This window comes from Meiothermus sp. (assembly GCF_025060375.1).
Classification (GTDB): domain Bacteria; phylum Deinococcota; class Deinococci; order Deinococcales; family Thermaceae; genus Meiothermus.
In genome coordinates this window covers 1-51,440 of record NZ_JANXCG010000001.1, presented here as the reverse complement: position 1 = coordinate 51,440, position 51,440 = coordinate 1, and the positions used below count along the sequence as shown (strand labels likewise).

At 65.8% G+C, this 51,440-nt stretch carries 46 protein-coding genes, 2 tRNA genes and 1 rRNA gene; 29 read left to right on the top strand and 20 right to left on the bottom strand.

The genetic code is table 11. The features are described from left to right. On the bottom strand, nt 1-566 hold a 566-nt coding region (gene plsY / locus NZ849_RS00245; RefSeq protein ID WP_295402862.1), incomplete at its 3' end, for a glycerol-3-phosphate 1-O-acyltransferase PlsY. 36 nt (nt 567-602) lie between these two features. Continuing rightward, entirely contained in the window at nt 603-1,223 is a 621-nt protein-coding gene (locus NZ849_RS00240) for a sulfite oxidase-like oxidoreductase (RefSeq protein ID WP_295402858.1), read from the bottom strand. A 79-nt stretch (nt 1,224-1,302) separates the two neighbouring features. Here NZ849_RS00240 and NZ849_RS00235 point away from each other — a divergent pair, with 79 nt between their 5' ends. The 5 genes from NZ849_RS00235 (at nt 1,303) to NZ849_RS00215 (ending at nt 10,402) form a co-directional block, all read left to right on the top strand. Further along, nucleotides 1,303-2,376 carry a DNA adenine methylase gene (locus NZ849_RS00235; protein ID WP_295402854.1) on the top strand — a complete coding sequence of 358 codons (1,074 nt, stop codon included), beginning with the start codon at nt 1,303-1,305 and terminating at the stop codon, nt 2,374-2,376. A gap of 52 nt (nt 2,377-2,428) precedes the next feature. After that, nucleotides 2,429-3,781, top strand: a complete 1,353-nt coding sequence (gene dnaB / locus NZ849_RS00230) for a replicative DNA helicase (RefSeq protein WP_295402851.1) — start codon at nt 2,429-2,431, stop codon at nt 3,779-3,781. A gap of 548 nt (nt 3,782-4,329) precedes the next feature. Further along, nucleotides 4,330-7,269, top strand: coding sequence for an excinuclease ABC subunit UvrA (gene uvrA / locus NZ849_RS00225; protein WP_295402847.1), 2,940 nt, complete (start codon nt 4,330-4,332; stop codon nt 7,267-7,269). Nucleotides 7,270-7,278: 9 nt separating this feature from the next. Then, nucleotides 7,279-9,456, top strand: a complete 2,178-nt coding sequence (locus NZ849_RS00220) for a primosomal protein N' (protein ID WP_295402844.1) — start codon at nt 7,279-7,281, stop codon at nt 9,454-9,456. Nucleotides 9,457-9,541: 85 nt separating this feature from the next. Continuing rightward, complete coding sequence (locus NZ849_RS00215; RefSeq protein ID WP_295402841.1) at nt 9,542-10,402, top strand: sulfurtransferase; 861 nt, start codon at nt 9,542-9,544, stop codon at nt 10,400-10,402. On the opposite strand, the gene rlmB is transcribed toward NZ849_RS00215, so the two are convergent. Further along, nucleotides 10,403-11,128: a 23S rRNA (guanosine(2251)-2'-O)-methyltransferase RlmB gene (rlmB, locus tag NZ849_RS00210; RefSeq protein ID WP_295402838.1), complete on the bottom strand. Its 726-nt coding sequence runs from the start codon at nt 11,126-11,128 to the stop codon at nt 10,403-10,405. Nucleotides 11,129-11,211: 83 nt separating this feature from the next. On the opposite strand from rlmB, the gene NZ849_RS00205 reads away from it, so the two are divergent. From NZ849_RS00205 to NZ849_RS00195, 3 genes are all read left to right on the top strand, one after another. Continuing rightward, nucleotides 11,212-11,288 (top strand) — tRNA-His (locus NZ849_RS00205). Between the two features lie 24 nt (nt 11,289-11,312). Continuing rightward, nucleotides 11,313-11,397, top strand: a tRNA-Leu gene (locus NZ849_RS00200). A 58-nt stretch (nt 11,398-11,455) separates the two neighbouring features. Beyond that, on the top strand, nt 11,456-11,785 hold the full coding sequence (locus tag NZ849_RS00195) for a hypothetical protein (protein ID WP_295402835.1): 330 nt from the start codon (nt 11,456-11,458) through the stop codon (nt 11,783-11,785). A gap of 27 nt (nt 11,786-11,812) precedes the next feature. Here NZ849_RS00195 and NZ849_RS00190 read toward each other — a convergent pair whose 3' ends face one another. Then, nucleotides 11,813-12,646: an SDR family oxidoreductase gene (locus tag NZ849_RS00190; protein WP_295402832.1), complete on the bottom strand. Its 834-nt coding sequence runs from the start codon at nt 12,644-12,646 to the stop codon at nt 11,813-11,815. A gap of 58 nt (nt 12,647-12,704) precedes the next feature. On the opposite strand from NZ849_RS00190, the gene NZ849_RS00185 reads away from it, so the two are divergent. The 8 genes from NZ849_RS00185 to galE all read left to right on the top strand — a co-directional run bounded on the left by NZ849_RS00185 (nt 12,705) and on the right by galE (nt 22,687). Further along, a complete protein-coding gene (locus tag NZ849_RS00185) occupies nt 12,705-13,481 on the top strand; it encodes a VOC family protein (RefSeq protein WP_295402829.1) in 777 nt (258 codons plus the stop codon). A 33-nt stretch (nt 13,482-13,514) separates the two neighbouring features. Further along, a complete protein-coding gene (locus NZ849_RS00180) occupies nt 13,515-14,849 on the top strand; it encodes a GH1 family beta-glucosidase (protein ID WP_295402824.1) in 1,335 nt (444 codons plus the stop codon). A 32-nt stretch (nt 14,850-14,881) separates the two neighbouring features. After that, nucleotides 14,882-16,702: an oligoendopeptidase F gene (pepF, locus tag NZ849_RS00175; RefSeq protein ID WP_295402820.1), complete on the top strand. Its 1,821-nt coding sequence runs from the start codon at nt 14,882-14,884 to the stop codon at nt 16,700-16,702. A gap of 5 nt (nt 16,703-16,707) precedes the next feature. Then, nucleotides 16,708-17,853 (top strand): glutamate 5-kinase, encoded by a 1,146-nt coding sequence (gene proB, locus NZ849_RS00170; RefSeq protein ID WP_295402817.1) that lies wholly within the window; start codon nt 16,708-16,710, stop codon nt 17,851-17,853. A 3-nt stretch (nt 17,854-17,856) separates the two neighbouring features. Beyond that, nucleotides 17,857-19,113: a glutamate-5-semialdehyde dehydrogenase gene (locus NZ849_RS00165; protein WP_295402814.1), complete on the top strand. Its 1,257-nt coding sequence runs from the start codon at nt 17,857-17,859 to the stop codon at nt 19,111-19,113. Between the two features lie 230 nt (nt 19,114-19,343). Beyond that, entirely contained in the window at nt 19,344-20,750 is a 1,407-nt protein-coding gene (locus tag NZ849_RS00160) for a UDP-glucose/GDP-mannose dehydrogenase family protein (RefSeq protein WP_295402810.1), read from the top strand. Continuing rightward, nucleotides 20,751-21,701 (top strand): UDP-glucuronic acid decarboxylase family protein, encoded by a 951-nt coding sequence (locus NZ849_RS00155; RefSeq protein ID WP_295402807.1) that lies wholly within the window; start codon nt 20,751-20,753, stop codon nt 21,699-21,701. It abuts the gene before it with no gap. After that, on the top strand, nt 21,698-22,687 hold the full coding sequence (gene galE / locus NZ849_RS00150; RefSeq protein ID WP_295402804.1) for a UDP-glucose 4-epimerase GalE: 990 nt from the start codon (nt 21,698-21,700) through the stop codon (nt 22,685-22,687). The genes NZ849_RS00155 and galE overlap by 4 nt, the downstream gene beginning before the upstream one ends. Nucleotides 22,688-22,829: 142 nt before the next feature. On the opposite strand, the gene NZ849_RS00145 is transcribed toward galE, so the two are convergent. Together NZ849_RS00145 and NZ849_RS00140 are read right to left on the bottom strand one after the other, a co-directional pair. Next, nucleotides 22,830-25,523 carry a hypothetical protein gene (locus NZ849_RS00145; protein WP_295402801.1) on the bottom strand — a complete coding sequence of 898 codons (2,694 nt, stop codon included), beginning with the start codon at nt 25,521-25,523 and terminating at the stop codon, nt 22,830-22,832. A 30-nt stretch (nt 25,524-25,553) separates the two neighbouring features. Further along, nucleotides 25,554-26,117: a cob(I)yrinic acid a,c-diamide adenosyltransferase gene (locus tag NZ849_RS00140; protein WP_295402798.1), complete on the bottom strand. Its 564-nt coding sequence runs from the start codon at nt 26,115-26,117 to the stop codon at nt 25,554-25,556. Between the two features lie 63 nt (nt 26,118-26,180). On the opposite strand from NZ849_RS00140, the gene gatB reads away from it, so the two are divergent. The 4 genes from gatB to purD are packed head-to-tail and all read left to right on the top strand — an operon-like array spanning nt 26,181 to nt 30,552. Beyond that, a complete protein-coding gene (gene gatB, locus NZ849_RS00135) occupies nt 26,181-27,605 on the top strand; it encodes an Asp-tRNA(Asn)/Glu-tRNA(Gln) amidotransferase subunit GatB (protein ID WP_295402795.1) in 1,425 nt (474 codons plus the stop codon). Then, nucleotides 27,602-28,609, top strand: a complete 1,008-nt coding sequence (gene purM / locus NZ849_RS00130) for a phosphoribosylformylglycinamidine cyclo-ligase (protein ID WP_295402792.1) — start codon at nt 27,602-27,604, stop codon at nt 28,607-28,609. Before gatB ends, purM begins: the two co-directional genes overlap by 4 nt. Before the next feature lie 19 nt (nt 28,610-28,628). Next, entirely contained in the window at nt 28,629-29,261 is a 633-nt protein-coding gene (locus tag NZ849_RS00125) for a histidine phosphatase family protein (protein ID WP_295402789.1), read from the top strand. 46 nt (nt 29,262-29,307) lie between these two features. After that, on the top strand, nt 29,308-30,552 hold the full coding sequence (gene purD, locus NZ849_RS00120; protein ID WP_295402786.1) for a phosphoribosylamine--glycine ligase: 1,245 nt from the start codon (nt 29,308-29,310) through the stop codon (nt 30,550-30,552). A gap of 11 nt (nt 30,553-30,563) precedes the next feature. Here purD and NZ849_RS00115 read toward each other — a convergent pair whose 3' ends face one another. Continuing rightward, a complete protein-coding gene (locus NZ849_RS00115; protein ID WP_295402782.1) occupies nt 30,564-31,574 on the bottom strand; it encodes a polyprenyl synthetase family protein in 1,011 nt (336 codons plus the stop codon). 73 nt (nt 31,575-31,647) lie between these two features. Here NZ849_RS00115 and NZ849_RS00110 point away from each other — a divergent pair, with 73 nt between their 5' ends. From NZ849_RS00110 to dxs, 4 genes are all read left to right on the top strand, one after another. Continuing rightward, a complete protein-coding gene (locus tag NZ849_RS00110) occupies nt 31,648-32,310 on the top strand; it encodes a PspA/IM30 family protein (RefSeq protein WP_295402779.1) in 663 nt (220 codons plus the stop codon). Between the two features lie 28 nt (nt 32,311-32,338). Next, entirely contained in the window at nt 32,339-32,809 is a 471-nt protein-coding gene (locus NZ849_RS00105; RefSeq protein WP_295402777.1) for a hypothetical protein, read from the top strand. 10 nt (nt 32,810-32,819) lie between these two features. Then, nucleotides 32,820-33,497: a hypothetical protein gene (locus NZ849_RS00100; RefSeq protein WP_295402774.1), complete on the top strand. Its 678-nt coding sequence runs from the start codon at nt 32,820-32,822 to the stop codon at nt 33,495-33,497. 151 nt (nt 33,498-33,648) lie between these two features. Beyond that, nucleotides 33,649-35,529, top strand: a complete 1,881-nt coding sequence (dxs, locus tag NZ849_RS00095) for a 1-deoxy-D-xylulose-5-phosphate synthase (protein ID WP_295402771.1) — start codon at nt 33,649-33,651, stop codon at nt 35,527-35,529. Between the two features lie 175 nt (nt 35,530-35,704). Here the strand turns inward: dxs and NZ849_RS00090 are convergent, their stop codons facing one another. Continuing rightward, nucleotides 35,705-36,166, bottom strand: a complete 462-nt coding sequence (locus NZ849_RS00090) for an HD domain-containing protein (RefSeq protein ID WP_295402769.1) — start codon at nt 36,164-36,166, stop codon at nt 35,705-35,707. A 75-nt stretch (nt 36,167-36,241) separates the two neighbouring features. On the opposite strand from NZ849_RS00090, the gene NZ849_RS00085 reads away from it, so the two are divergent. After that, entirely contained in the window at nt 36,242-36,913 is a 672-nt protein-coding gene (locus NZ849_RS00085; RefSeq protein ID WP_295402766.1) for an MIP/aquaporin family protein, read from the top strand. Nucleotides 36,914-36,916: 3 nt separating this feature from the next. Here the strand turns inward: NZ849_RS00085 and NZ849_RS00080 are convergent, their stop codons facing one another. After that, a complete protein-coding gene (locus NZ849_RS00080; RefSeq protein ID WP_295402763.1) occupies nt 36,917-37,579 on the bottom strand; it encodes a uracil-DNA glycosylase in 663 nt (220 codons plus the stop codon). Between the two features lie 105 nt (nt 37,580-37,684). On the opposite strand from NZ849_RS00080, the gene NZ849_RS00075 reads away from it, so the two are divergent. Next, entirely contained in the window at nt 37,685-38,614 is a 930-nt protein-coding gene (locus NZ849_RS00075) for a VWA domain-containing protein (RefSeq protein ID WP_295402760.1), read from the top strand. 29 nt (nt 38,615-38,643) lie between these two features. Then, complete coding sequence (locus NZ849_RS00070; protein WP_295402757.1) at nt 38,644-39,858, top strand: cyanophycin synthetase; 1,215 nt, start codon at nt 38,644-38,646, stop codon at nt 39,856-39,858. Here the strand turns inward: NZ849_RS00070 and NZ849_RS00065 are convergent. The 11 genes from NZ849_RS00065 to NZ849_RS00015 form a co-directional block, all read right to left on the bottom strand. Next, the gene (locus NZ849_RS00065) at nt 39,830-41,137 is read right to left on the bottom strand and encodes a cytochrome P450 (RefSeq protein ID WP_295402753.1); all 1,308 of its coding nucleotides are present in this window, start codon (nt 41,135-41,137) and stop codon (nt 39,830-39,832) included. The two genes, NZ849_RS00070 and NZ849_RS00065, sit on opposite strands and share 29 nt — an antisense overlap. Before the next feature lie 15 nt (nt 41,138-41,152). Further along, nucleotides 41,153-41,974, bottom strand: a complete 822-nt coding sequence (locus NZ849_RS00060; protein ID WP_295402750.1) for a prepilin-type N-terminal cleavage/methylation domain-containing protein — start codon at nt 41,972-41,974, stop codon at nt 41,153-41,155. A gap of 8 nt (nt 41,975-41,982) precedes the next feature. Next, a complete protein-coding gene (locus tag NZ849_RS00055) occupies nt 41,983-42,357 on the bottom strand; it encodes a prepilin-type N-terminal cleavage/methylation domain-containing protein (RefSeq protein WP_295402748.1) in 375 nt (124 codons plus the stop codon). Beyond that, nucleotides 42,347-42,781, bottom strand: a complete 435-nt coding sequence (locus NZ849_RS00050; protein WP_295402746.1) for a prepilin-type N-terminal cleavage/methylation domain-containing protein — start codon at nt 42,779-42,781, stop codon at nt 42,347-42,349. Before NZ849_RS00050 ends, NZ849_RS00055 begins: the two co-directional genes overlap by 11 nt. Then, the gene (locus tag NZ849_RS00045) at nt 42,778-44,838 is read right to left on the bottom strand and encodes a hypothetical protein (protein ID WP_295402743.1); all 2,061 of its coding nucleotides are present in this window, start codon (nt 44,836-44,838) and stop codon (nt 42,778-42,780) included. The genes NZ849_RS00050 and NZ849_RS00045 overlap by 4 nt, the downstream gene beginning before the upstream one ends. A gap of 62 nt (nt 44,839-44,900) precedes the next feature. Then, nucleotides 44,901-45,479, bottom strand: coding sequence for a response regulator transcription factor (locus NZ849_RS00040; RefSeq protein ID WP_295402740.1), 579 nt, complete (start codon nt 45,477-45,479; stop codon nt 44,901-44,903). A 53-nt stretch (nt 45,480-45,532) separates the two neighbouring features. Beyond that, complete coding sequence (locus tag NZ849_RS00035) at nt 45,533-47,434, bottom strand: DUF4900 domain-containing protein (protein ID WP_295402737.1); 1,902 nt, start codon at nt 47,432-47,434, stop codon at nt 45,533-45,535. Beyond that, entirely contained in the window at nt 47,431-48,297 is an 867-nt protein-coding gene (locus tag NZ849_RS00030) for a hypothetical protein (protein WP_295402733.1), read from the bottom strand. The genes NZ849_RS00035 and NZ849_RS00030 overlap by 4 nt, the downstream gene beginning before the upstream one ends. Nucleotides 48,298-48,308: 11 nt before the next feature. After that, nucleotides 48,309-48,785 (bottom strand): type II secretion system protein, encoded by a 477-nt coding sequence (locus NZ849_RS00025; protein ID WP_295402730.1) that lies wholly within the window; start codon nt 48,783-48,785, stop codon nt 48,309-48,311. Then, nucleotides 48,782-49,246 (bottom strand): prepilin-type N-terminal cleavage/methylation domain-containing protein, encoded by a 465-nt coding sequence (locus NZ849_RS00020; protein WP_295402728.1) that lies wholly within the window; start codon nt 49,244-49,246, stop codon nt 48,782-48,784. Before NZ849_RS00020 ends, NZ849_RS00025 begins: the two co-directional genes overlap by 4 nt. 117 nt (nt 49,247-49,363) lie before the next feature. Then, nucleotides 49,364-50,374, bottom strand: a complete 1,011-nt coding sequence (locus NZ849_RS00015) for an ATP-binding protein (RefSeq protein WP_295402725.1) — start codon at nt 50,372-50,374, stop codon at nt 49,364-49,366. A gap of 26 nt (nt 50,375-50,400) precedes the next feature. Here NZ849_RS00015 and NZ849_RS00010 point away from each other — a divergent pair, with 26 nt between their 5' ends. Then, nucleotides 50,401-51,186 carry a tRNA (adenine-N1)-methyltransferase gene (locus tag NZ849_RS00010; RefSeq protein ID WP_295402722.1) on the top strand — a complete coding sequence of 262 codons (786 nt, stop codon included), beginning with the start codon at nt 50,401-50,403 and terminating at the stop codon, nt 51,184-51,186. Nucleotides 51,187-51,296: 110 nt separating this feature from the next. Beyond that, nucleotides 51,297-51,440 (top strand): 16S ribosomal RNA (locus tag NZ849_RS00005); the annotation flags it as partial.

Sequence of the window (51,440 nt, the reverse complement as noted above, 5' to 3'; positions counted from 1 at the left end):
CGGCGCTCGCTGCCCTGCTGAAGGCGGCGAATATTTTCCCGGTGGGTCCAGAAGATGAGCCCCACCAATAGGATCAAGGTTCCCACAAACCAAAGCGGACGCCCCATGGCGAAGGCCAGGACCACCGCGGTCACCCCCCCTACCATGCTGCCCGCCGAGACAAAGCGGGTCAGGAGCATGGTCAGCACCCCCACCGGAAAGGTCAGCAGGGCCACCCCTGGGTCCAGGAAGAGGAGCGTACCGAAGCTGGTGGCCACCCCCTTACCCCCTGTAAAGCGCAGGAAGACCGAGTAGTTGTGCCCGAGCACCGCGGCCACCGCCACCCCCCCCAGAAGGGGCCCCTCGAGGCCTGCCCACCGGGCCACCAGCACCGCAATACCCCCTTTGAGCACATCAAAGGCCGCCACCAGCAGGGCTGGCCCCACCCCCAGGGTGCGCAGCACATTGGTTGCCCCTATGTTGCCTGAGCCCACCTTCTGGATGTCCACCCCATAGCCCCGGGCCAGCCAGGCCCCCGCGGGGATAGCCCCGAACAGGTAGGCTAAGAGCAAGGCCGCCAGTTCCACGCAGGCATAGTATAGCAGCCCACGAGCACGGACCAGCTACGGCGTCCCCCCTAGAGGGCTTTGGTCAGGGCCGCCGAAGCGCTCCTCCCTCCAGGGGTCGCCCCTTCGGTGGTACCCGTTGAGTTCCCAAAAACCCAGCTCCTCCCGCTCCAACAGACGAAAACCCCGCACCCATTTGGCGCTCTTCCAGGCGTAGAGGTGGGGCACCACCAGGCGCAGCGGCCCTCCGTGCTCGCGGGGCAGGGGCTGGCCGAAGAGGGTATGGGCCAGGAGGTTTTCCTCGCGGGCAAAGTCCTCCAGGGGCAGGCTGGTGGTGTAACCGCCGTAGCAGTAGACCAGCACATACCGGGCCTCCGGCCTGGGGCGGGCCCGGCTCAGCAGCTCGAGCACCCGCACCCCCCGCCACTCCACATCCAGCCGGCTCCAGCGGGTCACGCAGTGGAAGTCGGCCTTCAGCGCGGTCTGGGGCAGGGCCATGAACTCCTCCCAGCCCAGGCTCAAGGGGTTCTCAACCAGCCCGCCGACCTCGAGCCGCACCTCCTCGGGGCGCAGGCTGGGGGTGGGGCCGTAGGTGAGCACGGGGAACTTCTCGGTGAGCACCTGCCCCGGTGGAACCCGATGGTTCGGGCCCTCGGGCCTGTAAAAACGACCAAACATACCCTCAACCTAACCCCTAGAGCGCCCGGTTCAAGTGAGCAGGGGTACAAATAATATAGCCTGAGCCTTTTGGAGCGCCATGATCAAATACATCGGTTCCAAACGGGCCCTCATCCCCTGGATCGTGAAGACGGTGAGCAGGATAGACCAAGTCACCCCCCTGCGCAGGGTGGTGGACCTGTTCTCGGGCAGCGCCCGGGTAGGCCACGCGCTGAAGGCCCAAGGGTTCTACGTGATCGCCAACGACCACAACGCCTACGCCCATGTCCTGGCCCAGGCCCTGATAGGGGCTGATGCGCGGGCGTACCCGCGAAGCAAAATCCAGCCCGTGCTGGAGAGGCTGGCTGCCCTCAAGCCCAAAGCCGGCTGGTTCACCCAAACCTACTGCGTGAAGGCCCGCTACTTCCAGCCCAGAAACGGCGCCCGCATAGAGGCCATACGGGAAGCCATAGAGGAATACCGGGCTGACCCCACCCTAAGGGCCATCCTCCTCACCAGCCTGCTCCTGGCTGCCGACAAGGTGGACTCCACCACCGGGGTCCAGATGGCCTACCTCAAGCGTTGGGCGCCCAGGGCCTGGAACGAACTCCAGTTGGCCTACCCACCCCTCCTGCCCGGACCGGGCGAGGCCCACCTGAGCGATGCACTGGAAGCAGCAGGGGCACTGGAGGGAGACCTGTTCTACCTGGACCCTCCCTACAACAGCCACTCCTACCTGGGCAACTACCACGTCTGGGAAACCCTGGTGCGCTTTGACAGCCCCACCACCTACGGGGTGGCCCAAAAGCGGTCCGACGTGCGGGAGCGCAAAAGCCCCTTTAACTCCAAAAAGGAGGCTAGGTTCGCCCTGGAGCGGCTTCTTGCGAGGATAAAGGCTCCGCACCTGGTGCTGTCCTTCAGCGACGAGGGCTTCTTCCGGCCCGAAGAGATAGAGGCCCTGCTTGGAGGGTGGGGATTTGTGGTGCGCCTCTGCCGCACCCACCGCCGATACGTGGGAGCCCGGATCGGCATCTACAACCCCCAGGGGGTAAAGGTAGGCCGGGTCTCCCACACCCAAAACCGCGAGTTCCTGTTCGTGGCCTCGCAGAAACGGGCCGTCGCCTCGGCCCTGGCCGAGGAAGAACCCACGGCCAAGCTGGCCCCAGGCCGCTGACGCCCGTGCCGCTTTCCAAACCCACCCGCCTGGGCTAAAGTGGGTGTCTGCCATGACCTCCACCCCTACAGAGGGCCGCGTGCCCCCCCACAACCTAGATGCGGAGGCCAGCCTGCTGGGCGCGGTGCTCCTAGATAGCGAGGTGCTGGACAGGCTCGAGGGCTACATCACCGCTGAGGCCTTCTACAAAGAGGCCCACCGCAAGATCTGGGAGGCTATGGTGGGGCTCAGGGCCCGGCGTGAACCCATTGACCTGGTCACGGTCTCCGAGGCCCTGCGCCAGGCTGGGGAGCTGGAAAGCGTGGGTGGCCTCTCCTACCTGGTGGGGCTTTCCGAAAACACCCCTACTGCGGCTTACGCTGAGTTTTACGGGCGCATCGTGGCCGAGAAGTGGACATTGCGCAAGCTCATAGCCGCGGCGGGCGAGGCCCTGCGCATGGCCTACGAGGAAGAAGGGAGCCTGGAGGACATCCTTGACGCGGCAGGGCGAAAGGTGCTGGAGGTCGCCACTCAGGGCAGCCGCTCGGAGTTCCAGAGCATGCGGGAGCTGGTCCACCAAACCTTTGAACACATCCAGAGGCTCTACGAACACAAGGGCCAGATGGACGGGGTGCGAAGCGGTTTTCGTGACCTGGACGCTATAATCGGCAGCCTCACCCCTGGCTCCCTCAACATCATCGCCGCCCGCCCCAGCATGGGCAAAACCGCCTTTGCCCTCACCATCGCCCAGAACGTGGCCCTCAGGGAGGGCGTTGGGGTAGCCATCTTCTCCCTAGAGATGCCCGCCGTGCAGCTTGTCACTCGCATGCTTTGCTCAGAAGCCCGCATAGACATGAACCGCCTGCGGCAGGGCCAGCTCACCGACCGCGACTTTTCCAAGCTCGTGGACGTGGCGGGCCGTATCGCCGAGGCCCCCATTCTGATTGACGATACCTCCGACCTAACCCTGATGGAACTCCGGGCCCGGGCCCGCCGACTGCACGCTCATTATCGGCTGGGCCTGATTGTAATCGACTACCTCCAGCTCATGTCGGGCCCGGGCGGGGGCAAAAACGCCGGCGAAAACCGCCAGCAAGAGATTGCCCAGATCTCCCGCGGCCTAAAGGGGCTAGCCCGTGAGCTGGGCATCCCGGTTATCGCTCTTTCCCAGCTTTCGCGGGCAGTGGAGTCGCGCCCCAACAAGAGACCCATGCTTTCCGATCTACGGGAAAGCGGTTCCATCGAACAAGATGCGGACCTGGTGATGTTCATCTACCGCGACGACTACTACCACCCCCACTCGGAAAAAGCCGGCACCGCCGAGATTATCATCGGCAAGCAACGCAACGGCCCTACCGGAGTGGTGGAGCTGCAGTTCCACGCCCAGCACGTGCGCTTCAACGACCTAGCCAAGGATGAAATCTGAGCAGGCCCTCCCGCCCCTGCTCGCCAAACCGCGGGGATGGGGCTTCTGGCCTGGCTGCTCCTGCTTGCGGGGTCCAGCGCCGCTTTCACCCCAGCCCGCCGCCCATCCACTGGGGGTACCGGTAACCAGAGCTTTCGCAGGTCCAGCTCGGCCCCCAAGGCGTGGCGTGGTTGAAAAAGCCGGCTATTGCCTCGAGCCAGTAGCCTGCCTTCTGCTCGGGGCCTGGGCACTCTCCAGGACAGCTCTACCGCCTCAGCCCTTTCACCAGTAAACCTGGCACTGGCCTGGGGAAGGGCATCTGAAGCCCCGGCCCACCGCCCAAAGCGCCTCAAATCCGGTCAGCTGGTCCGAATCGAGGGAGTTCCCGGTGAAGGTGAGCCGCCCCGACAGCCCCCACTGGCGCACCCCCACCACCCGGTAAGCCGCTGCAGGGACCCGCCAAATCGTCTGGGCGACCGCTGATGGTGCGATAAATAAGTATCATACACCATTTCTCCCGAGCATTGTATGTTATTTACATAACCCAAGAGGGGTGTTATAGTGCTCCGATGGACAAGATCATCGTCCGGGGTGCCAAGGAGCACAACCTGAAGAACATCACCGTTGAACTGCCCCGAGGGCAGTTCATCGTCATTACCGGGGTCTCGGGCTCGGGCAAAAGCACCCTGGCCTTTGACACCATTTACGCCGAGGGGCAACGCCGGTACGTGGAGAGCCTCTCCTCGTATGCTCGGCAGTTCCTGGGGGTGATGGAAAAGCCCGATGTGGAGAGCATCGAGGGGCTTTCCCCAGCCATTTCCATTGACCAAAAGACCACCTCACACAACCCCCGCTCCACCGTGGGCACCGTTACCGAAATCCACGACTACCTGCGCCTCTTGTTCGCCCGGGTGGGCACCGCCTACTGCCCCCACTGCGGGCGGCCCATCGAGCGGCAGTCGGCCTCGGAGATTACCGACCGGCTCTTCCAGAAGCCCGAGGGCACCCGGGCTATCTTGATGGCCCCTCTGGTGCGGGGGCGCAAGGGCGAGTACCGCAAGGAATTCCAACAGCTTCAAAAGGAGGGCTACGCCCGGGTGCGGGTGGACGGGGTCATCTACACGCTGGAGGAAGCCCTAGGGCTCAAGCTGGAGAGGTACGAGAAGCACGACATCGACCTGGTGGTGGACCGGGTGGTCTTGAAGCCGGAAGAGCGCGCGCGCATCGCCGAGTCGGTGGAGCTGGCCCTCCTGCGCGGCGAGGGGTTGATGCGCGTTCTGTGGCCCGATACGGGCCACGAAGAGCTCTTCTCAGAGAAGTTCGCCTGCCCGGAGCACGGGAGCGTGCTGGAGGAGCTCGAGCCCCGCATCTTCTCCTTCAACGCCCCCTACGGGGCCTGCCCGGACTGCTCGGGTCTGGGCTACAACCAGGTCTTCGACCCCGAGCTGATCGTGAACCCCGAGCTCTCGCTGGCCGAAGGGGCCATCCTCCCCTGGAGCCGGGGGCGCGACAACGGCAAGGGCTACCTGTGGGACCGGCTTCGGGCGCTTTCGGAACACCTGGGCTTCGACATGCGAACCCCCTTCAAGCAACTCCCCAAAGAGGCCCAGTGGGCAGTGCTGTACGGCCTGCCCGAACCCTTTGAGGTGGTCTACCGTCGGGGCGGGCGCGAGACCCTGCGGGTCTCGGTGAGCTACGAGGGGGTAATTCCCTGGTTGCAACACCGCTACCGCGAGACCGAGTCCGAGGGGCTGCGTGAGGCCTACGAGGCCTACATGACCCTGAAGCCTTGTCCAAGCTGTGCGGGTACCCGCTACAAGCGGGAGGTGCTCTCCGTGCGGGTAGGGCCCTTCAACATCGCCGAAGTTTCGGCCATGCCGGTGCGGGAGGCCAAGCGGTTCTTCGAGGCCCTGGCCGAGAACCGGGTGGTGGAGGCTGAGGCCCAGCTCAGCGCCTACCGCATCCGGCTAGAGGGCCTGGCCGAGCCGCGCGAAAAGCGCAACCTGAACGAGTTCCAGATGCAGGTGGCGGCCCCCATCTGGCGGGAGATCCAAAGCCGGCTGGGTTTCCTGGAGGACGTGGGCCTGGACTACCTGACCCTAGACCGCTCCGCCAACACCCTCTCGGGCGGCGAGGCCCAGCGCATCCGGCTGGCCACCCAGGTGGGCTCGGGGCTGACCGGGGTGCTCTACGTGCTGGACGAGCCTTCCATCGGGCTGCACCCCCGCGACAACCAGCGCCTCTTGGCCACCCTCAAGAAGCTGCGCGACCTGGGCAACACCCTTTTGGTGGTGGAGCACGACGAGGAAACCATGCGCGAGGCCGACTGGATCGTGGACATGGGGCCGGGGGAGGGGGTGCACGGGGGGGAGGTGGTGGCCCAGGGGCGGCTCGAGGACATCCTGGCCCACCCCAAAAGCCTGACCGGGGCCTACCTACGGGGCAGCAAGCGCATTCCGGTACCCAAAACGCGCCGCAAGGGCAACGGCAAGTGGCTGGTGCTCAAGGGGGCCCGCGAGCACAACCTGAAGGGGGTAAACCTGCGGATTCCCCTGGGCAAGTTTGTGGCCATCACCGGCCCTTCGGGCTCAGGCAAGTCTACGCTGGTGCACGACATCCTCTACGCGGCCCTGGCCCGCGACCTGATGCGGGCCAAGACCATCCCCGGCCGTTTTGACGGCATTGAGGGGGCGGAGCACCTGGACAAGGTCATCGAAATTGACCAGTCCCCCATCGGCCGCACCCCCCGCTCGAACCCTGCGACCTACACCGGAATTTTCGATGAGATAAGGGACCTCTTTGCCAAAACCCCTGAGGCCCGCAAACGGGGTTATGAGGCCGGGCGTTTTAGCTTCAACGTCAAGGGCGGGCGCTGCGAGGCCTGCGGCGGGGATGGTACGGTGAAAATCGAGATGCTCTTCCTCCCCGACCTCTACGTGCCCTGTGAGGTCTGCAAGGGTAAGCGCTACAACAAGGAAACCCTGGAAGTGAAGCTGCGGGGCAAGAACATCGCCGATGTGCTGGACATGACCGTAGAGGAGGCCCTGGTCTTCTTCGAGAACATCCCCACCATTGCCCGCAAGCTACAGCTGATGGTGGATGTGGGGCTGGGCTACATGAAGCTGGGCCAGCCCTCGCCCACCCTCTCGGGCGGTGAGGCCCAGCGGGTTAAGCTCTCCACCGAGCTCGGGCGCCGCTCCACCGGGCGTACCCTCTACATCCTGGATGAGCCCACCACCGGTCTGCACTTCGAGGACACCGCCAAGCTCTTGGATGTCCTGCACCGGTTGGTGGACGGGGGCAACACCGTGGTGGTGATCGAGCACAACATGGACGTGGTCAAAACCGCCGACTGGGTGATTGACCTGGGCCCGGAGGGGGGGGCCCGGGGTGGGGAGATTGTGGCCGAGGGCACCCCGGAGGAAGTGGCCCGCTCCGGCAGCCCCACTGGAGCTTTCCTGGCCCGCATCCCCGAGATTGGGCAGCGGCTAGAGGTTGCCGCCGACTGACAGAGAAAGATGCGGCTATTGCGGGTAGCCCTGCCTTTGCCCCTCGAGCCCATGTCCTACCTTCCGCCCCATGGCGTGCAGGAAGGGGAGGGCCTAGGGCACCGGGTGGTGGTGCCCTGGCGCGGGGAGCTGCGGGTAGGCCTGGTGGTGGGGTACGAGGAGGGCCTCCAAAAAAGCTTTACCCTGCGCGAGGCCGTGGCCTACCTAGACGACTTCCCCTGGCTGCGCCGGGAGGAGCTGGCCTTTCTCCAGGCTGCTGCACAGGACAGCTTCTGCCCCCTGGGCACCCTTCTGGCTGACCTGCTGCCCTTCCTCGAGCCACCCCTGCAACACCGCGTGCGGCTCGTGCCGGGGGCCGACCCGGCGGTGCTGCCCAGAGGCCTGGAGGCCCTGGCTGAGGGCTGGCAAGACGCGCAGGGCCTCGACCCCAGGCTGCTGGACCACCTGCGCGAGGGGGGAGTTCTGCAGGAGGAGGTGGCCGAAAAACGCCCTCCACGGCGGGTGCTGGTGGCCCTGCAGGAGCCTCCGGAGGGGCTTAGTGAAAGGGCCAAAGCGGCCTGGTACACCCTGCGCGACCTGGGTCAGGCCGAGAGCATGGCGGCGCTGGCCCGAGCAGCAGGCGTGGGGGTAGGGGTGGTGAAGGGCCTCCTGGACAGGGGTTACATCGGCTTTTCAGAGGCAGAACCGGCCCCCGAAGCCCTGGCAGCGCAAACCCTCGAGCCCCTACAACTGCCCACCATACCGGTGCGGCTGGAGGGGGGCAGGCTCCTCGAACGCATCCGCGCCCTGACCACCTTATTGGGGCAAGGACCCGCGCTGGTGCTCTTCCCTGAAGTCTCGTTGCTCAGGAGATTCCAGCCGTTCCTCCCCGGGGCCATCGCCTTTCACGGGGAGATGAGGGCCGAGGAACGCCGCAAGGTGTGGGCAGGGGTACGCAAAGCCGGGATGAAGGGGACCTCGGTGCTCGCCACCTACCAGGGTCTGCTCCTGCCGGTGGAGGTGCGGCGCATCGTGGTGGTGGAGGAAGGTGCAGAGGCCTACAAGTTGCCGGGGGGCTCGAGGGCCTTTGTACCCCGGCTGGCCCGACTGCGCGCCCAGGGGCTGGGGGTGCCCATCCACTACCTTTCTGGCGTGAACAGCGCCGAGGTCTGGACCGAGCCTGCCCACCACCTGCCGCCCCCTGTTCCCCGGCTACACCTGCTGGACATGCGCAGGGAACGGGGCTGGCCCTTTTCGGGAGCGGCCATCGCCGTACTGCAACAGGTGCAGGAGAAAAGACGGCAGGCTATCGTGCTTTCCGCCCGGCGAGGCTACAGCGCGGTGCTCCGCTGCAAGGAGTGCGACTGGAAGGCCATGTGCCCCCACTGCGCACTGCCGCTGCGCTACCACAAGGGCGAGCGGTTGGGCTGGCTGCAGTGCCACCAGTGCGGCCACGAGGAGAAGGCCCCCCTCCTCTGCCCAAACTGCCGTTCCGACGTCTTCGACCCCCGGGGACCCGGGGTGGACTGGCTGCTGGAGGCCCTGGCCCGGTATCTACCAACCCTGCCCCGCTACCGCTACACCGCCGGGGCCAAGGACAGCCTGGACCCGCTGCTGGCAGGCGAACCCGGCGTGCTGGTAGGCACTACGGCCATCCTGCGGGCCCCGGTCCTGCCCGAGCTGGCCCTGGTGCTCCTCCCCTACGCCGACGGGTTCGTCCTCGAGTCCGACTTCCGGGCTGCCGAGCGCTACCACCGGCTCCTGTGGCAGCTTGCCGACCTGCACCCCCGCCGCCGCCCTCTGCTGGTCTTGCAGACCTTCGAGCCCACCCACCCAGCCCACAAAGCGCTCCAGACCGCTGACCCCAAGGGTTTCATGGAGAAGGAGCTGGCCCTGCGGCGCGCCTTGGGCTACCCTCCTGCCAGCCGGATGGTGAAGCTCGAGGTCGCCCACCCCAAGGAGCCCGTGGCCCGCGACGCCATCTTGCAGCTCGCCGCGGCCCTCAAACCCCAATCTGAACCTGGCGAGATGCTGGGCCCGGCCCCAGCCCCTGTGGCCCGCCTGCGGGGCCAGTACGTGTTTCACCTCCTGCTCAAAAGCAGCGAGGCCCGCGTCCGGGCCCTGATGGAAAACCTACCCCCCGTGCACGGGGCGCGGCTACGCGTAGACCCCGACCCCCAGAGCTTTGTGGGGCTCCTGGAGGACTAGAGAAATTTACATCTTTTGTAATCTATGTTAGGCTAACCGGGCGGTTTTTGCGTATGCTGTGTTTTCGTAGAGCGAGGAGGGAGACATGAGCTACGCCAACCCCGATGTGCTGGTATCCACCGACTGGGTGCTGGAAAACCTGAACAACCCCAACATCCGCATCCTGGAGGTCAACGAAGACATCCTGCTGTACGACACCGGCCACATTCCCGGCGCCCAAAAGATTGACTGGCAGGCTGACCTCTGGGACCCGGTCATCCGTGAGTTCATCCAACCTCACGAGCTGGCCGCCCTTTTTGAACGGCTGGGCATCTCCAACGACACCACCATCGTGCTCTACGGGGACAAAAACAACTGGTGGGCGGCCTATGCCTTCTGGTTCTTCAGCTACAACGGGCACAAACACCTCAAGCTCATGAACGGGGGGCGGATTAAGTGGGTGCAGGAGAACAAACCCCTCACCACCGAGGTGCCCAGCTACCCCCGGGGCACCTACACCCCCGGCCAGCGCGACCCCAACCTGCGGGCCTTCCGCGACGAGGTGCTGGCCCATCTGGAGAAGGTCAAGGCTGGAAAAGGAGCCCTGGTGGACGTGCGCAGCCCTGCTGAGTTCACCGGCGAGAAGACCCACATGCCCGAGTACCCCCAAGAGGGGGTGCTCCGTGGGGGGCATATTCCGGGGGCCAAGAGCATCCCCTGGGCCACCACGGTAAACCCCGACGGCACCTTCAAAAGCGCCGAGGAACTGCGGGCGCTCTACGAGGCTAAGGGCATCACCCCCGACAAGGAGGTCATCACCTACTGCCGCATCGCCGAGCGTTCCTCACACACCTGGTTCGTGCTCAAGCACCTGCTGGGCTTCCCCAACGTCAAGAACTACGATGGAAGCTGGACGGAGTGGGGCAACGCGGTGGGCCTGCCCATCGAGAAAGGGCCCGAGCAGTAGCTACCGCAGGTCCGGCGCTCCCCGGGCCAAGCCCACCTGGTACAGCACCACCCCCAGGGCCACCGCCGCATTCAGGCTCTCGGCCCCCTCTACCAAGGGGATGCGCAGGAGTTCGTCGCAGCGCTCCGCCACCAAGCGGCGCATCCCCTCCCCCTCGGAGCCCACCACCACCGCCAGCGGCCGGCGGTAGTCAAGCTCGCCAAGGGTCCGGGACGCCCTACCGCTGGTGCCGTAAATCCAAAGGCCCCGCCCCTTAAGCTCCTCCAGGTAGCGAGGCAGGTTTTTGACCTGCACCAGGGGTATCCGCCGCGCAGCCCCTGCAGAAGCCTTGAGTACCAGCGCCGTAAGTGGGGCGCTGCGGCGGGCTTCGGTAACCACCCCGTGGGCCCCCAGGGCAAAGGCGCTGCGGATGAGGGCCCCATAGTTGCGGGGGTCGGTAATGCCGTCGAGCAGCACCAGCAAAGGGAGCTCCCCCCGCTCCTCGGCCCGGCGGAAGGGAGCCTCCGCATCGGCGTAGGCTAGGCTTTCCAGCTCGGCCACCAGGCCCTGGTGCTGGGTAGTCCTGACCATCTGGTCCAGCTCCACGCGGGGCACCACCCTGTAGGCCGCCCCCAGCCTCTCCAGCTCCTGCAAAAGCCAGCGCTCCACACCCCTAGCCACCCAGACCTGGCCCACCTGGCCCTCGCGTATAGCCTCCAGCACCGGATTGCGGCCGTAGATAAGCATAGGCCCAGTTTAGCCGAGGCCCCGCTCTTCTTGACGCCCGGCGGGCTCGAGCCTAGAATACACTGTGCTGCTCTTGCGGCGCGGTGAGCGTAGCTCAGCCGGTTAGAGCACCGGTCTGTGGAACCGGGGGTCGTGGGTTCAAGTCCCATCGCTCACCCCAAGACGGGGCCTAAAGGCCTCACCCGCGCGGATGGTGGAACTGGTAGACACGCGAGACTTAGGATCTCGTGCCGAAAGGTGTGGGGGTTCAAGTCCCCCTCCGCGCACCAGCAACCCCAGGCCGGCCTGGGGTTTTACGCTCTACCCCCAGCAGGGTATTCTCAGCCAATGAGGACTAGCGGTGCGGCGCTCTGGCTCGAGCTCCTAGGGGGTCTTCTGGTGGTGCTGGGAGCTTTCCTGGCCGCCCTCTCCTACCTCCTGGCCACCCAAACCGTGGACCCCAGCCTGGAGAGAAACCTCCTGCGGGTTCGGATAGACCTGGCCGGGCTTTTGGATACCCTAGCCCTCCGAATGGCCACCGCGGGGGCCTGGGCAGCGGGGGTAGGCGCGGTGCTGTTTTTCGGGGCGGGCTACCTGGCAGCGCTGGCGCGCTGGGCCGTGGCCCTGGCAGCGCTCTTGGCGCTTGGGGTATGGTTGTGGCTGGCCCTGTTCAGGTAACCGGCCCCTCGCCCGCGGGGGGCCGGTTCAAACCCGCGAGGCGAGCACCTCCCTTACCCCGCGCAGCCGGGTTTTGAGCAAACCCCGGGCCCTCGAGCTGTCCAGCGCGCAGTTTTGAGGCCGGGGTTCTGGAAAATCGGCCAGCCGCAGGGCAGGCAAGCGGGCAGGGTCGCGGCCGTAAATGGGGGCGATCAGCCGGCCGAACTCAAGCCGGCTCAGCACCTCAGCCCCCCCCAGGTGCAAAATCCCCCGGTAATCCAACCGGACCAGCTCCCACAGGGCCCGGGCCAGGTCCTCCACAAAGACAAAGGAGCGGTACTCGTCCTCAAAAAGCCCCCCCTGCCGCCTCCCGTCGGCCAGCTCCAAGACCATCCAGCTGGTGGGGTCTGGAGGGTCCAGGCCCCATATCAGCGAGGAACGCACCACCACAGCCTGGGAAAGCATCCCTCCAACCACCCTCTCGGCCTCCAGCTTGGCCCGGCCGTAGGAGGTAAGGGGGTTGGGTCTGGCGGGCTCGGCGTAGGGGGCCTCCCGCCCATCAAATACCTGATCGGTGGAGAGATGGATCAACCGAGCCCCCAGGTCCGCGCAGGCCCGGGCCACGTGGGCGGTTCCCCGGACCACAACCCCCTCCAGGTCTGCCTTGCTGTAGGCGGTGTGAAGCACCACCTGAGGCCTGAAGGCCCGCAGCACCGACAGAACCGCATCCTCGTCGCGAATGTCCAACTGCACCCAGCCCACGCCGGCCATCCTCGGGGCTTGGCTAAGGTGGCTGGCCCCAAGCGCCGTAACCCACCCCGGAGCCTGCCGTAACAAGGCCTGGCCGAGGTAGCCCGTTCCTCCAGTGATGAAGACCCGCACGTCCAATAGGATAAGCCCGGCACTTTACGCCCCAAAGTAGAAGGCCTAACCTGATGGCATGCCAGACCCAAGGCCCACCCTTGTGCTAAGGGGTCTCACCCTCCGGGTGCAAAACCTGGAACGACAGCTTCGGTTCTACCAGGGCCTTCTGGGCCTGGAGGTGGTGCGGCGGGAGGGCAACCGGCTGAAGCTGGCCCCGGCAGGCGGGCAGTTCAGCCTCGAGCTGGTGCACGAGCCCAGGGCCCCCCTTCGCCCCCGCCCCACCCTGGGCCTCTACCACTTCGCCCTGCTCCTGCCCAACCGCCGGGCTTTGGGAGAGGTAGTGCAGCACTTGCTGGACGCCCGATACCCCACCTTTGAAGGCGCCTCCGACCACGGCGTATCGGAAGCGCTCTACCTATCCGACCCGGAGGGCAACGGCATCGAGCTTTACCGCGACCGGCCAAAAGCCGAGTGGCCTCAGCGGAACAATCGCCTGAGCATGGGCAACCAGCCCCTGGATTACTTCGGCCTCCTCTCTGAGGTAAAGACCCCAGGCCCCCTCGACCCCGCCACCCGGCTGGGCCATATCCACCTGCATGTCGCCGACCTGGACGAGGCAGAGGCCTTCTTCACCGGCCTGGGGATGGAGGTAACCCAGCGCGACTTCCCCGGCGCCCGCTTCTTCGCGGCCGACGGATACCACCACCACGTGGGGGTCAACCTTTGGGCCCAAAACCGCCTGGCCCCGGCCGACGCCACCGGGCTGTTGGGCTACCGCATCGCCCTCCTGGGCCGGGGGCCTGAAACCCTGCGGGACCCTAACGGCGCCTGGGTGTGGCTCGAGCCCCTTTGACAGCCCCACCCGACCCGGCTTTAGATTGGGTCTGTGGAGCTCCGAAAGGCCGATTTTGGCCCCCAGTTCCGCTGGGGGGTGGCCACCGCGGCCTACCAGATAGAGGGCGCGGTGAAGGAGGACGGGCGTGGGCCTTCCATCTGGGACACCTTCGCCCACACCCCTGGCCGGATTAAGACCGGCGAGAACGCCGATGTGGCCTGCGATTTCTACCACCGCTACCGCGAGGACACCGCCCTCATCCGGGAGATGAACTTCCAGGCTCACCGCTTCTCCCTGGCCTGGCCCCGCATCCTACCCGAGGGGCGGGGGCGACTGAACCCCAAAGGCCTGGACTTCTACCAGCGGGTGATCGACCGAACCCTCGAGCTGGGCCTGGAGCCCTGGGTCACGCTCTACCACTGGGACCTGCCCCAGGCCCTGGAGGACCAGGGGGGCTGGACCAACCGGGATGTGGTCGGTTGGTTCGCCGAGTACGCAGCGGTCTGCGCCCGGGCCTTCGGCGACCGGGTCAGACACTGGATGGTGCTCAACGAGCCCGCTGTCTTCACCGTACTGGGCTACCTCCAAGGCCGGCACGCCCCGGGGCGCAGGGGCCTATCCAGCTTCCTGCCCGCCGTGCACCACGCCGCCCTGGCCCAGGCCGAAGGAGGCCGTGCCCTGCGGGCCAGCCTGCCGAACGCCCAGATTGGCACCACCTTCTCGGCCTCCTACGTGCAGGCCGCGGGCCCCACCTGGCTCAGCCAGATGGCTGCCACCCAGTACGACGCCATCGCCAACCGGCTCTTCCTCGAGCCAGCCTTGGGGCTGGGCTATCCGTGGAAAAGAGCCCCCTTCCTCCACCTCCTGCGCCCCTACATAAGGCCTGGCGACCTGGAGCGGCTGGCCTTTGACTTTGACTTCATCGGGCTGCAAACCTACTTCCGCCAGCTCGTGCGCTTTGACCCCCTCATGCCGGCCACCTGGGCGCGTGAGGTGCCCCACGAGGAGCGGGGGGGTGAGCTGACCGCGATGGGCTGGGAGGTCTGGCCCGAGAACCTCTACCACCTGCTCAAGCAGTTCGCCGCCTACCCTGGGGTGAGGCGCATCATCATCACCGAAAACGGGGTGGCCTATCTGGACACCCCGGAGGGCGGACGGGTGCACGACCCCAAGCGCATCGCCTTCATCCAGGCCCACCTGCTCCAGGTGAGGCGGGCCCAACAGGAGGGGGTTCCGGTAGAGGGCTACTTTTACTGGAGCCTGATGGACAACTTTGAGTGGGCCGAGGGGTACCGGCCCCGCTTCGGTCTGGTCTATGTGGACTACGCCACCCAAAAGCGCATCCTGAAGGATTCAGCCCTGTGGTTCCGGGAGTTTCTCGGCTGACCCAAAGGTCAGTCTGGCGGTAGAATGGGCGGGTGAAGCCTTTACCCAAGCGCTCAGAACTGCCTAAAGAGCAGACCTGGAACCTCGAGGCCCTCTTCCCCTCAGAAGTCGAGTGGCAAAAAGCCTTGGAAGAGGCCATGGGCTACCCGGAGGAAGTAGGCCGCTTCGCCGGGCGGCTGGGGGAATCGGCCAAGACCCTGCTGGAGGCGCTGGAAACCTACCACGAACGGATGCTCCTATCCATGAAGGTATTCCAGTACGCCTCGCTGCAGCGGGCCACCGACGGCACCAACCCCGCCTTCAGCCGGATGGTAGGCGAAGCCCAGAGCATGCTGGCCCGGCTGGCTACAGCGGGGGCCTACCTCGAGCCCGAGCTGCTTGCCTTGGGCCCGGAGAGGCTGGAGGCGTTCATCCGCGAGGAGCCAGCCCTGGAGGTTTACCGCCACTACTTTGAGGCTCTGGAGCGGCGCAGACCCCACGTGCTGAACCGCGAGGTGGAGGCGGTGCTTGCTGCAGCCTCCGACCCCCTCAGGGGCCACAGCGCCACCGCCTACGCCGCCACCAACGCCGATATGCGGTTCAGGCCGGTGGAGTACCGGGGCCAAAGCCTTCCGGTCTCCCACAGCACCATCGGCGAGCTCCTGGTCCACGAGGACCCCGAGGTGCGCAAGGCTGCCTGGGCCTCGTATGCCGACGGGCACCTGGCCTTCAAAAACACCCTGGCCCAGACCCTGCAGGGCAGCATCAAAAGCTACGCCTTCCTGGCCCGCACCCGAGGCTACGGGAGCAGCCTCGAGATGGCCCTGGCGGAAGGGCGCACCTCTGGGGAGCACATCCCAAAGGTGGTCTACGACAACCTGCTGGCCATCTTTCAGGAAAACCTGCCCACCTGGCACCGCTTCTGGCGCATCCGCAGGAGGGCCCTGGGGGGCCGGCTCTACAGCCACGATGTGCCCATCTACGACGCACCCGCCCCCCTGGTACCGAGCCCGAGAATCACTTTCTGGGAGGCCGCTGAGGCCATCTGCCGGGGTATGGCCCCGCTGGGCCCGGAGTACGTGGAGCCCATGCGCCGGGGGCTGTTTGAGGAGCGCTGGGTGGACTGGGGCCAGAACCAGGGCAAGCGGCCGGGGGCTTTCTCCTCGGGACTCAAGGGCACCTACCCCTACATCCTGATGAGCTGGTCGGACGACCTCTTCTCCCTGAGCACCCTGGCCCATGAGCTGGGCCACTCCATGCACAGCTACTTCGCTCGCCAAAGCCAGCCCATTGTCTACGCCAACTACAGCCTCTTCATCGCCGAGGTGGCCTCCAACTTCAACCAAGCCCTGGTGCGGGCCAAGCTGCTGGAGGAGGCCAAAACCCGGGAGGAAAGGCTGGCCGTGCTGGAGGAAGCCTTCGCCAACTTTCACCGCTACCTCTTCGTGATGCCCACCCTGGCCCGCTTTGAACTCCAACTCTACGAGCGCATCGAGCAGGGCGGTGCCCTCACCGCGCCTTTCCTGAGCGAGCGCCTGACCGAACTCTTCGCCGAGGGCTACGGCGGAGAGGTAGAGCTGGACAAGGAGCGGTTCGGCGCTGGCTGGATGCACTTCGCCCACCTGTACACCCCCTTCTACGTCTACCAGTACGCTACCGGCATTGCCGCGGCCAACGCCCTGGCCCGCAAAGTGCTGCGGGAGGGCGAGCCGGCGGCGAGGCGCTACCTCCAATTCCTCAAGGTCGGCGACTCGGTCTACCCCCTCGAGGCGCTGCAGATTGCCGGTATAGACATGACCCGCCCCGAGCCCATAGAGGAGGGCTTTGCAGCTCTAAAGGCCATGGTGGACGAGCTGGAGGGCCTAGTAGGATAGCCTTGATGGGCTGCCGTATCCCCCTACCCTCCTCCCAGTACCGCCGGCTGGTGGTCAAGGTGGGCAGCGCGGTGCTGAGCGGGCCAGAAGGCCGGAAGCACCAGCTTGAAATCGCCGCCCAGGTCTCCTCCCTAAGGGCCGAGGGCCGGGAGGTGGTGCTGGTCTCCTCTGGGGCCCAGGCCCTTGGGATGGAGAGGCTGGGGCTACAGGAAAAACCCAGGACCATGCCTGGGAAGCAGGCCCTGGCCGCGGTGGGCCAGCCCATCCTGATGCAGCTTTGGGAACAGGCCTTTAGCTGGTACGGCCTTAGGGTAGCCCAGGTGCTCCTGACCGCGGAAGACCTGGGCCACCGCCACCGCTACCTGAACGCCCGGCAAACCTTGGAAACCCTGCTTTCCTGGGGCATCGTGCCCATCATCAACGAGAACGACACGGTGATGGTGGAGGAGATCAAGTTTGGCGACAACGACCAGCTCTCCGCCCTCATCGCTACCCTGGTAGGCGCCGACCTCCTCGTTCTGCTCTCGGATATCGAGGCCCTCTACGAGGCCGACCCTCGCCAGCACCCGGAGGCCCGCCCCATCCCCTACGTGGAGCGGGTGGACCCGGCAGTGCTGCGGATGGCGGGGGAAAGCCCCAACCAGATGGGCACCGGGGGTATGAGGAGCAAGCTCCTGGCCGCGCAAAAAGCCCAGGCCGCAGGGATTCCCACCCTGCTCCTGCCGGGCACACGTCCAGAGAGCATTCCCCAGGCTCTTAGGGGCGAGGTGGTGGGTACTTTCTTCGCCGGGGGGCAGCGGCGCTACAGCGGGCGCAAACTCTGGCTCTACCAGCTCCCCAAGCCGCAGGGTGAGGTGGTGGTGGACGCGGGGGCGGCGCGGGCCCTGCAGCAAGGGGGGGCCTCCCTCCTGCCAGCGGGCATCCTCGAGGTGCGAGGCCAGTTCGGCGTGGGCGAACCGGTGCGCTGCTTGGACGCGGAGGGCAGCCTGATCGGGATAGGCCTGGTCAACTACAGCGCGGCGGAGCTGCGGCGCATCAAGGGGAGAAAAACCAAGGACATTGAGGCCCTTCTCGGCTACAAGAACACCGACGAGGCCATCCACCGAGACTACTTCGCCTTGGTATCGGAGCTGGGGGAAGGTAAACTCTAGGGCATGACCTCCACCTCCGAGCTACACTCCCTGGCCCGGGCCGCCCGGGAGGCAGCCCGGCGCTTGGCCTCCGCCTCACCCGCAGCGAAAAATCAGGCCCTTTTGGGCATCGCCGAGCGGCTGCAGTCGCAAGGGGAAGCCCTCCTCTCAGCCAACCAAAAAGACCTGGAAGCGGCCCGGGCCGCGGGCCTCCCCCCAGCCAAGCTAGACCGGCTGCGCCTGGACGAGCGCATCTTGGGTGACCTGGTGGAAGGCCTTCGGCAAATCGCCGCCATGCCCGACCCGGTGGGGGAGATTGAGGGGCTGCAGGTGCGCCCCAACGGCCTTCAGGTAGGTCGGATGCGCATTCCCCTGGGGGTCATCGGTTTCATCTACGAGTCACGCCCCAACGCCACCGTAGAGGCCAGCGCCCTCTCCCTCAAGGCCGGAAACGCCATCCTGCTCAGGGGGGGCAAGGAGGCCTTCCGCTCCAACCAGGCCCTGGTGAGGCTCATGCAGGAGGCCCTGCAGGAGGCCCAACTTCCCCAGCAAGCCGTCCAGCTCGTGCCCACCACCGACCGCAGGGCCATTCTGGAGATGTGTCACCTCTCAGGCCTGCTGGACCTCATCATCCCGCGAGGCGGCAAGGAGCTCATTGAGCTGGTGCAGCGCGAGGCTCGTATGCCGGTGCTGGCCCACGCCGAAGGCGTGAACCACCTTTTCGTGGACGAGAGCGCTGACCTTGAGATGGCGGTCCGCATAGCTGTAAACGGCAAGGCCCAACGCCCCAGCACCTGCAACAGCCTGGAAAAGGTGCTGGTCCACCGGGCCATCGCCCCCAGTTTTCTACCCATGCTGGCCCAGGCTATGGCAGAAGCCGGGGTGGAGCTCCGCGGCGACGAGCGCACCCGAGCCATTGTCCCGGCCAAGCCCGCCCAGGAGGAGGACTGGCGTGCGGAGTACCTGGACCTAATCCTCAGCGTGAAGGTGGTGGACTCCCTCGAGGAAGCCCTGGAGCACATCGCCCGCTACGGCTCCCGCCACACCGAGGTCATCTGCACAGAGCACCACGCCCACGCCCTGCGTTTCTTGCGCGAGGTGGACGCTTCGCTGGTGCTGGTCAACGCCTCACCCCGGTTCAACGACGGCTTCCAGCTCGGTCTGGGCGCGGAGATCGGCATCTCCACCAGCAAGCTGCACGCCTACGGCCCGATGGGGGTTAGGGAGCTCACCACCACCAAGTTCGTGGCCCTGGGCCAGGGGCAGGTGCGGGAGGGGTAGGCCCGGCGCTGGGAGCGCCGCCGCGACACCCTTCGGCCGGGCGTAGCTCAAGGGGGTCACGGCCGCCGGCACCCTTAACGCCAGGGCGTGAAAGAGGCGGACAGGGCGGGCCGTCCGTTCGTCGGCTGTGCAGTTTGGGCTGCTGGAAGAAGGAGGGGATTGTACACTAGGGGGCGGTTGGAAAGCGCGCCTGCCCAAGGGTGCTTTTGGAGGGAATCTGCATGAAATCCATGAGGGTTGCCGTGATAGGCACAGGCTACGTGGGCCTCACCACCGGGGTCACCCTGGCCTACCTGGGCCACCAGGTTACCTGTGTGGACGTAGACCCGGCCAAGCTGGAGCTTTTGCGCCGGGGCAAGGCCCCCATCTACGAGCCCGGTCTGGAGGAGCTTATGGGTCTGGCTCGAGCCAACCTCCACTACACCGACCGCTATGCCGAGGCGGTTCCCGGTGCCGAGGTGGTCTTTATCGCCGTGGGCACCCCCTCGCTGCCGGACGGCAGCCCCGACCTGCAGTACGTGCGCGCAGCAGCGCGGAGCATTGGGGAGCACCTGGAAAGCAGCTTTTGCGTCATAGTGAACAAGTCCACCGTACCCATCGGAAGTGGCAACTGGGTGGAGTCGCTGGTGCGCGAGGCTTGCGAGAAACAGCACGGCAGGAGGTGCCGTGGCAGCTTCGCGGTGGCCTCTAACCCGGAGTTCCTGCGGGAGGGCTCGGCCATCCACGACTCGCTTTACCCCGATCGCATCGTGGTAGGGGCGGAAGACCCCAGGGCTCTGGAGGTGCTCTACAACCTCTACCGGCCCATCATCGAACAGAGCTTTCCCGCCCCCACCTTTGCCCCGCGGCCCGAGCGGATGGAGGCGGTACCGCTTATCACCGCTGACCTGGCCTCTGCAGAACTCATCAAGTACGCGGCCAACGCCTTCCTCTCGGTAAAAATCAGCTTCATCAACGAAATTGCCAACCTAGCGGAGCGGGTCGGAGCCGACATCACCCAAGTGGCCAAAGGCATCGGACTGGACAGCCGCATCGGCACCCGCTTTCTGCAGGCTGGGGTAGGGTGGGGAGGAAGCTGCTTTGGCAAGGACACCGCAGCCCTCATCGCCACTGGGCAGGAGTATGGCCTTACCATGCCCATCGTGCAGGCCGCGCGGGAGGTTAACTACCGGCAGCGGGAGCGGATGGTGGAGAAACTCCAGCGCGAGCTCAAAATCCTGAAGGGCCGGACCATCGGCCTGCTGGGGCTAGCCTTCAAGCCGAACACCGACGACCTGCGCGATGCGCCGGCTCTGGACATAGCCCGCCGCCTCATAGAACGGGGGGCCTGGGTGCGGGCCCACGACCCGGTGGCCTTGGAGAACGCCCGCCGTAGTTACCCCAACCTGCCCATCGCCTACCATGAAGACCCTCTGGCCCTAGCCCAAGAGGCGGACGCGCTGGTGCTTGTGACCGAGTGGAGCGAGTACCGCAAGCTGGACTGGAAGGCGATGGCCCAGGCAATGCGCCGCCCCTTGCTGGTGGACGGCCGCAACTTCCTAGACCGCCGCGCCCTCCTGCAGGCTGGCTTCCACTATGTGGGGGTGGGGGTCAGCGAGCAGGAGAGGCCGGAGGTACAGCCGGTAGCGGAGGGTTGAATGCGCATCCTCCTGACCGGGGCGGCCGGGTTCTTGGGCAGCCATCTGGCCGAGCGGCTCCTGCGCGAGGGACACCAGGTGGTGGGGGTGGACAACTTCGCAAGCGGGCAGCGGCGCAACATCGCCCATCTCTCGGCGTTTTCGGGGTTCCAGTTCCTGGAGGCCGACGCAGCGCGGCCCCTGGAGGTGGAAGGACCGCTGGACTGGGTGATGCACTTCGCCTCCCCAGCTTCCCCGCCCCGCTACCTGAAGCTCCCCCTCGAAACCCTCCTGGTCAACGCTGAGGGGACCCGACACCTCCTGGACCTGGCCCTGGTCAAAGGGGCCCGATTCTTCTTGGCTTCCACCAGCGAGGTCTACGGTGACCCCCAGGTGCACCCCCAACCGGAGGGCTACTGGGGCCACGTCAACCCCATTGGCCCCCGCTCCATCTACGACGAGTCCAAGCGCTACGCTGAAGCCCTGACCCTGGCCTACCACCGGACCAAGGGGGTACCGGTCCGGATTGTCCGCATCTTCAACACCTACGGCCCCCGAATGGACCCCGAGGACGGCCGGGTGGTCACCAACTTCATCACCCAGGCCCTGCAGGGCAGGCCCCTCACCATCTACGGCCAGGGGCAGCAGACCCGGAGCTTCCAGTACGTGGATGACCTCATCGAGGGCATCCGCCGCCTGATGGAGGTGGACTACCCAGAGCCCGTCAACCTGGGCAATCCCGAGGAGTACACCATGCTCGAGCTGGCCCGGCTGGTGCTGGAGCTGACCGGCAGCTCCTCCCCCCTGGTCTACGAGCCCCTGCCCCAGGACGACCCCAAGCAGCGCCGCCCGGACATCACCCGGGCCCAGAATCTACTGGGCTGGCAACCCAGGGTGCCGGTGCGGGAAGGCTTGGCCCGCACCATCGCCTACTTCCGCGAACTTCTCCCTGCTGAGCGAGGTTCGTTATGAACATACTAGTTGTTGGAGGTGCGGGTTACATCGGCAGCCACACGGCAAAGGCCCTATACCGGGCCGGGTTTACCCCGGTGGTCTTCGACAACCTGAGCTACGGCCACCGCTGGGCGGTGCGGTGGGGGCCGCTGGTTGAGGCCGACCTGGCGGACAAGGCCGCCATCCTGGAAGCCCTGCGCGGCTACCGCATCGGGGCGGTCATCCACTTTGCTGCCAACGCCTACGTGGGCGAGTCCATGGAAAACCCGGCCAAATACTTCCGCAACAACGTAGCCAACATGCTCAACCTGCTCGAGGCCATGGTGGAAACCGGGGTCCGCCACATTGTCTTCTCCTCCTCCTGCGCCACCTACGGGATTCCTCAAACGGTGCCCATCCGCGAGGATTTCCCCCAAAACCCCATCAACCCCTATGGGGAGACCAAGCTGGTGGGCGAGAGGATGCTCAAGTGGTTCGGGAATGCCTACGGGCTGGGCTGGATGGCCCTGCGCTACTTCAACGCCAGCGGGGCCGACCCCGAGGGCGAGCTGGGCGAGGTGCACGACCCTGAGACCCACCTCATCCCCCTGGTGATCGACGCCGTGCTGGGCCGGCGCCCCCCGGTCCGCATCTTCGGCACCGACTACCCCACCCCCGACGGTACCGCCATCCGCGACTACATCCACGTCACCGACCTGGCCGAGGCCCACGTGCGGGCCCTAGAGCACCTGCTCAGAGGTGGAAGCCCCACAGCGCTGAACCTGGGTACCGGCCAGGGCACCAGCGTGCTGGAGGTCGTCCGGGCGGTGGAGAAGGTGGCCGGCCGCCCGGTTCCCGCAGAGACAGCCCCCCGCCGCCCCGGCGACCCCCCCGCTCTGGTGGCCGACCCCAGCCGGGCCCGAGAGGTTTTGGGGTGGGAGGCCCGCTACCGCGACATCGTGGAGATCGTCGCCACCGCCTGGAATTTCGCCACACGCCATCCGCAGGCAGCCCCCTCGGTCTGAGCCGGACGGGGCCCTGCCCCCTTGGCCCACCACAAGAACCCCCTTCCGAGGCCAGTTCCACCGCAGGCTCCAGCCCAGAACCCGCAAGCCCCAGCCCCCAAGCTGCCGGAGGGGGCAAGGCGTTGGGGTAGGCCACAACCGCCTAGAGTCCGGGCAGCACCAGGCTGAGGTAGAACCGAGGCGCCGGCTCCCCAATCCCCTGGGCCCCCCCCAGGGCCAGGCTCGAGCCCGGCGCAAGGTAGAAAAGGGTGAGGCTGAGGCGCAGCTCGGCCCCCAGGGAAAAGCGGGCCCGGGAGAGCTCGAGCGGCGATCCGGCCACCCCCCCATCGGCGAACAGCGCAAGGCTCAAGTCGTCCAGAAAAACTGGCCAGTTGCCCACCCCCCGCTCGATGGGCCAGGGAGGCAGGCGGTACTCCAGGGAGCCCGCCAGGGCCTGGCCCCCCCTGAGCTGGCCTGGCGCATACCCCCGCACCGCAAGCGCTGGCCACCCCCCTACCGTCAGGGGAAGAACCCCCAGGTCGAAGGCATCGTAGGCCAAGGGCGAGGTGGTCAAACCACCAGCCAGACGCAGCCCAAAGACGTGGGCGGCCTCCAGGGGCAGCCTCAAGCTTATCCCCAAAGCCCCCTGCAGGCTGAAGCGCCAAGCGGAGCTACCTTCCCTCAAGAAGGCGCTCCCCTGCAGGCGCAAGCTGGCGCTGCTGCGGAAGAGGTCGTCAGCAAGGCTGCTCTGTCGGAAAACATCCAGGCCAACGGCGTGGGTCACGGTGTTCCGGTTGGGGTTCAGGGCGGGCTCGAAGAGGTCGGTGCGCAGGTACTGAAGACCCAGGCTACCCTGCAGGAGGGGAAGGAGGACCCCCACCCCCTGGGCGTTCTGCTCACCTATCCCCACCAGGCGCACCCCCAGGGGGAAGCCCAGCCCTGCGTACCGGTAGGTGAGGTCGTAGAAGGCCCCCCGGGAACCATCCAGGCCTACGCTCAGGGCGTAGGCGTGCAAGCCCACCGGGTCGGAAGCGGAAAAGGAGGCCCCCAAGCCGAGGCCGCTTGGCCCCGCCAGGGGCAGCCAGTAGAGGGGGCGCAGGTAGGAGAAGGGGTTGTAGGGCTCCCCTTGGGCGGGCTCGGGCGGCCGGAAAGCGGGGAGGGTCTCCCGATGAAGCCCCACCCGCCGCCAGGCCGCGGGGTCGTAGGGTACCCGGTAGAGGTTGTAACCCGACTCGTCGTAGCCGCTGAAGACGATGTGCTCCCCCGTGTGGGAAAAGGTGGGCTGGTAAGCCCCGGTGAGCAGGTTCGTCACCTGAAGGACCGCCCCATCGCTCAGGCGGTAGGCGTAGAGGTTGTAGACCCGGTTCACATCGCTGCTGTAGAGCACATACTGCCCATCTGGGCTGAAAACCGGGTCGGCCTCTACGTTCCTGTCCTGAGTCAGGGCCTCCAACCCGCCGCTCGCCAGGGTGTAGCGGTAGAGGTCCTGGAAGCCACCCCGCCGCAGCAGGGCCAGCACCAGCGAGTTCCCATCCGGGGCCACCGCGAAGGAGTGGACCACCCCATCCTGGTGGGGAAAGCTCCGCAAGGGCTGTACCCGCTTCAGGTCCACAAAGTAGCGGGCCAGCTCACTGGAGCCGTCGGGGGTGTTCTTGGCCAGGAAGATGCTCCGTCCGTCGGGGGCGTAGCGGGCGTAGTAGACCCGCTCCCCCTGGGTGAGCCGCTCGAGCCGCCCCTCCAGCCGATCGTAGCGGTAGAGGTCGCTGCCCACAAAGTAGGGCCCCTCGCTCTCCCGCACAAAGATCAGGTAGCGCCCATCGGGGGACCACTGGGGGTGCTGGGCCGGCCCGTTCAAAAGCTCCCGCTCCCCCCCCCCTGCGAGGATGCGCAACCCCTGGCGCAAGGGCGAGGTGTGGGCGTAAACCAGCCCGCTGGCCGAGTCCGTGGCTCCCTGGCTGTAGAACCCCAGGCGGCTCAGCTGCTCCGTTGGGGTAAGGCCCCGGGCGCGAATCTCGGCGATTTCGCCCTCAAACTGACCGGGGAGCCAGCGCACAAAATCGGCGTAAAGCTCATCCAACGAGAGGCCGAAAGCCTGCCGAAATGGCTGGTTGAAGTCCTTCAAGGCCAGCATCCCCGCGTTGGCCTCGGTCAGGCGACGGTAGGCGTCCTGCCCAAAGCGCTCCTCGAGGTAGCGCACCAGCCAGGCGCTGTAGTTGTAGACCAAAAGGCCCAGAGGCGGCCAGGCGGCCCTGGTGTAGGCCTGGCGAATCTCGTCCAGGCTGGGGAAGCGGCCTGAGAGGACCATCTGCCGCAGCATCATGCGGGTGGTGGCGTCGTTTAAGCGCGACTCCCCCAGCTTCTTGTACTTGAGGTAGAGCACGGTTCCCTCCACAAACGGGAAGGGTTTTACGGCGCTTTGGGCCGGGAGCTGGCCGAAGATGCGGGTGGCCTCCTTCAAGGGCCCCCGCACCTGGGTCAGGTCAAAGAGGTGGGCCACCTCGTGGAAGACCACGGTCTGCCACCAGGAGGAAAGCCGGGGGTTGAGGAGGTCGGCGCTGCGAAACTGGGCGGTATAGACGCCTATTCGGTTCTGGGTGGGGTCGGCAAAGCCGTTGCGCACATCCCCCACATCGGCCACCACCAGGTTCAGCCGGTTGGGGGGAGGCTCGAAGTCCTGGCTCAGCAGGGCGTAGGCCTCCTCTGCGTGGAGGGCGACCTCGGCGGCTACCCGCTCGAGCCCCGTGTGGTAGTGGATGTCAAAATGCTCGGTGCGCAGCGTGAACCACGACCGAGTGGGGTCAAACTGGGCCCACGCCAGGGAGAAGAGCCATAAAAAAAGCGGCAGGAAGCGGGCCATGAGCCCAGTATAGGCAAAGCCACCTCCCCCTCAGCGGCGGCCCTTCACCAACCACCCCTCCTCAACAAAGCCCTCGCGCCTGTTGAGCACCCGGGCCAGGGTAAAGAGCAGGTCGGAGAGCCGGTTGAGGTAGCGCAGCACCTCCGGGTTGACCTCCTCACGGCGCATGAGCCCCACCACCTGCCGCTCGGCCCGACGGACGATGGTGCGGGCCAGGTGCAGGGCCGCAGCCGCAGGATGCCCCCCTGGGTGGACAAAACCCCTAAACTGCGGCGCTTCCTCCTGGTAGCGGTCTATGAGGGCCTCGAGCCGCTCCACGTCCTCCCCCGCAATCCGGCTCAGGTTGCGCTCGTAGGGGCTTCCCGTACGGGTAGCCAGGTCGGCCCCCAGGTCAAAGAGGGCGTTCTGCAGGTACTCCAGGTCGGCGTGGATGTCCTTGTGCGCCCCGGGCAGCAGGGCGCGGGCCAGACCAATCGCGCTGTTGGCCTCATCCACGGTGCCGTAGGCCTCCACCCGAGGGTGGTCCTTGCCTACCCGCTCCGCCCCGTACAGCCCCGTCTCCCCTCCGTCGCCGGTCTTGGTGTAAATCTTCATGCCCCTACTCTACCCCCATCCCCCGCCATCAGCGGAAAGGGCCCCGCCTATAATGTTCGGGGTATGTCTGCCTTCGAAGCCGTGGTGGGGCTGGAGATTCACCTGCACCTCAAGACCCGGAGCAAGATGTTCTGCGGCTGCGCAGCCGACTACTTTGGCGCACCGCCCAACACCCACACCTGCCCGGTCTGCCTGGGGCTGCCGGGGGTGCTACCGGTGGTGAACGCCCAAGCGGTAGAGTACGGCATCCTCCTGGGACTGGCCCTGCACTGCCAGATTGCCCCCTGGACGCAGTTCCACCGCAAGAGCTACTACTACCCAGACATGCCCAAGAACTACCAAATCTCCCAGTACGACCTGCCCATCGCCACTGGGGGTTACCTCGAGGTAGAGGGCCAGCGGGTCCGCATCCGCCGCATCCACCTGGAGGAGGACGCGGCCAAATCCACCCACCCCGAAGGGGCCCCCTACTCCCTCATAGACCTCAACCGGGCTGGCGCCCCCCTCATCGAGATGGTCACCGAGCCGGACATCCGCAGCCCTGAACAGGCCCGGACCTTCCTCTCCCACATCCGGGCCATCGCCCAGACCCTGGGGGTCTCCGACGCCAACCCCGAGGAGGGGAAGATGCGGGCCGACGTGAATGTCTCGGTGCGGCGGGTAGGCGAGCCCTTGGGCACCAAGGTGGAGATAAAGAACCTTAACTCCTTCAGAAGCGTGGCTCGAGCGCTCGAGTACGAGATCAGGCGCCAGCAAGAACTCCTGCGCAGCGGTCGGGGGGTGGCCCAGGCCACCCTGGGCTGGGACGAGGCGGCCGGCAAAACCTACGTGATGCGCCTCAAGGAGGAGGAGGCCGACTACCGCTACTTCCCCGACCCCGACCTGCCCCCCATCGTGGTGGACGAGGCCTGGCTCAACCGGCTCAAAGCGGCGATGCCGGAGCTGCCCGCCCAGAAGTACGCCCGCTATGTGGAGGCTGGGGTGCGGCCCTACGACGCCGAAATTCTGGCCTACAACGCCTCGCTGGCGCGCTTTTTTGACCAGGCCCTGCAGGCGTACGAGGGAAATCCCCAGACCCTAGCCAACCTGCTTAACACCGGGGTGGCCGAATACCTGAACGAGCGGGGGCTGGAGGTTCAGGAGACCGCCCTCACCCCCCTGAACCTCGCCCGGCTGGCTGGGCTTTTTGAGCGCCGGGAGATCACCAATCGGGTGCTGGACGAAATCCTGCCCGAGGTGATGTCGGGGGCCGACCCAGTCCGACTGGTAGAGGAACGGGGCCTGCGAGCGGTGGCCGACGAGGAGGCCCTGCGACCCCTGGTGGAGCGGGTGGTGGCCGAGAACCCGAAGGTGGTGGAGCAGGTGCGGGCCGGCAACCTCAAGGCGGCCAACGCCCTGGTGGGGCCCATCATGAAGGCCACCCGGGGCACCGCCAAGGCCGACGTGGTCAAGCGAATGCTGGGTGAGCTGTTGGGGGTAGAGCTGTGAACTACCGAGAAGCCGGTGTGGACATCGGGCGAAAGGCCAGCGCCCTCAGAGCAGCAACGGCAAAAATCGGGGAAACCTATACCCCCGAGGTGCTGCGGGGGATGGGGGCTTTCGGCGGGATGATGCTCGCCTCGAGGCTCAAGGAAATGCGCGAGCCGGTGCTGGTGGCCTCCACCGACGGGGTGGGCACCAAAACCCTTCTGGCCGCGCAGACCGGCCGCTACGGAGGCCTGGGGTTCGACCTGGTCAACCACTCGGTCAACGACATCCTGGTGCAGGGGGCCAAACCCCTCTTCTTCATGGACTACATCGCCAGCGCCAGGCTGGAGGAGGCTGTCCTAGGGGCAGTGCTGGCCTCCTTAGCCGAAGCCTGCAAGGCCGTGGGGATCCCTCTGCTGGGAGGCGAGACCGCCGAAATGCCCGGGGTCTACCAAGAGGGGGCTCTCGAGCTGGCCGGCACCATCGTAGGGGTGGTGGAACGGGCAAAGGTCGTGGACGGAAGCAGGGTAAGGCCCGGCGACGCCCTGCTGGCCCTCCCGTCCTCGGGCCTGCACACCAACGGCTACAGCCTGGCGCGCAAGGCCTTTGAAGGGTGGAACCTGGCGGAGCCGCGGGAGGAGCTGGCCGGGCGCACCCTGGCCGAGGCCCTGCTGGAACCCCACCGCTGCTACCTGGAAGACGTGGAGCGGCTCTGGCAAGCAGGGGTTGAGGTAAAGGCGATGGCCCACATCACCGGCGGGGGGGTTTACGAGAACCTGCCCCGGGTGCTGCCCCAGGGTCTGGGGGCTGAGATTTGGCAGGGCAGTTTCCCCATCCCGCCCATTTTCCGCCTCATCCAGCGGGCCGCCCAGGTGGAGGAGCAGGAGATGTACCGGGTCTTTAACATGGGCCTGGGCTACATTCTGGTGGTCAGCCCGGACAAGGTTGACGAGGTTGGGGGGCTGCTGCCCCAAAGCTGCCCGGTGGGCCGTATTATAGAAGGGCCAGGGGTTCATCTGGTCTGAAACCCTGCCCTCCTACCGTATGAAAGAACTCTGGCTGTTGCGCCATGGTGAAACCCCCTGGAACGCCGAGGGGCGCTTCCAGGGGCACTACGACGTGGGGCTCTCCCCAGAAGGTCTGCGCCAAGCCTACCGGCTGGCCGAGCGGCTGGCGGCCTGCCGCCACAGCTTTGACGGCCTCTACAGCTCCGACCTGCAGCGGGCGGTTCTCACCGCTCGGCCGATCGCCGAGGCCCTTGGGCTCACGCCGGTCTACGACCGCCGCATCCGCGAGATTTACGCTGGTGAGCTCCAGGGGCTTCTGCGCAGCGAGAGCGAGCTACGCTACCCCGAGTTTCACCGGGCGGTGCAGCTCGACCCTTGGAATACCAAGCGGCCCGGTGGGGAGAGCATGGCCGACCTGGCCGCGCGGGTGCAGGAATTCCTGGACGACCTGCCAGAGGGGCGCCTCATCGTGGTGACCCACGGGGGGGTCATCCGGGCTGCGCTCAAGCTGGTGCTCCACCTGGACAACGGGGCCTGGCGCAGGTTCCAGATACAAAACACCTCCATCACCCGCCTCCTCTACCCTGAGGGCATGGCCCTCTCGGTGGGGGACGTGGGCCACCTGGAGGCCTGGGCGGAGGGCCTCACCGACGAGGTGGTGCTCTCCTGAGGGGTGAAATCCCCCACCTGGCCGGCCATCTGTTATCCTTAGCTGCGTGAAAATCCTGGTGGTAGGTTCCGGAGGGCGGGAGCACGCCCTTTGCTGGAAGGTAGCCCAGTCACCCCTGACCACGCAGCTTTACGCCGCCCCGGGAAATCCCGGCATCGCCGAGCTGGCCGAGTGCATCCCCTGGGATGGCGATGTGGAACGGCTGGCCGAGTGGGCTGCAGCCGAAGAGATCGAGCTCACCTTGGTCGGACCAGAAGCGCCCCTGGTGGAGGGCATCGCCGACGCATTCCAAGCCCGGGGGTTGCGAATTTTTGGGCCCACCCAGAAAGCAGCCATGATTGAGGGCTCCAAAGCCTATGCCAAAGGACTGATGGAGCGCCTGGGCATCCCTACCGCCCGGTACCGGAGCTTCAGCGACACCCTACAGGCTCTGTCCTACCTGGAGCAGGTGGGGGCCCCCATCGTGGTCAAGGACTCGAGCCTGGCTGCGGGCAAGGGGGTCACCGTGGCCAGCGAGCTCTCCCAGGCTCGGCAAGCGGTGCTGAACATCCTCTCGGGTGCGGAGCGGGGCGAGGTGGTCATTGAGGAGTACCTGGAAGGCCCCGAGGTGACGGTGCTGGCCCTGACCGACGGCTTCAGCGTAAAGCCGCTGCTCCCCCTGCAGGACCACAAACGGCTGCTGGATGGCGACCTGGGCCCCATGACGGGGGGCATGGGGGCCATCTGCCCCTATCCCCTAGCCCCCGGCGTCTTGAGGGAGGTGGAAGAGCGGATACTCAGACCGCTGGTGGATGGGCTGCGGGCCGAGGGGGTCGTCTACAAGGGGGTCGTTTACGCCGGACTGATGCTCACCGACGACGGTCCCAAGGTGCTGGAATTCAACGCCCGCTTCGGCGACCCCGAGTGCCAGGCCATCCTACCCCTGCTCCAAACCGACCTGGTGGAGCTGGCGCTGGCGGTGGTGGAAGGGTGGCTGCACGAGCTCGAGCCCACCTGGCGCCCCATGGCCTCGGCCTGCGTGGTGATGGCCGCCCCTGGCTATCCCGAAGCCCCTCACCGGGGGTTGCCCGTCCGCCTGCCCCCCCACCCCCCCCAGGGGGTGCTCTACTTCCAGGCTGGAACCCGCCGCACCCCGCACGGGCTGGTAACCCAGGGGGGTCGGGTGCTCAACGTGGTGGGCCTCGGCAAAGACCTTCGGGAAGCCCTGGGACGGGCCTACATGGGGGTGGAGGCAGTGCAGTTTGAACACGCGGTGTACCGGCGGGACATCGGGCGCAGGGCTCTGGTCTGAGGGCAGTGCGCCTAGGCTTCCCGGTGCACCAACCCCTCCAGCAGCTCCACCACCTGAGCGCCAAAGGCCCTCTGGGGCACCTCTTGCAGAAGAGGCTTCAGCCGGGCCAGCCCCTCTTCCAGCAATCCCTCAGCCATCCGCTCTGCATAGGCCAAGGCCCCCGAGGAAAGCAGCTGGTGGTGCAACCAGGCCACCTCGTCCGCAGGTTTTTGGGTTCGAGGGAGGCAAAGCAGCCGCTCAGCCCGCCTCCGCTCCTCTGGGCTCGCGTTCTGCAGGAAGTGGAGCAAGACCAAGGTGCGCTTGCCCTCCCAAAGGTCGCCCCCTATCTCCTTGCCGTACCTGACGGGGTCGCCCTTCAGGTTGAGGACGTCATCTACGATTTGAAACCCCGTGCCCAGCCTCATCCCAGCCTCCTCAAAGGCCTCGGGCGGCTCCCCCCCGGCCACCAGAACCCCCAGCCGCAAAGGGGCTACCGCGGTGTAGTAGGCCGCCTTCAAGCCCACCATCTCCAGGTAGTCAGCCTCGGTCAGGTCGAAGCGCTGGGCTTCCGTCCAGGCAATCTCCAGGTGCTGCCCCTGAGCGGTGCGTTCCACCACGCGGACAAACTCCAAAAGCACCTCTGGGGATACCCCAGCCCGGACCAGGAGGCCCCACTGCATGGCGTGCAGGGCATCCCCTACATTCAGGGCCAGCGGAACCCCGTAAAGCCTGTGCAGAGCCGGTCTTCCCCGCCGCTCATCGGAGCCGTCCTCGATGTCGTCGTGGATGAGGGCCCAGTTCTGGAAAAGCTCGAGGGCAGCCGCCACCGGCAACAGCCGCTCGAAGGCTGCGCCGTAGGCCAGCCCGGTGTAGACCAGAAGGGCCCCCCGCAGCATCTTCCCCCCTCGCTCGGGGTAGTCCCGCAGCATCCGAGCGTACTCGGCAAGCTCGGGGCGGGAAGCCGCCTCGGGCCTGGGCAGAGCCGAAAGCAGGAAGTCTCGGATGGCCTGGCGCACCTCCGCTGCGGTGGGAAGGGCGGTCATGTTGTAGATACTAAGCCATCGGGCCTTGGTGTACACCCAGGGGTAGGTTAGACTGGAGCCGAAGGAGGGGGAAATGGGTATTCTAGAACGGCTCTCCCGCTTGATCCGGGCCAACATTAACGATCTGATCCGCCGGGCCGAAAACCCCGAAAAAATCATTGAGCAAGCCCTGGAAGACATGCGGGCCACCCTGCGCGAGGCCCGCATGGAGGTAGCCGAGGCCATGGCCGAGCTCAAGAAGCTCGAGCGCGAGCAGCAAAGCTACGCTGAGCAGGCGGCCGCCTGGGAGCGCAAAGCCGCCGAGGCCCTGAAGGCCGAGCGGGAAGACCTGGCCCGGGAAGCCCTCAAGCGCAAGCAGCAGGCCCAGGCCCTGGCCGAAGGGTTTGCCCAGCAGGTGGCTCAGCAGCAAGACCTGGTCCAACGGCTCACCACCCAGCTCAAGGCGCTGGAGAGCAAAATCCAGGAATCCGAGGCCAAGAAGGCCCTGCTCATCGCCCGAAAGAAAGGATTGGAGGCCGCCGAGGCGGTGCGCCGATTTGAGTCCAAGATAGACGCGCACAGCGCCGTGGAGGCCTTTGAGGATATGGAACAGCGCATCCAGGCTATGGAGGACAAGCACGCTGCCCTGCTGGAAATGGACAAAAGCGAGATTGAAAGGGAGCTCGAGCGCCTAGGCAGCAACCGCCAGGTAGAGGAGGACCTAGCCCGGCTGAAGCGCGAGCTGGGCATTGCTTAGGGGCTCAAGAAGGGGGGCACTCAAGCAGATGGGAGTTGCCTTGCTCGAGGTGCTCTTGCTGTTGGGGGTGGCGGGGTTCGTAATATGGGCCGTTGGAGCAAGCCGCCCGCTTTCGCTGCCCCTGCGGGAGCAACACGAGCGTCTAGGTCGGGCCCTAGCCGAACTCCGCCGCCAAGGCCGCAGACACCCCCACCTGCGCGAACCTCTCCGGCAGGTGCAGGCGTACGGGCGCAACCTGTACAAGCTCTTCCCCAAGCTCACCGAGCTTGAACGCCTCTGCGCCACCCCAGGCTTGGACTACCACACCCGCACCGAGGTCTTCGCGCGCCACACCAACCTGGATAGAACCCTAGACCAGGGCATCGCCTACATTGAACGGCTGGGGGCTGAACTGGCCCTGACCGAGGGAAAGGGTGAACCCCCCGGCCTGGCTGAGCTACCCCGTTACCTCATCGCCCTGCGGGAGGCCCTACACCCACCCTCCATCCACCAGGGGTAAACTTGGGGGGATGCGGTACCTGCTCATACCTCTCCTTCTCCTCACCGCCTGCGCCCCGCGCAGCAGCAGCCCCCCGCTCAACACCGCGATCATCCAAGGGCCAGTGGACTTCTATCCCTCCCAGCCGGGGCTGGACTGGGTCTACCTACCCCTGCGGGCCTCCACCAGCGACCCCCCCCTCCGCCTTTCGGTTATTGGACCGGCTAGCTTTGAGGGCCAGCCGGCAATCCGCTACCGGCTGAGCGGGCGGGGGCTCGAGCGCTCCTACTACCGACAGGTGGACGCTGGGGGGGTGCGGCTTTTGGGCATTGAGGACTACGATAGGATTCAGGTGGCCCGCTACACCCCCCCCATCCAGGAGTACCCCCCCGAGACCAGCTTCGCCGTGGGGGCTCGCTGGGGTGGCCAGACCCGGGAGGTCATAGAACTGCGGGTCAACAACCAAACCACCCGGGTGAGCGACCGGGTGCTGGAATACACCTACACGGTGCTGGGCAGGTCCAACGTGAGCGTGCCGGCGGGAAACTTTGAGGTCTACCGGATTGGGGTGGAGTACCGCGACCCCAGAAACCCGAGCCTGCGGGAGAACTTTGAGGTCTGGTTCTTCCCTGGGGTGGGGGAGGTCTTTACCTCCATGAACTTCACCGAGCAAGGCGGTCTCGCCTTGGTGGGCCGAAACTTCCGCTGAGCGCTCCCGCCCCCAGGTTCCCTGCGGGGAGCGCAAAGCCGCACCCTGGCAGGAGGTCTTGCCCAAAACACAGGTCATGGCTTTGTTGCCTAGAGCACTGCGCCCCAGCTTGGGTTCCCCCATGCTAGGCCAAAGCGTTGGGAGGCTTCTCGTGGTCTTACACAAGGTCAACCAACCCCAAGACCTAAAACCCCTCTCCATGAGCGAGCTCCTGCAGCTCGCAGAGGAGCTGCGCAGCGAGATCATCCGGGTATGCGCCCAAAACGGCGGACACCTGGCCTCCTCGTTGGGCGCAGTAGAGCTGATCGTGGCCCTGCACCGGGTCTTCAACTCACCCCGTGACCGGCTGCTCTTTGACGTGGGCCACCAAGCCTACGCCCACAAAATCCTCACCGGACGGAAGGAGGTCTTCCACACCATCCGGCAGGAGGGGGGTATCTCAGGCTTCACCAAGGTTTCAGAAAGCGAGCACGACGCCATCACCGTGGGCCACGCCTCCACCTCCCTGGCCAACGCCCTGGGCATGGCCATTGCTCGGGATACCCTAGGGGAGGACTACCACATCGTGGCCCTCATCGGCGATGGGGCCCTGACCGGCGGAATGGCCCTAGCAGCCCTGAACGTGATTGGAGAGCGCAAGCCAAGGCTCATCATCATCCTCAACGACAACGAGATGAGCATCTCCGAGAACGTAGGGGCACTCAACCGCTATTTCCGCGAGTACCAGACCAAAAAGTGGGTGCAGGAAACCCAAAAGTGGGGCCGCCAGGTGTTGGAAGGCATCTCGCCGCGGCTTTTTAACCTGGTAGACCGGGCCAAGGAAGCGGCCAAGCTGATGCTGCACCAGGAGAACCCCTTCTACGCCTGGGGCATCCGCTACGTGGGCCCGGTGGACGGCCACGACCTGCCAGGGCTGATTCACATCCTAGAGCAGATCAAGGAGCTGGACGGCCCTACCCTGCTGCACGCCGTTACCCGCAAGGGCAAGGGCTACGGGGTGGCTGAGGAGGACCCCATCTACTGGCACGGCCCCCCCGGCTTCAACCCCGAGAACCCCACCAAGGTGAGCAAGGGCTATACCTGGTCAGCGGCCTTTGGCGACGCCGTGACCGAGCTGGCCTACCTCGAGCCCAGGCTTTTCGTGATTACCCCGGCCATGCGGGAAGGCTCTGGCCTGGTACGCTACTCCCAGACCCACCCCGAGCGCTACCTGGACACCGGCATCTGCGAGGATGTGGCGGCCACCACCGCTGCTGGCATGGCCCTGCGGGGCCTGAAACCGGTGCTGGCCATCTACTCCACCTTCATGCAACGGGCTTACGACCAAATCATCCACGACATCGCCATCGAGAACCTGCCGGTGGTCTTTGCGGTGGACCGGGCCGGGATTGTGGGGGGCGATGGGGCCACCCACAACGGGGTTTTTGACATCGCCTACCTTCGCACCATTCCCAACGTGCAAATTGCCGCCCCCAAGGATGCGCTGGAGCTACGCGCCATGCTCAAAAAGGCCCTGGAACTCGGAGGGCCCATCGCCATCCGCTACCCCCGCGACAACGTGGAGAAGGCCCCCGAAGGGGCCTGGCCCGAGATTGAGTGGGGCCGCTGGGAGGTCCTCAAGGAAGGCCAGCAGGCCTACATCCTAGCCTTTGGCAAAACCCTCAGGTATGCCCTCGAGGCCGCTGGAAGCAGCCCCCAGGTGGGGGTGGTCAACGCCCGCTTCCTCAAGCCGCTGGACCGGGAAATGCTGGAGCGGCTGGCCCTGGGGGGCTACAAGCTGGTGACCACTGAAGACCACCAGAAGATGGGCGGCTTTGGCAGCGCGGTGCTGGAGGCCCTAAACGAGATGGGGCTAAAGCCGGAGATCCGGGTACTTGGGCTACCCGACCGCTTCTTTGAACACGGCTCCATTCCCCGCATGCACCGCGAGGCAGGCATTGACGCCGAGGCCATCCGGGCTGCCCTTGCCGAGATGGGGGTGGAAATCCCTGCCCCGGCTGAGCCTCACCATCCCAAAGCCCAAACCTGCTAGTCTAGGGCTGAAGGTTCGCTCTGCGGAGATGAAAAGGCTCCTTTTCAAGCTGGCACTTTGGGCGCTGCATAGGCTTCTGGCGAAGCGCTTGGGCCGCCCCTTCCGGCGGCTTCCGCTCTACCGCAGGCCGAGGAAGAGCGGGCTGAAGCGGCTGCTGGATTGGCTGGGCTGAGCCCTAAAACTCCTCGTCCACCTCGTAAAGCCGCCTTGCCCAAAGGCTCTCTGGGCGGTGGTGTTCCCGCACGATCTGGGCCACCTGGGGGTCCAGGATGCGGGCTGCACCATACTCTGGGTGGTGCTGGCGAATCTGCCAGGCACCCAAAAGTCCCTTCCGCAACGGCTCAATAGGCACATCTAGCCTGAGCAGACTGGTCAGAACGCGCTCCAGGGGATGGTAGGGTCTAAGGGCCTTGCCGCAGTCGTGAAGCAAGGCCGCCCGCACCGCAAACCCAGGGGCCTCTGGGTAGCGCTCCAGCAAGCGCCGGGCTACCCACACGGCGTGCTCCCGGTCGCGGGGGTCCATAGCCCTGTAGAGGTGGGCCTCCTCGAGCCGCAGCTCGCTTAGGGCCCAAGCGTCGTCGGGGTTGGCTCGAGCCGGAAAAAAGGCCCTCCAAAGCCGCCTCAGGCGCCGCCACACGCCTTTATGTTACCCGCCCAGGCCAGCCTGGTCTTGGCCTGAAGGCCTGAGGTAAGGTAAGGGCTGGAGGGAAAAATGAACCCAAGAGCGCTTCTGGCGGAGTTCCTAGGCGTCTTCACCATGTGCTTTGCGGCTATCGGCTCCATTGCGGCCAACCGGGACGAGGGGATAGCGGTGGCCCTCGCCCCGGGGCTGGCGGTGGGCCTTCTGGTGGTGGCCGTGGGGGCCATCTCGGGGGCCCACTTCAACCCTGCGGTAACCTTCGCCATGCTCATCACCGGGCGCATCTCCCCTCTGGGGGCCACCGGCTACGCAGTGGCCCAGCTCCTGGGGGGGCTGGCGGCCGCGTTCTTCATCGGGGCACTCTACGGGGGAAGCGCCGTAGCCGAGGGCACCCCAGCTCCGGGAAGCAACCACAGCGCGGTGCAAGCCCTGATGATGGAGGTGTTCCTGACCTTCTTCCTGGTCGCTGTAATTTTCGGCTCAGCAGTCCACAACCGCTATAGCTTCGCCGGGCTGGTCATCGGCCTGGCAGTGGCCATGGGCATCCTGATCGGAGGGCCGGTCTCCGGCGCAGCCATGAACCCTGCCCGGGTGCTAGGCCCAGCGCTGATCGGAGGCGAGTGGGCGGCCCACTGGGTGTACTGGGTGGGCCCCTTGGTGGGGGCCGGGCTGGCCGCACTGATCTACGACTACCTTTACGGCCAAGCCCCAGGCCACCCTCAGCCCGCCCCGGCTGAGGAGTAGGGACTACAGGCCTGCCAGGGCCTTGGCCCGGGACAGCACAGCGTCCAGCATCGCTGCGGTGAGCCTACCCGTCTGGGTGTTTTGGCGGCTTACGTGGTAAGAGTCTAGGAGCACGCCACCCGGCAGGGGGTACTCGGCCCCATGGGCAAATGGGTGTGCCGAACGGCGCAGGCCAAAAAGGTCCAACAGCGCCTGGTGGGCCACCCGGCCCAAGGCTAGGTACACGCGCAGGTGAGGCAGGAGGGCCAGCTCCCCCTGCGTCCACTCCGCACAAGCCGCGACCTCGGCCGGGGTGGGCTTGTTGCCCGGTGGGACGCAGCGCACCGCCGCAGTGATGTAGACCCCCTTTAGCCTGAGACCGTCGCCTAGGTGGGTGGCGCTGGGCTGGCTGGCCAGGCCTGCCCGGTAGAGCGCGGGGTAGAGGAAATCCCCTGAAGCATCGCCCGTGAAGGGGCGGCCGGTGCGGTTGGAACCGTGTGCACCAGGGGCCAGTCCAAAGATGAGAATCCGCGCCCCAAGGTCGCCAAAGCCGGGCACGGGCCGGGCCCAATAGGCCCAGTCGCGGTAGGCGGCGCGTTTCTTCCGGCCTACTTCCTCCCGCCAGGCCACCAACCGGGGGCAGCGCCGGCAGGAAATGAGCTGGCTGTAGAAAACCTTTGGGTCCATCCCAACCGTAAATGAGCCTACCATCGGCCGTGGGGTTAGAGGTCAAACTCAAATTGTTTCACCTCGGCAGGGAGGGGGTGTGCTTTGACCTTTGAACTACCCTGGATGCTTTGGGTGCTGCTGGTCGTACCCGCGTTGGCCTGGGTCTACTGGCGCAGGGTAAAAGGAGGGCGCAGTAGCGCCTACGCCCTTTACCCCGGCCTGGGCGAGCTGGTTCGAACCGCTGAACCCCGCTGGAAACGCCACCTGGGAGCAGGGCTATACGGCCTGGCTCTGCTACTAGCCCTTCTGGCCCTGGCCCGACCGCAAGCGGTGATCCCAGCCCCCGATAGCCTGGCCACGGTGATTGTCACCATAGACGTAAGCCTCTCCATGCGGGCCCAGGACATCAACCCCGACCGCATCACCGCGGCCAAGCAAGAGGCCCAAAACTTCGTGCGAAACCTTCCTAAAGGCATCAAGGTGGGGCTGGTGAGCTTCGCTGGGTACGCCACCACCGAGGTCGAACCCACCACCGAGCACGAGCGGGTCATCGAGCAGATTGAACTCCTGCAGCTGGCCCGGCGCACCGCCATCGGGGAGGGGATTTTGGAGAGCCTGAGAGCCATTCCCAAAGACGAAAGCGGAAAGCCCCTGGGACCCTCCACGGTGGTCCTTCTCTCCGACGGCCGCAACAACACCGGCATAGAACCCCTGGAAGCCGCCGCCTTCGCCAAGGAAATGGGGGTAGTGGTGCACACCATTGGGCTGGGGCGGCGGGGTGAGTCCGGCCCACCCCCAAACAGCAACGAGTGGTGGGGCGGATACTGGATGCAGTTCGACGAGGAAACCCTACGGGCCATTGCCCAGGCCACAGGAGGCCAGTACCACGCAGCGGAGTCAACCGAAGCGCTCCGCCGAGCCTACCGCAGCCTGAGCCGGGTGGTGGGCTGGCGGCCCCAGCGCACCGAGGTGAGTGGGCTTTTTGGCCTGGCCGCGGGCCTGCTTCTGGCCTCGAGCCTCCTGGTAGCCCAGTGGCGCCGAGGGCCAATCTAATAGACTGGAACCCGTGTAGACTGGAACCCGTGACCTACTCCGAGGCCGTAGAGTGGCTCTTTTCCCAGACCCGCGCGGGCGCACCCCGGGGACTTTCCCGAATTCGGGAACTGATGGAGCGCTTGGGCCACCCCGAGGGGGCCTTCCCAGCGGTGCACGTGGTGGGTACCAACGGCAAGGGCAGTGTGGTGGCCTACCTCGAGGCGGCCTTCAAGGCCGCAGGAGGGGCCTTCGGGGCAACCACCAGCCCCCATCTGGTGGACTTTCGGGAACGCATCCGCAGCCATCTGGGGCCCATTGGGGAGGCCGAGGTATGCGCCTTTGTGCGCTGGGCACGCGCCCAGCGCTTTCGGGAGCCGGTGGCCTTTTTCGACCTAACCACGGCCCTGGCCTTCCAGCACTTCTCCTCACTCGGGGTGCGCATCGCCGCGGTGGAGGCAGGGGTGGGCGGGGCACTGGACGCGACCAATGTGCTCCCCCGGGTGGAGGCCACTGTCATCACCAACATTGGCGAGGACCACTTGGAGACCTTGGGGGGTTCGCTGGTGGGGGTGGCCCAGGACAAGGCAGGGGCCATCCGCCCCGGCGTGCCGGTGGTGACTGGGGCCGAGGGGGTGGGCCTGGAGGTCATCCGGGCTGTGGCTGCCGAGCGGGGTGCCCCCCTATATGTGCTTGAGGAGGAGGACCCCCTCTTCGCCCTACCCGCCGAACCCTCCCTTCGGGGGCGCTTCCAGCGGAAGAACGCCCGGCTGGCGGCAGCGGCCCTGCGGCTGCTGGGGTACAGCGAGGAGGTGGTCTCTGCGGGAATCGCCAACGCGCACCACCCAGGGCGGATGCAGCTCCTGCGCCACCAAGGGGTGCCGGTGGTGCTGGACGGCGCCCACAACCCCCCAGCCGCCCGGGCCCTGGCGGAGGAGTTCCAGAGGTTCCACCTGGTCTTTGGGGCCTTTCCGCGCAAGGACTACCCCACCATCCTGCAAATCCTCCTCCCCAAGGCCCTGAGCCTGCGCTATACCTGCGCTGGGCGGGGGGCGTTGCAAGCCCAGGCCCTACAGGGGCTCTTTTCCGCCCCCTACTTTGAACTGCCGCTGGCCGCTTTGGAGGACGCGGTCAGGGCCGCCCAGGCAGAGGAGGCTCCGGTTCTGGTCACCGGCTCTTTGTATCTGGTAGGAGAGGTGCTCAAACAGCTACAACCGGCTTCCGAAGACCAACCGCTCATTGGGAGCAGGGCCGGCGCGCCTTGACCCGCATGGGCATCCCGCCGTGGGCGCAGAGGGTAAAGTTGGGCTCAGGGCGTACCGGGGCCGGCCGGGCCAGCTCGAGCCGGAAACGCTGGAGCACCGTGGCCACGATGATCTTGTACTCGATGGTGGCGAACCCCTGACCGGTGCAGACCCGGGGCCCCAGGCTGAAGGGAAAGTAAGCTCCTCTGGGCAGGCTTTTCTCAAACTCCGGTGTCCAGCGCTCAGGGATGAAGGCATCGGGATGCTCAAAGAAGCGGGGATCGCGGTGGGTGGCCCACTGGCACATCACAATCTGGGTCTTGGGGGGCAGGCGCATCCCGCCCAGCTCCAGCTCGCGGATGTTCTCCCGGCCAATAATCCAGACCGGCGGGTACAGCCGCAGGCTCTCCTTGAAAACCTGGTCCAGGTAGGGCAGGCGCTGCACCTCCTCAAAGCCTGGGGGACCTTCCAGGGCGTCCACCTCGGCCTCGAGCCGGTCGCGCACCTCGGGATGCCGATCGAGCAGGTACCAGGTCCAGACCAGGGCGTTGGCGGTGGTCTCGAGGCCGGCCGTAATGACCGTGAGCACCTCGTCGCGCACCTGCCGGTCGGAAAGCTGTATACCGGGCTGCTGCTGCGCCTCCAGCAGCATGGAGAGGAGGTCGTCCCCCAGGTCGCCCCGGGCCCGTCGGTAAGCGATGTGGCGGCTCACCATCTCGTTCAGGGCCCGCACCACCCGGATGCCGTCGCGGTTTAGGCCCGGGTGCCAGTCGGGAAGGTTGAGCCAGCCGTAGACCATCTGACCCACCACCTTCTGCCCCAGCATGATGGCCCGGTGCATGATCTCCCGATCCTCCCCCGCTTCCACATCGAACATGCACTTGGCCACCACCCGCAGGGTAAGGGCGTTCATGTCCTCCTCGAGGTGCCGAATCTCGCCGTTTTGCCAGTGGGCGAGCATCTCCAGGGTGAACCGCCGCATCACCTCGGCATAGCCCTGCAGGCGCTTGTAGTGGAAGGCCGGCCGCATGATGCGCACCTGCTGCTTCCAGAACTCGCCCTCAGACACCAGAATCCCGTTGCCCATTCCCCCGGCGAAGGCCCGGGTCAGGTCGGACTTGTGGAACTCATCCGCCCGCTCAACCAGCACCTCGCGGATCAGGTCGGGGTGGTTGAGTAGGACGATCTCCCTTCCCGAGGCAAAGCGAAAGGTGGTGATGTCGGGACTGGTACGGGAGAGGTGAAGGAAGAAGGCCAGCGGGTCCTGGCGCAGCTCGAGCTCAGCGGGGTCAAGGATCATACCGTAAGGATACCCCTAGTTGGGGCTCACCTCAGCCTGCCGCTTGGGCAGGTTCCGCGGCGCAGCCTCAAAGCGCAGGGGCTGGCCGGGAATACGGGTGTCGCGCCCCCCCTGGTGAACCTCGCCCTGCAGGGAAAAGCTCACCCGCACCGCGCTGTGCTCGGCCCGAAGGGGGGTGGGTGGGGACTGGGGACAGGGAGCTTGAACCGCCCAGCCCGCCTCGTCAAAGGCTAGGCAGTCCGAGTAGGCCACCACAAAACCGCCGGGCTGGAGGTAGTCGGCCAAGAGGTTACCGCTGCTGCCCGGAATCTCGGTGGGAATGGTCGTGGGCAAGCCGTTGGGGAGGCGACTGGCTCCTACCGGGAGGTTCCGCTCGTAGATGTAGAGGAGCCACTTGCCGTCGTTGGCCGGGTCGGGGCCGGGGTTCTCGGCCCCTGAGGCCCTCCGCACCACCCAGCCGCGGTTTAGGGGGTAGACCATCACAAACCTCACCACCTCCTGCCCGTCCACCACGGTAGGCGGCTGGAGCAGGGCGATGGCCGGGTCCCGGCCAATCCGCCACAGGTTGTCGCTGCGGCTCGGGTTGCGCACCGTGTAACCGCCCGGGGTGCCGATGGACAGGGTAACCCCAGGCGGATAGACGAAGGCTGCGGTGGCCACCAGGTCGCTCACCAGGTTTCCGGCGTTGCGAAGGTCCTCCGTCAGGAGCTGGGCGTTCTGCACGAAGCGCAGGCTCTCGCTCCCGCTGCGGAGCCCAGCCGCGACCAGGGCGAGGATGGCCACCCCAACCACAGCGGCGATGATCATCTCAATGAGGGTAAGGCCCTTGGCGCGCATAAACCCCCCTACAGCGGCGGCCGCACCACCTCGGTGGTGAAGCGGTAGGCGTGGCCCTGAGGGCCGAGGAAGCCTAGGGTTACCCGGCGCAGCACCACCCGCTGGCCCAGGGTCTCCACGTCTTCCACGTCCACCTCGAGGCTGGCAAAGCCGCTGGGCAGGGGCAGGCTGGGCAGCTCTCCCCGCTCAAAGGCGGCTTCGTTCCCCCAAGCCGCCCGCAGGCTGTCAAAGTAGCTCCGGGCATAGGCCTGGGCCTGGGTGTCTATCTGGGCGTTGCGGGTGAGGGTGAAGCTCGAGCCAAGGTAGGTCAGCATCAGGATGGCGATGGAGAGGATGGCCAGGGCCACCATCACCTCCACAAAGGAAAAACCCCTACGGCGCACGAACCACCACCTTCCCCGTGCTCCCCACGATGTTGACCTGCAACACCCGCCCTCCTGGCCCCCGCAGCTCATAGGTGCTGTTGACAGCGCTAACCCGGCCGTAGGGTGCATAGAAGGTCACGCTCCCGTTTCCAGGCACCCTTTGGAAGACCACCCCCGCGGGGAGGGACCGCTCCACCAGCGCACCGACAGGACCCACCCGGTAGGTGGGCCCACCAGGGGCCGCCACAAAAGCATGGTCGCGGGAGAAGCGGCGGGCCTGCTGGCGGATGCCCACCAGCTCGGTAGCCACCTGAAGCGCAGCCTCGCGGACAACCAGGTTCTGGCGGTAGGCCTGGAGGGCAACAAACCCCACCCCCAGGAGAACCCCCAGCACCGCCACCACCACCACCAGCTCCAGGAGGCTGAGGCCTCTACCCCTCACTGCCCCACCACCTCCCAGACCCCCCGGACAAGCTGGGGCCGCTGGCCTCCAAGGACGCGGGGGCGCAAACGGTTGTCGTGGTAGATGTCCAACCCCACCGGGGCCAGCACCCCCACATCCGCGGCCACCAACGCCCCCCGCAGGTCCCATCGGCCCCCTAGGTTGTAGCCCCGCCCATTCTGGATAACGCTGAAGACGGCGTTGGCCGAATACAGAAGGCCGTCCGTACGGAAGGCCCCAGCCGGCCGACCCCTCGCGCTCTCATCCCAAAGCCCCTTCAAGCCGGCCTCACCGAATGCCGGCGAGATGATCTCGTAGCGGGCCGCCCGACTTAGGATGGCCTCCGCGATGGCCAGGTTCAGCCTCTGACCGCAGAGGGACACCTCTTCCTCCGCAACCCGCAAGGCCCTGTAACCCCCGTAGGCCTGGGGATCGTGCTCGCAACCGGTAGCGAAGTACACGGTGTCCTCCCTGTAGGTATAGAAGCGCGGGCGGTAGCTGTTGTCCCGCAGCCAGCGCTGTAGCTCGCTGCGGTTAAAGTTGGCCACCTCGGTAAGGGTCAGGTTGGGGCGGTACCCCACGCCCTCAGCGCCGCTCCCGCACCCCTCCTGGCTGGGGTTGGCCCGGCACTCGCTCATGGGCCTCTGCAAGCGGTTGGCCCCCAGCAGATTGAGGTTAGGGGCCCGGAAGGTGTCCACGCTCAGGAAGTCCCCCATCAGGATATTTCCCCCAGCAATCAGGCTGAGCTGAGGGAGGCGGCTGGGGTCACGGTAGTCGCAGTCCCGCAGAGCCTCGCCCTGACCGCAGTCGTAAACTAGGTCGCCCAGCACGTAGACATTGCCCCGAGCCAGGATGGTACCGTTGCCCCGCACCCGGCCCCGGATGACCACATCCCCATTGATGAAAACCGTGCCGCTCAGGGTAATCGGCGTAACCGTGCCATCCAGGATCACGTTGCTGGGAGAGAGGCCCAGGTCTTCAGAGCTAAGGGTCTGCACCCCGGCCCCTCTCGGCCAGGCGATGGAGCTGGGGTTAACCACCACCGCCGCCTCAATCCAGCCAGCAGCGTAGGTTTCGTTTCGGTTTTGCAGGCTCGACTGCACCTCCTCGAGCCACTCCTGATCGTCGATGAGGCGGTTGCCGTTGGCATCGGGCACGGGCAGGGGGAACGAGTCGGGCAGCTCGCCGTCGGGAAAGCGCCCTCCAAAGCGGGCCAGGTCGCGGCTGGTGGGGTAGTTGAGGTAGAGGTTCTGGGGCGTAGCGCAGTTGCTGGGAACCGCACAGTCGGCAGGAGTGGGCGACCGGCGGGCAGTGGAGCGGATTTGGGTCTGCCCAGGCTGAAGGGTGGTGTAGTACCGGCTGGAGAGCCCGGGCTGGCCGCCGTACTGCTGGCGCACCTCCCCCCGAACAAGGAGGGCCCCATGCACCCCCCCCACCTCCTGATCATCCCGCGTGACCAGGTCCTCCAGCACCCCCACCTTCACCCGGCGCCACCAGGTGCTCGGGTCGTTTGGGTTAGGCTCGCCCCGGAAGGCATCCATGCTGCGCACTTCCAGGTGGCAGAAAACGCAGTCGGCCTTGTTGGTCAGAAGGGCGTACTCAAAGGGAAAAGGCGCGCGAGCTACGCGAAGGACCTGGCGCAGCCGCCGGGTCGTGCCGTCGGAAAGGGTGCCGGTAGAGACCACCACAAGCTCAACCTGGGGCTCACCCAAACGGGTGGTGTCCCGCCGGGAGGCCCGCACCTCAAAGCGGCCACCGTCCCCTAGGGTTCCCTCCATCCTGAGCGTAGCCCCATCGGTCAAGCCCATCCCGTCCAGGGCCTGGCGGTAGGCAACCACACTTGGCGCGGCAGCCCTCTCCAGGGCCTGGTACCAAAGCCAGACCACCGCCCGCTCGAGACCGGCCTCGGCAGCAAACTGGGCCTGGGAGGTGCGCAGGGCGTACTGGGCGTTGCGGCGGTTGCTAAGGGAGGTGAGGGCGGCTACGCTCACCACAATCACCACAATGAAAAGAAAAACCAATGTGGAAACCAAGGTGATTCCTCGGGGGATGCGCATGGGAAGCCTCCAGAATAAACACGTAACGCCATCCCTAATATAGCAGTCCTGCCCATCCCAGTTTAGAGCAGGCCCAGCGCCCGGGCCCGCTCCAAGGCCTCCACCCGGTTGCGTGCCCCCAGCTTGTCGTAAAGGCCTACTAGGTGGTCCTTGACCGTCTCTGGGGAAATCCCCATGAGGCGGGCCATCTCCTTGGTGGAAAGCCCCTGGGCCACCCAGGCCAGCACCTGCTGCTCCCGGGGGGAGAGCCGGGGCAGCTCAGGGGCCCTAAGGCGGGGTTCTAGGCCCCGCTCGAGCCGGCGCAACCGCTCGGCCAGCACCTCCGGCGGTAGCTCCTTGGACCAGTACGCATCTGCCCCAGCGTAGGCGGCCTGCTGAACCAGCACCGGCTCGCTAAAGGTAGTGAGAAGGGCAATGAGGCCCCGGTAGCGCCCCTCCCGTAGAGCCTTGGTAGCGGCTATCCCGTCCATCCTGGGCATCCGCACATCCAGTAGCACCCCATCGGGCAACAGCGCCAAGCCCTGCTCCACTGCCTCTTGCCCATCGGCAGCCTCTCCTACCACGCTAAACCCCTCCCGCTCCAAGGCAACCCGCAGGCCCATGCGGAAAAGGGGGTGGTCGTCGGCAACCAAAAGGCGCATCAAAGACAGGCTACCCCAAACCAGAAGGCCTGGGGTAGCCGCGGAGAAGGGCCCTAGTACACCTGTTCCCGTTGCCCAAAGCTCAAGGGGGTAGCCACGCTCACCTGCACCACCCCAGTGGTGGGGAAGAAGGGGGGCGCGCGGTCCTGCATCCGGGGGTCGTAGGCAAACTGGCGGGCGTAACCGCTCGTCATCTGGCCGGTCGAGCTGTTGAACTGCCCAAAGGCCCCGTAGGTGTACTGGATGATGCCGCCCTGCAGGCGAATCGCACCCCTGGGGCTAATGCTGTCATAGTTCTGAACGGTCACCTCGCCCCTGGAGGCCATCAAAACCCCATGGATGGTGAGGTCTTGCAAAGAGTTATTGGTACCGTCCCCAAGCAGGATGTCGCCATCCTGGCTGTAGACCCCCAGAATGTTGTCGGCAGAGAGGTTGTTGCAGGTGGGCCGGACGACCGTGTTCCCGCTGCGCGTAGGGGTGCCGCTGCAAGCCGGGCTCTGGTACTTGAGGTCGCCCCGTATCTGGATGTTCTTCCCGTCCCCGGCGTTGGCCACGGTGATCTGGGCAAAGGAGGCCAGCGCTGGGGGAGCGGTGTTGGGGTTGCTGCTGCTGGCACGGGCTGGGCCGGTGAGGTTGTTGATGCTCCCGTCGGCAAAAATCACCCCGTTGAAACTGGCCCGGACCAAAACCCACGAGCTACCCACCTGGCGGTACAGCGCTCCATCCGAGCCATAGCGGTAGAGTTCGCGGTTGGTACCGGTGCAGCTCGAGGTGCGGCAGACCTCAATGTACTGGTAAGGGGAGGTAGCCGGGGTACAGACCCCCGAGCTGTCGCAGGTGGGGGTGGTGCCGTTGGCATCCCCCGCGTACAGGGTGAGGCGGGCCACATCGAAGTTGAGGTACAGCCCCCCCGCTATAGCAGCGTTGCGCTGATTCTGGGCGTTGGCCGGCATGGGAATGAAGGGTTCCTGCCAGTTCACCCTGGGGTTGCCCTCAAAGGTCGGCGCGTGGGTCACACCCCCACTGGTCCAGGAGGGAGCGTTGGGGTTGGTCATCTGGGAGGGCGAGAGGAAGGTGGTGGTGCTGCCTGAACCAAAAAATGCCCCCGGGTTGGTACTCCCGTTGCAGTTGCTCACCCCCGCATCGGTACACCCCGCGCTGGTCACATAACCCCCAAACCACGGGTTGAAGGAAAAGCGCAGGCGCTCGTTGGTGTGCACGGGCCCGTCGAAGAGGGTTCCACTAGTAAACCACACTGCGGTGTTGGACTTGGTGCGGTGGCGGTTGGTGAAGAGCGCGTAACGGGCGAAACTACCGTTGGTAAGCAAAAAGCGGTACTCCCCCTGCACCACCACATTGCGCTGGTAGGGGGTACCGGGAGAGGCGGTCACCACCATCACGTAGGGCAGGGCATACCCTTGGGTCTGGCGGGTCAGAGGGGTAGCGGGGTTGTTGTCGTTGTCCACCACGTAACCCGAGGGCAGCTCAGCCCCTGCAGGGAAGGGCTGGCCGCACACCGAGGACCTCACAAAGTAGATGCGCACCTGCACGGTAGCCCCCGAACCGTCCGGCGCGAAGTTCCGGTTGCAAATCAGGCTGTTGACTTCAGTCTGGAGGCTAGCAGCCAGCAGGGAGAGGCGGGAGGCCACCGTAGCTGGGTTGGGCAACACATCGTTGCCCCCATAGTACCAGATGTCGCTGGTGCTGATCCCCCCCAGGCTTGGGTTGGCCGAGCGCACCAGGGTCTCCAAGCTGGCCCGGACCTCGTTGGAAAGCAGGGCCGACGCAGCCACCGCGCCCCCTCGAGCCAGGTTGACCGCTTGGGCTAGAGCGGTGTTGTCCCGGCTAGCACGCAGATCATTGATAGTACGCGTAAAGATCAGGCCGCTCACCACGCTCAGTATCAGGATGATGGTCAGGGCCACCACCATTGCAATACCCTGGGGTCGTCTCATGGGTTGCATAGGCTCACCACCTTAGCCTCGTAGTAAAGGGCATTGATCATGTCCACCTGACCGGTGTAGGTGCGCTCAATGGTACGGTTCCGCAGGGGCACCTGAACCCCTAGGGTGAACTGAACCCGCCGCAAGGAGTACTGCGAGCCTCCGCTGGTGAAGTAGGTCCGCACTTGGTTATTGACCAAGTACCCACTTGGGTTGCGTTCCTCGCTTAGGGTAGAACCGGTGCGCTTTCGGTAAACGTAGTCAATGCGAAAGTCGCTTATATCGTAGGCGACATCGGTAGGAGCGGCATCCCCCTGGGCCTGGTACACCAGCTTGCGGTTTGCGGCATCGTAGCTGTAGCCCAGAAGGCTGACCACCGAAGCCAGGGTCTGGGTGGTCAAGCTGATGGGCAGGTTGTTGCAGGTGGTGGTGACGGTGTACAGGTTAAGGCCGCTAGCCACCGGAGCGCTGCCCACACGGGTCACCACCGCGTTTCCATCACCATCTATGAGCAGCAAACGGCTGCCCACTGGAATTTCCGCGGTTAGCGTGGGAGAGCCGCTCACCAAGGTAAAGCTGGCCCCGGAAACCGCGCTGACAGTGTAGCCAGCCCCCCCCGCCACCTGAGCAAAGGAGATGCCGGTGGTGTTGCTGTTGAAAGGGGCGTTGGTAATCACCGCAAAAGCGGAGGTGCGCAAATCCTGGCTCAGCACCTCCAACACCCGGCGGGCTTTGTTCTGAGCAGCGCTAATGGCCTCGTTGGACTGGTTGAGCTGGAGGCCCTGGACGCTGGTGCTGAAAGCCATGGCCATGACCACCACCAGCACCAACAGGGCCAGCAGAAGCTCAAGCACGGTAAATGCATGGGTTCGCAAGGTTTCCTCCTTCAGTTGACGTTGGTCACCACTTCATTGCCTGCTAGGGCCGGGGCGGGCCCGATAATGCTCTGCTGCACACACCGCTCTCCCTCAGGGCTCTGCCAGCAAACCTCAATGCTGTACTGGCTAACCTGCCAGCCGCTTCCCGCCCAAGAGGGGGTTCCTTGGTTGGTTATGCTGGCCCGGTAAAGGGCAATGTTGCCAAACTGCTGCTCCTGGGTCAGGGTAGCGAAGCCGATGCTGGCATCGTTGAGCTGGCCGTAGTTCCACCTGAGGCTCTGACCCGCCGCAGGCAGGGCCCGATCGTCGGCCTCGAGTATCTGTCGCCCGAGAAAGATGCCAATTTGGTTGGCCTGGGCCCGCCCACCCACAATGGTGGTCTGGCGCATGTTGCCCACCAGCAAAGTGGTGAAAAACCCCAGCACCACTGCCAGCGCTCCCGCAGCCACAATCACCTCTATGAAGGTAAGCCCTTGGTTTCTCATTGACGGCGCACCTCTCCGATCAGGGTGGCGGTAAGGGTAAAAGTCTGTCCATTGGCCGAAACGGTAAACTGGCGGTTGGCAGGGAAATTGCTGGAGAAGACCACCTTGCCCGGAGAGGTGAAGGTGGCCAGGGTACCCTCGCTCAAGCTGCAGCTCACCCCTGAGGGAAGAGTTACGCTGCGCAGCACACTGCCATCGGCTTGGGACTGCACCCTAAGCACGTTGCCACTACGAACCAGCAAAAAGTTGGTCCCCCCACGACTGGCCGCCGCTGTGGCCCCATGCCAGAAAAGCTGGCGAATCTGTTCTACCGTAGCCAGGGCCTGCTGGCGTTGGGAAAGGTTGCGCACCTGGGCAAATCCAACGCCTATGGCCACCCCGAGGATGGCCATGACCACGATCAGCTCGAGCAGGGTAAACCCCCCCGCAGAGCGCAACGGTCGGTGAATAGGTCCCCACATAGCCCCCTAAGTTTGGGGGGTCTGCTGGGGGAAGCGGAACCCCCGAATGGGGGGTATCCCGTTACATGGAGGAGAAAGGGAGAACAGACCCGCACCAGCATCACTCCCCCTAAGCGCCTAGGGTTTAGCCGCACTTTCCGGCTCTATCCAGATGCGCAACCGGCTACCCTGGCCGGGGGCTGCCAGGTTTTCCAGCCGCCCACCGTGCGCTTCGGCTACCCTTCGGGCCACATAGAGGCCAAGCCCGGCACTTCCAGCCCGCACCCCCCGCAAGCGCTGGCTCCGGAAGGGCTGAGAGAGTACCTCAAGGCTGTCGGGAAGCCCCGGCCCATCGTCCTCCACCTCGAGCCATCCCTCTCCAGCCCTGAGCACTACCCGGCTCCTGGCATGGCGCAGCGCGTTTTCCACGAGGTTGGCCAGGGCTCGCTCGAGCAGAAGCCGCTCCCCTCGAGCCTGGCCCGCCCCTTCTATCTCGAGCCGTAGCCCGCGCTGGACGGCCTGCTGTGCGTAGCGCAGCCGAAAATCCTCCAAAAGGGCGCGCAGACCAAGGGCTTCTGGCTGGATCCGGCGGGTCTCCAAGCGGCTGGCTACCAGCAGGTTCTCCACCAACAAATAGCTTCGGTAAAGCTCATCCCGCAAGGTCCTCAGCAGCTCCTTACGCTTGACGGGGCCTATCCGGTCAGCCTCCTCCAGGTACTCCAGGCTCCGCAAAGCAGCCAGCAGAGGGGTCTTAAGGTCGTGGGTTAGGGCTGCGTAGGTGGCCTCACGGGCCTCCAGAAGCTCCCGCAGGTACGCCAACAGCTCCTCAAAACCCTCCCTGAGCTGGGCGATCTCAGCGGGCAGGGGCTCTTTCGGGGTAGGCAGGCTCAGCTCAGGGAGGGTCCGGCCGCTGCCCCTTAGGTAGCGCAGGCTGCGGGTGAGCTCGTCCACCGAACGCAACAGGGCGCTGGCCAGCCCATAACCGGCCAAGGCGGCAAGCCCCGCCAACACCAATAGCCAGAACACCAGGAAAACCCGCCGCGACCCAAACGGCTCCTCTGGGGAGAACAAAAAGGGCAGGACCACCACCAGGTTGGGGACAAAGGCCAACAGGCCGATGACCCAGGCCAGCTGACGCTTGAGCGGCATGGTCTAAGTCTATTAGCCTGTGGCCCATGGACTTTGGCGACCTGGCCCTGCTGCAAGACCGGCAAGGCCGCACCTATCTGTTCCGCCTTCAGGAGGGGGGGGCCTTCCACTACCACCGCGGGCTTATTCGCCACGAAGACCTACGGGCCGCAGGACCTGGGGGAAGGGTGGTTACCCCCCACGGGGAGGTCTTCACCGTGCACCGGCCCAGCCTGGAAGAATACGTACTCAAGATGCCCCGCGCCACCACCCCCACCTATCCTAAGGACGCCATTACCCTCTGCTTGCTGCTTGACCTGGCCCCAGGAATGCGGGTACTGGAGGCGGGTTCGGGCTCCGGAGGGCTGACCCTTTTCCTGGCCCGGGCGGTAGGGCCCACGGGGCAGGTCTACAGCTACGAGGTACGGCCCAAACACCAAACCCAAGCCCAGCGCAACCTCGAGGCCTATGAGCACTGGGGGAATGTGGTGTGGGTCCTGGCCGACCTGGCCCAAAGCGAACTCCCCCCCGCCTTCTTCGACGCCGTGGCCCTTGACATGATGGAGCCCTGGAAGGTTCTGCCCGCTGTCACCCCCGCCCTCAAGCCGGACCGCTTCCTGGCCTGCTACCTGCCCAACCTCACCCAGGTAATCGCCCTCCTGCAAGCCATCGAAAGCCAGGGGCTCCCCTATCTGCACGAGCGCACCCTCGAGGTCCTCCACCGGGAGTGGGATGTGCGACCTCCAGTCGCCCATCCCAAGTTCCAGCAGGTAGGGCACACCGCATTCTTGGTGCAGCTTCGGCGCACCCATCACGAGGGCTTGACAGAGTAAGAAGCTTTTGATAGCCTTTTCTTTGCGTCGCCGAAAGGCGGGGCGGGAACCTTGAAAGCGCAGGTTGGGCAAACACACCGAGTCCCACGTGGTCTAAGCCACGTTGATTTTTCTTGGAGAGTTTGATCCTGGCTCAGGGTGAACGCTGGCGGTATGCCTAAGACATGCAAGTCGAACGGGCTGTTTTTGCAGCCAGTGGCGGACGGGTGAGTAACACGTAGGTGACCTACCCCAAAGACTGGGACAACCAGGAG

What these genes read in the sequence shown, in the direction of transcription:
- NZ849_RS00060 (WP_295402750.1), bottom strand. Translation starts at nt 41,974, where the DNA reads ATGCGCGCCAAGGGCCTTACCCTCATTGAGATGATCATCGCCGCTGTG.
- NZ849_RS00080 (WP_295402763.1), bottom strand. Translation starts at nt 37,579, where the DNA reads ATGGACCCAAAGGTTTTCTACAGCCAGCTCATTTCCTGCCGGCGCTGC.
- proB (WP_295402817.1), top strand. Translation starts at nt 16,708, where the DNA reads ATGGGCTGCCGTATCCCCCTACCCTCCTCCCAGTACCGCCGGCTGGTG.
- NZ849_RS00165 (WP_295402814.1), top strand. Translation starts at nt 17,857, where the DNA reads ATGACCTCCACCTCCGAGCTACACTCCCTGGCCCGGGCCGCCCGGGAG.
- uvrA (WP_295402847.1), top strand. Translation starts at nt 4,330, where the DNA reads ATGGACAAGATCATCGTCCGGGGTGCCAAGGAGCACAACCTGAAGAAC.
- gatB (WP_295402795.1), top strand. Translation starts at nt 26,181, where the DNA reads ATGTCTGCCTTCGAAGCCGTGGTGGGGCTGGAGATTCACCTGCACCTC.
- NZ849_RS00075 (WP_295402760.1), top strand. Translation starts at nt 37,685, where the DNA reads ATGCTTTGGGTGCTGCTGGTCGTACCCGCGTTGGCCTGGGTCTACTGG.
- NZ849_RS00020 (WP_295402728.1), bottom strand. Translation starts at nt 49,246, where the DNA reads ATGTGGGGACCTATTCACCGACCGTTGCGCTCTGCGGGGGGGTTTACC.
- NZ849_RS00010 (WP_295402722.1), top strand. Translation starts at nt 50,401, where the DNA reads ATGGACTTTGGCGACCTGGCCCTGCTGCAAGACCGGCAAGGCCGCACC.
- NZ849_RS00025 (WP_295402730.1), bottom strand. Translation starts at nt 48,785, where the DNA reads ATGAGAAACCAAGGGCTTACCTTCATAGAGGTGATTGTGGCTGCGGGA.
- NZ849_RS00220 (WP_295402844.1), top strand. Translation starts at nt 7,279, where the DNA reads ATGCGGCTATTGCGGGTAGCCCTGCCTTTGCCCCTCGAGCCCATGTCC.
- NZ849_RS00195 (WP_295402835.1), top strand. Translation starts at nt 11,456, where the DNA reads ATGAGGACTAGCGGTGCGGCGCTCTGGCTCGAGCTCCTAGGGGGTCTT.
- NZ849_RS00235 (WP_295402854.1), top strand. Translation starts at nt 1,303, where the DNA reads ATGATCAAATACATCGGTTCCAAACGGGCCCTCATCCCCTGGATCGTG.
- NZ849_RS00145 (WP_295402801.1), bottom strand. Translation starts at nt 25,523, where the DNA reads ATGGCCCGCTTCCTGCCGCTTTTTTTATGGCTCTTCTCCCTGGCGTGG.
- NZ849_RS00065 (WP_295402753.1), bottom strand. Translation starts at nt 41,137, where the DNA reads ATGATCCTTGACCCCGCTGAGCTCGAGCTGCGCCAGGACCCGCTGGCC.
- NZ849_RS00045 (WP_295402743.1), bottom strand. Translation starts at nt 44,838, where the DNA reads ATGCGCATCCCCCGAGGAATCACCTTGGTTTCCACATTGGTTTTTCTT.
- NZ849_RS00160 (WP_295402810.1), top strand. Translation starts at nt 19,344, where the DNA reads ATGAGGGTTGCCGTGATAGGCACAGGCTACGTGGGCCTCACCACCGGG.
- NZ849_RS00105 (WP_295402777.1), top strand. Translation starts at nt 32,339, where the DNA reads ATGGGAGTTGCCTTGCTCGAGGTGCTCTTGCTGTTGGGGGTGGCGGGG.
- NZ849_RS00155 (WP_295402807.1), top strand. Translation starts at nt 20,751, where the DNA reads ATGCGCATCCTCCTGACCGGGGCGGCCGGGTTCTTGGGCAGCCATCTG.
- NZ849_RS00110 (WP_295402779.1), top strand. Translation starts at nt 31,648, where the DNA reads ATGGGTATTCTAGAACGGCTCTCCCGCTTGATCCGGGCCAACATTAAC.
- NZ849_RS00015 (WP_295402725.1), bottom strand. Translation starts at nt 50,374, where the DNA reads ATGCCGCTCAAGCGTCAGCTGGCCTGGGTCATCGGCCTGTTGGCCTTT.
- NZ849_RS00125 (WP_295402789.1), top strand. Translation starts at nt 28,629, where the DNA reads ATGAAAGAACTCTGGCTGTTGCGCCATGGTGAAACCCCCTGGAACGCC.
- NZ849_RS00140 (WP_295402798.1), bottom strand. Translation starts at nt 26,117, where the DNA reads ATGAAGATTTACACCAAGACCGGCGACGGAGGGGAGACGGGGCTGTAC.
- NZ849_RS00100 (WP_295402774.1), top strand. Translation starts at nt 32,820, where the DNA reads ATGCGGTACCTGCTCATACCTCTCCTTCTCCTCACCGCCTGCGCCCCG.
- NZ849_RS00040 (WP_295402740.1), bottom strand. Translation starts at nt 45,479, where the DNA reads ATGCGCCTTTTGGTTGCCGACGACCACCCCCTTTTCCGCATGGGCCTG.
- NZ849_RS00185 (WP_295402829.1), top strand. Translation starts at nt 12,705, where the DNA reads ATGCCAGACCCAAGGCCCACCCTTGTGCTAAGGGGTCTCACCCTCCGG.
- NZ849_RS00215 (WP_295402841.1), top strand. Translation starts at nt 9,542, where the DNA reads ATGAGCTACGCCAACCCCGATGTGCTGGTATCCACCGACTGGGTGCTG.
- NZ849_RS00035 (WP_295402737.1), bottom strand. Translation starts at nt 47,434, where the DNA reads ATGAGACGACCCCAGGGTATTGCAATGGTGGTGGCCCTGACCATCATC.
- dnaB (WP_295402851.1), top strand. Translation starts at nt 2,429, where the DNA reads ATGACCTCCACCCCTACAGAGGGCCGCGTGCCCCCCCACAACCTAGAT.
- NZ849_RS00085 (WP_295402766.1), top strand. Translation starts at nt 36,242, where the DNA reads ATGAACCCAAGAGCGCTTCTGGCGGAGTTCCTAGGCGTCTTCACCATG.
- NZ849_RS00115 (WP_295402782.1), bottom strand. Translation starts at nt 31,574, where the DNA reads ATGACCGCCCTTCCCACCGCAGCGGAGGTGCGCCAGGCCATCCGAGAC.
- rlmB (WP_295402838.1), bottom strand. Translation starts at nt 11,128, where the DNA reads ATGCTTATCTACGGCCGCAATCCGGTGCTGGAGGCTATACGCGAGGGC.
- galE (WP_295402804.1), top strand. Translation starts at nt 21,698, where the DNA reads ATGAACATACTAGTTGTTGGAGGTGCGGGTTACATCGGCAGCCACACG.
- NZ849_RS00240 (WP_295402858.1), bottom strand. Translation starts at nt 1,223, where the DNA reads ATGTTTGGTCGTTTTTACAGGCCCGAGGGCCCGAACCATCGGGTTCCA.